Origin of the sequence: Streptomyces sp. NPDC057939 (assembly GCF_042887545.1) — a bacterium.
Taxonomy (GTDB): Bacteria; Actinomycetota; Actinomycetes; order Streptomycetales; family Streptomycetaceae; genus Streptomyces.
The window spans coordinates 1-57,671 of sequence record NZ_JBHVPG010000027.1; the positions used below are offsets into that span (position 1 = coordinate 1).

General features: G+C 72.9%; 46 protein-coding genes, 1 tRNA gene and 1 riboswitch (1 of these 48 running past the window's edge). Of the genes, 28 read left to right on the forward strand and 19 right to left on the reverse strand.

What is annotated here, in order from left to right; all coding sequences use genetic code 11:
- Positions 1-105: 105 nt before the first annotated feature.
- Both ACFVS6_RS26025 and ACFVS6_RS26030 read right to left on the reverse strand, forming a co-directional pair.
- Positions 106-780 (reverse strand): TetR family transcriptional regulator, encoded by a 675-nt coding sequence (locus ACFVS6_RS26025; protein WP_385580919.1) that lies wholly within the window; start codon positions 778-780, stop codon positions 106-108.
- The gene (locus ACFVS6_RS26030) at positions 777-1,772 is read right to left on the reverse strand and encodes an acyl-CoA desaturase (protein WP_389707382.1); all 996 of its coding nucleotides are present in this window, start codon (positions 1,770-1,772) and stop codon (positions 777-779) included. The genes ACFVS6_RS26025 and ACFVS6_RS26030 overlap by 4 nt, the downstream gene beginning before the upstream one ends.
- A 327-nt stretch (positions 1,773-2,099) precedes the next feature.
- On the opposite strand from ACFVS6_RS26030, the gene ppc reads away from it, so the two are divergent.
- The gene (gene ppc, locus ACFVS6_RS26035; RefSeq protein WP_389707384.1) at positions 2,100-4,862 is read left to right on the forward strand and encodes a phosphoenolpyruvate carboxylase; all 2,763 of its coding nucleotides are present in this window, start codon (positions 2,100-2,102) and stop codon (positions 4,860-4,862) included.
- Between the two features lie 70 nt (positions 4,863-4,932).
- Here ppc and pth read toward each other — a convergent pair whose 3' ends face one another.
- The 5 genes from pth to ACFVS6_RS26060 all read right to left on the reverse strand — a co-directional run bounded on the left by pth (position 4,933) and on the right by ACFVS6_RS26060 (position 9,136).
- Positions 4,933-5,523, reverse strand: a complete 591-nt coding sequence (pth, locus tag ACFVS6_RS26040; protein WP_389707386.1) for an aminoacyl-tRNA hydrolase — start codon at positions 5,521-5,523, stop codon at positions 4,933-4,935.
- A 106-nt stretch (positions 5,524-5,629) separates the two neighbouring features.
- On the reverse strand, positions 5,630-6,211 hold the full coding sequence (locus tag ACFVS6_RS26045) for a 50S ribosomal protein L25/general stress protein Ctc (protein WP_389707388.1): 582 nt from the start codon (positions 6,209-6,211) through the stop codon (positions 5,630-5,632).
- Between the two features lie 182 nt (positions 6,212-6,393).
- Entirely contained in the window at positions 6,394-7,371 is a 978-nt protein-coding gene (locus tag ACFVS6_RS26050) for a ribose-phosphate diphosphokinase (RefSeq protein WP_031138975.1), read from the reverse strand.
- Positions 7,372-7,505: 134 nt separating this feature from the next.
- On the reverse strand, positions 7,506-8,954 hold the full coding sequence (gene glmU, locus ACFVS6_RS26055; RefSeq protein WP_389707390.1) for a bifunctional UDP-N-acetylglucosamine diphosphorylase/glucosamine-1-phosphate N-acetyltransferase GlmU: 1,449 nt from the start codon (positions 8,952-8,954) through the stop codon (positions 7,506-7,508).
- Positions 8,955-9,064: 110 nt separating this feature from the next.
- Positions 9,065-9,136: transfer RNA gene (locus ACFVS6_RS26060), tRNA-Gln, on the reverse strand.
- A gap of 177 nt (positions 9,137-9,313) precedes the next feature.
- Between ACFVS6_RS26060 and ACFVS6_RS26065 the strand changes: the two genes are divergently transcribed.
- The gene (locus ACFVS6_RS26065; RefSeq protein WP_389707392.1) at positions 9,314-10,582 is read left to right on the forward strand and encodes a histidine kinase; all 1,269 of its coding nucleotides are present in this window, start codon (positions 9,314-9,316) and stop codon (positions 10,580-10,582) included.
- Positions 10,583-10,655: 73 nt separating this feature from the next.
- Here the strand turns inward: ACFVS6_RS26065 and ACFVS6_RS26070 are convergent, their stop codons facing one another.
- A complete protein-coding gene (locus tag ACFVS6_RS26070; RefSeq protein ID WP_281208790.1) occupies positions 10,656-11,168 on the reverse strand; it encodes an SUKH-3 domain-containing protein in 513 nt (170 codons plus the stop codon).
- 5 nt (positions 11,169-11,173) lie between these two features.
- Positions 11,174-11,728, reverse strand: coding sequence for a YwqJ-related putative deaminase (locus tag ACFVS6_RS26075; RefSeq protein ID WP_389707529.1), 555 nt, complete (start codon positions 11,726-11,728; stop codon positions 11,174-11,176).
- Positions 11,729-11,958: 230 nt separating this feature from the next.
- On the opposite strand from ACFVS6_RS26075, the gene ACFVS6_RS26080 reads away from it, so the two are divergent.
- From ACFVS6_RS26080 to ACFVS6_RS26090, 3 genes are all read left to right on the forward strand, one after another.
- On the forward strand, positions 11,959-12,951 hold the full coding sequence (locus ACFVS6_RS26080) for an SMI1/KNR4 family protein (protein ID WP_389707395.1): 993 nt from the start codon (positions 11,959-11,961) through the stop codon (positions 12,949-12,951).
- Between the two features lie 7 nt (positions 12,952-12,958).
- Positions 12,959-15,382 carry an SUKH-4 family immunity protein gene (locus ACFVS6_RS26085; RefSeq protein ID WP_389707397.1) on the forward strand — a complete coding sequence of 808 codons (2,424 nt, stop codon included), beginning with the start codon at positions 12,959-12,961 and terminating at the stop codon, positions 15,380-15,382.
- Between the two features lie 160 nt (positions 15,383-15,542).
- A complete protein-coding gene (locus tag ACFVS6_RS26090; RefSeq protein WP_389707399.1) occupies positions 15,543-16,403 on the forward strand; it encodes a cellulose-binding protein in 861 nt (286 codons plus the stop codon).
- A 319-nt stretch (positions 16,404-16,722) separates the two neighbouring features.
- Here ACFVS6_RS26090 and ACFVS6_RS26095 read toward each other — a convergent pair whose 3' ends face one another.
- Positions 16,723-17,580 (reverse strand): alpha/beta fold hydrolase, encoded by an 858-nt coding sequence (locus ACFVS6_RS26095; protein ID WP_389707401.1) that lies wholly within the window; start codon positions 17,578-17,580, stop codon positions 16,723-16,725.
- 80 nt (positions 17,581-17,660) lie between these two features.
- Between ACFVS6_RS26095 and ACFVS6_RS26100 the strand changes: the two genes are divergently transcribed.
- Positions 17,661-18,215: a CGNR zinc finger domain-containing protein gene (locus ACFVS6_RS26100; protein WP_389707403.1), complete on the forward strand. Its 555-nt coding sequence runs from the start codon at positions 17,661-17,663 to the stop codon at positions 18,213-18,215.
- Positions 18,216-18,532: 317 nt separating this feature from the next.
- Here ACFVS6_RS26100 and ACFVS6_RS26105 read toward each other — a convergent pair whose 3' ends face one another.
- Positions 18,533-18,655 (reverse strand): hypothetical protein, encoded by a 123-nt coding sequence (locus ACFVS6_RS26105; protein WP_389707405.1) that lies wholly within the window; start codon positions 18,653-18,655, stop codon positions 18,533-18,535.
- Between the two features lie 74 nt (positions 18,656-18,729).
- Positions 18,730-20,535, reverse strand: a complete 1,806-nt coding sequence (locus ACFVS6_RS26110; RefSeq protein ID WP_389707407.1) for an MFS transporter — start codon at positions 20,533-20,535, stop codon at positions 18,730-18,732.
- A 167-nt stretch (positions 20,536-20,702) separates the two neighbouring features.
- On the opposite strand from ACFVS6_RS26110, the gene ACFVS6_RS26115 reads away from it, so the two are divergent.
- Both ACFVS6_RS26115 and ACFVS6_RS26120 read left to right on the forward strand, forming a co-directional pair.
- The gene (locus ACFVS6_RS26115) at positions 20,703-21,479 is read left to right on the forward strand and encodes an ABC transporter ATP-binding protein (protein WP_389707409.1); all 777 of its coding nucleotides are present in this window, start codon (positions 20,703-20,705) and stop codon (positions 21,477-21,479) included.
- On the forward strand, positions 21,476-24,052 hold the full coding sequence (locus ACFVS6_RS26120) for an ABC transporter permease (RefSeq protein WP_389707411.1): 2,577 nt from the start codon (positions 21,476-21,478) through the stop codon (positions 24,050-24,052). Before ACFVS6_RS26115 ends, ACFVS6_RS26120 begins: the two co-directional genes overlap by 4 nt.
- Before the next feature lie 118 nt (positions 24,053-24,170).
- Here the strand turns inward: ACFVS6_RS26120 and ACFVS6_RS26125 are convergent, their stop codons facing one another.
- Entirely contained in the window at positions 24,171-25,655 is a 1,485-nt protein-coding gene (locus tag ACFVS6_RS26125) for a DUF2079 domain-containing protein (protein ID WP_389707413.1), read from the reverse strand.
- A 264-nt stretch (positions 25,656-25,919) separates the two neighbouring features.
- Between ACFVS6_RS26125 and mfd the strand changes: the two genes are divergently transcribed.
- The gene (gene mfd, locus ACFVS6_RS26130; RefSeq protein ID WP_389707415.1) at positions 25,920-29,453 is read left to right on the forward strand and encodes a transcription-repair coupling factor; all 3,534 of its coding nucleotides are present in this window, start codon (positions 25,920-25,922) and stop codon (positions 29,451-29,453) included.
- 79 nt (positions 29,454-29,532) lie between these two features.
- Here mfd and ACFVS6_RS26135 read toward each other — a convergent pair whose 3' ends face one another.
- The 3 genes from ACFVS6_RS26135 to ACFVS6_RS26145 all read right to left on the reverse strand — a co-directional run bounded on the left by ACFVS6_RS26135 (position 29,533) and on the right by ACFVS6_RS26145 (position 31,389).
- Positions 29,533-29,706 (reverse strand): Rv0909 family putative TA system antitoxin, encoded by a 174-nt coding sequence (locus ACFVS6_RS26135; protein WP_389707417.1) that lies wholly within the window; start codon positions 29,704-29,706, stop codon positions 29,533-29,535.
- Between the two features lie 106 nt (positions 29,707-29,812).
- Entirely contained in the window at positions 29,813-30,544 is a 732-nt protein-coding gene (locus tag ACFVS6_RS26140; RefSeq protein ID WP_389707419.1) for a hypothetical protein, read from the reverse strand.
- 77 nt (positions 30,545-30,621) lie between these two features.
- Positions 30,622-31,389, reverse strand: a complete 768-nt coding sequence (locus ACFVS6_RS26145; protein ID WP_389707421.1) for a hypothetical protein — start codon at positions 31,387-31,389, stop codon at positions 30,622-30,624.
- A 167-nt stretch (positions 31,390-31,556) separates the two neighbouring features.
- Here ACFVS6_RS26145 and ACFVS6_RS26150 point away from each other — a divergent pair, with 167 nt between their 5' ends.
- The 3 genes from ACFVS6_RS26150 (at position 31,557) to ACFVS6_RS26160 (ending at position 35,879) form a co-directional block, all read left to right on the forward strand.
- Positions 31,557-33,605, forward strand: a complete 2,049-nt coding sequence (locus ACFVS6_RS26150) for an N-6 DNA methylase (RefSeq protein ID WP_389707423.1) — start codon at positions 31,557-31,559, stop codon at positions 33,603-33,605.
- 109 nt (positions 33,606-33,714) lie between these two features.
- Entirely contained in the window at positions 33,715-34,371 is a 657-nt protein-coding gene (locus tag ACFVS6_RS26155; RefSeq protein WP_389707425.1) for a hypothetical protein, read from the forward strand.
- A complete protein-coding gene (locus ACFVS6_RS26160) occupies positions 34,368-35,879 on the forward strand; it encodes a protein kinase (RefSeq protein ID WP_389707427.1) in 1,512 nt (503 codons plus the stop codon). Before ACFVS6_RS26155 ends, ACFVS6_RS26160 begins: the two co-directional genes overlap by 4 nt.
- A gap of 22 nt (positions 35,880-35,901) precedes the next feature.
- On the opposite strand, the gene ACFVS6_RS26165 is transcribed toward ACFVS6_RS26160, so the two are convergent.
- Positions 35,902-38,334, reverse strand: a complete 2,433-nt coding sequence (locus ACFVS6_RS26165; protein ID WP_389707429.1) for a YfhO family protein — start codon at positions 38,332-38,334, stop codon at positions 35,902-35,904.
- Positions 38,335-38,511: 177 nt separating this feature from the next.
- Between ACFVS6_RS26165 and ACFVS6_RS26170 the strand changes: the two genes are divergently transcribed.
- Positions 38,512-39,138 (forward strand): SurA N-terminal domain-containing protein, encoded by a 627-nt coding sequence (locus tag ACFVS6_RS26170; RefSeq protein WP_389707431.1) that lies wholly within the window; start codon positions 38,512-38,514, stop codon positions 39,136-39,138.
- 67 nt (positions 39,139-39,205) lie between these two features.
- Entirely contained in the window at positions 39,206-40,225 is a 1,020-nt protein-coding gene (locus ACFVS6_RS26175; RefSeq protein ID WP_389707531.1) for a nucleoside triphosphate pyrophosphohydrolase, read from the forward strand.
- A 51-nt stretch (positions 40,226-40,276) separates the two neighbouring features.
- Here ACFVS6_RS26175 and ACFVS6_RS26180 read toward each other — a convergent pair whose 3' ends face one another.
- Positions 40,277-41,479 carry a globin domain-containing protein gene (locus ACFVS6_RS26180; protein ID WP_389707433.1) on the reverse strand — a complete coding sequence of 401 codons (1,203 nt, stop codon included), beginning with the start codon at positions 41,477-41,479 and terminating at the stop codon, positions 40,277-40,279.
- Positions 41,480-41,600: 121 nt separating this feature from the next.
- On the opposite strand from ACFVS6_RS26180, the gene ACFVS6_RS26185 reads away from it, so the two are divergent.
- From ACFVS6_RS26185 to ACFVS6_RS26215, 7 genes are all read left to right on the forward strand, one after another.
- A complete protein-coding gene (locus ACFVS6_RS26185; RefSeq protein ID WP_389707435.1) occupies positions 41,601-42,875 on the forward strand; it encodes a cytochrome P450 in 1,275 nt (424 codons plus the stop codon).
- A gap of 114 nt (positions 42,876-42,989) precedes the next feature.
- Entirely contained in the window at positions 42,990-44,036 is a 1,047-nt protein-coding gene (locus ACFVS6_RS26190) for a transglycosylase family protein (RefSeq protein ID WP_389707437.1), read from the forward strand.
- 274 nt (positions 44,037-44,310) lie between these two features.
- Positions 44,311-44,481, forward strand: a riboswitch (cyclic di-AMP (ydaO/yuaA leader).
- 2 nt (positions 44,482-44,483) lie between these two features.
- Positions 44,484-45,236: a transglycosylase family protein gene (locus ACFVS6_RS26195; RefSeq protein ID WP_389707439.1), complete on the forward strand. Its 753-nt coding sequence runs from the start codon at positions 44,484-44,486 to the stop codon at positions 45,234-45,236.
- Between the two features lie 297 nt (positions 45,237-45,533).
- A complete protein-coding gene (gene eno, locus ACFVS6_RS26200; RefSeq protein ID WP_281203559.1) occupies positions 45,534-46,820 on the forward strand; it encodes a phosphopyruvate hydratase in 1,287 nt (428 codons plus the stop codon).
- Between the two features lie 106 nt (positions 46,821-46,926).
- Positions 46,927-47,415, forward strand: coding sequence for a septum formation initiator family protein (locus tag ACFVS6_RS26205; RefSeq protein ID WP_389707441.1), 489 nt, complete (start codon positions 46,927-46,929; stop codon positions 47,413-47,415).
- A 59-nt stretch (positions 47,416-47,474) separates the two neighbouring features.
- Positions 47,475-48,041, forward strand: a complete 567-nt coding sequence (locus tag ACFVS6_RS26210) for a DUF501 domain-containing protein (protein ID WP_389707443.1) — start codon at positions 47,475-47,477, stop codon at positions 48,039-48,041.
- The gene (locus ACFVS6_RS26215; RefSeq protein WP_389707445.1) at positions 48,038-48,979 is read left to right on the forward strand and encodes an exopolyphosphatase; all 942 of its coding nucleotides are present in this window, start codon (positions 48,038-48,040) and stop codon (positions 48,977-48,979) included. Before ACFVS6_RS26210 ends, ACFVS6_RS26215 begins: the two co-directional genes overlap by 4 nt.
- A gap of 62 nt (positions 48,980-49,041) precedes the next feature.
- On the opposite strand, the gene ACFVS6_RS26220 is transcribed toward ACFVS6_RS26215, so the two are convergent.
- Positions 49,042-49,683, reverse strand: coding sequence for a tellurium resistance protein (locus tag ACFVS6_RS26220; RefSeq protein ID WP_389707447.1), 642 nt, complete (start codon positions 49,681-49,683; stop codon positions 49,042-49,044).
- Positions 49,684-49,853: 170 nt separating this feature from the next.
- Here ACFVS6_RS26220 and ACFVS6_RS26225 point away from each other — a divergent pair, with 170 nt between their 5' ends.
- The 7 genes from ACFVS6_RS26225 to ACFVS6_RS26255 form a co-directional block, all read left to right on the forward strand.
- Entirely contained in the window at positions 49,854-51,275 is a 1,422-nt protein-coding gene (locus ACFVS6_RS26225; protein WP_389707449.1) for a methyl-accepting chemotaxis protein, read from the forward strand.
- A complete protein-coding gene (locus tag ACFVS6_RS26230) occupies positions 51,272-51,766 on the forward strand; it encodes a hypothetical protein (RefSeq protein ID WP_389707451.1) in 495 nt (164 codons plus the stop codon). Before ACFVS6_RS26225 ends, ACFVS6_RS26230 begins: the two co-directional genes overlap by 4 nt.
- Positions 51,767-51,792: 26 nt before the next feature.
- On the forward strand, positions 51,793-52,458 hold the full coding sequence (locus ACFVS6_RS26235) for a VWA domain-containing protein (protein WP_389707453.1): 666 nt from the start codon (positions 51,793-51,795) through the stop codon (positions 52,456-52,458).
- 935 nt (positions 52,459-53,393) lie between these two features.
- Positions 53,394-54,371, forward strand: coding sequence for a protein phosphatase 2C domain-containing protein (locus ACFVS6_RS26240; RefSeq protein WP_389707455.1), 978 nt, complete (start codon positions 53,394-53,396; stop codon positions 54,369-54,371).
- A complete protein-coding gene (locus ACFVS6_RS26245; protein ID WP_389707457.1) occupies positions 54,368-55,318 on the forward strand; it encodes a hypothetical protein in 951 nt (316 codons plus the stop codon). Before ACFVS6_RS26240 ends, ACFVS6_RS26245 begins: the two co-directional genes overlap by 4 nt.
- A gap of 471 nt (positions 55,319-55,789) precedes the next feature.
- On the forward strand, positions 55,790-57,175 hold the full coding sequence (locus ACFVS6_RS26250) for an NAD(P)/FAD-dependent oxidoreductase (RefSeq protein ID WP_389707459.1): 1,386 nt from the start codon (positions 55,790-55,792) through the stop codon (positions 57,173-57,175).
- 169 nt (positions 57,176-57,344) lie between these two features.
- Positions 57,345-57,671 carry the 5' end (the start) of a class I SAM-dependent methyltransferase gene (locus tag ACFVS6_RS26255; protein ID WP_389707461.1) on the forward strand. The gene runs 1,053 nt beyond the window's last position, so the window shows 327 of its 1,380 coding nt (coding positions 1-327); it begins with the start codon at positions 57,345-57,347; its stop codon lies beyond the right edge, outside the window.

The following is a 57,671-nucleotide window of genomic DNA, read 5'->3' on the forward strand; positions in this document are numbered from 1 at the left end:
ACGGCGCCCCGTCACCGGATCTCCGGTGACGGGGCGCCGTCGCGTCCGCCGTGCCGACCGCGGTGGGTTCCCGTGGGCCCGTTCCCGCAGCCCCGTTCCCGCCGCTCAGTTCTTTCGGTGGCCCACCAGTCGGGGCCTGGCCTCCAGGTTCTCCAACCCGTGCCAGGACAGGTTCACCAGGTGCGCGGCGACCTCGGCCTTCTTCGGCTGCCGGGTCTCCAGCCACCACTGGCCCGTCAGCGCCACCATCCCGACGAGCGCCTGCGCGTACAGCGGCGCCAGCTTCGGATCGAACCCGCGGGCCTTGAACTCCAGACCCAGGATGTCCTCGACCTGCGTGGCGATGTCGCTGATCAGCGAGGCGAAGGTGCCCGTCGACTGGGCCACGGGCGAATCCCGGACCAGGATCCGGAAGCCGTCCGTATAGCTCTCGATGTAATCGAGCAGGGCGAACGCGGCCTGTTCCAGGAGCTCCCGCGGGTGCCCCGCCGTCAGGGCCCCCGTCACCCCGTCCAGCAGTTGGCGCATCTCGCGGTCGACCACCACCGCGTACAGGCCCTCCTTGCCGCCGAAGTGCTCGTACACCACCGGCTTGGACACCCCGGCCTTGGCCGCGATCTCCTCCACCGACGTGCCCTCGAAGCCCTTCTCCGCGAACAGGGTGCGGCCGATGTCCAGCAGTTGCTGACGCCTCTCGGCGCCCGTCATCCGGACCCGACGGCCTCGCCGGGGCTTGTCGCTGCTGGAACTGCTGCCGTCGATCGCCACGTCCCCCATCATGCCGCGTTCGACATCTTTTCCTGGCGCCGGGCGGCGATCCGGTCGGCCGAGGGCCAACGCACGTCCGACGCCCATCCCAGCTGCTCGAACCAGCGGATCAGCCGCGCGCTCGAATCGACCTGCCCGCGCAGCACGCCGTGCCGCGCCGACGTCGGGTCGGCGTGGTGCAGGTTGTGCCAGGACTCCCCGCACGAGAGCACCGCCAGCCACCACACGTTGCCGCTGCGGTCCCGGGACTTGAACGGCCGCTTGCCCACGGCGTGACAGATCGAGTTGATCGACCAGGTCACGTGGTGGAGCAGCGCCACGCGCACCAGCGAACCCCAGAAGAACGCCGTGAACGCGCCCCACCAGGACATCGTCACCAGACCGCCCACCAGCGGCGGGATCGCCAGCGAGAACATCGTCCAGTAGATGAAGTCGCGCGAGATCCGCCGGATCGCCGGGTCCTTGATCAGGTCCGGGGCGTACTTCTGCTGGTCCGTCTGCTCCTCGTCGAAGAGCCACCCGATGTGCGCCCACCACAGGCCCTTCATCAGGGCCGGCAGCGTCTCGCCGAACCGCCACGGCGAATGCGGGTCGCCCTCGTGGTCGGAGTACTTGTGGTGCTTGCGGTGGTCGGCGACCCAGCGCACCAGCGGACCCTCCACCGCCATCGACCCCATGATCGCCAGGGCGATCCGCAGCGGCCGCTTCGCCTTGAAGGAGCCGTGCGTGAAGTACCGGTGGAAGCCGATGGTGATGCCGTGGCAGGCGAGGAAGTACATGAACACCATCAGGCCCACGTCCAGCCAGCTCACCCCCCAGCCCCAGGCCAGCGGGATCGCCGCCAGCAGCGCGAGGAAGGGGACGGTGATGAACAGCAGCAGGGCGATCTGCTCGATGGACCGCTTGTTCTCCCCGCCGAGCGTGGCGGACGGGTCGGACGGGGTGGCGCTCGCGCGCGCGGAGGACGACGTGGCGTCCTCGATCAGATCCGGACTGGTGGTCATGGGGGTTCCCCCGGGGGGTGAGGAGTCGGCAGGCGCCGGGCGCGGACCTACGGGTCCGTAACCTACGGCGTCGTAAGTATGGCAAAGGTCCCGCATCCGGCAAGAGGAGCACGCCCGGCGACCTCCCCGGGCGCCGTGCCGCGCCGCCGCGCGCGTCCACAGGGCGGGCGCCCTACCGGGGCACCGGCACGGGCCACCTATCCTGTTCTCGTCGGACAGCGCGGTCCGCACGGGCAGCCCGAGCTGCGCATCAGGACGCGGCACCGCCGCGCGCACCCGGGCAGCCCCCCGCCCAGTAGCGCTCGAACACTGCAAGGAGCCGCACCTGTGAGCAGTGCTGACCAGGCCCCCGTCACCTCCGTCTCCGCCACCGCAGCGGACACGGCCAACGCAGAGCTGCGCGCGGACATCCGCCGCCTCGGCGACCTCCTCGGGGAGACCCTCGTACGCCAGGAGGGCCAGGACCTCCTCGATCTCGTCGAACGCGTCCGCGCGCTGACGCGCACCGACGGCGAAGCCGCGGCCACCCTCCTCGGCGACACCGACCTGGAGACCGCCGCCAAGCTTGTGCGCGCCTTCTCCACCTACTTCCACCTCGCCAACGTCACCGAGCAGGTGCACCGCGGCAAGGAGCTCCGGGCCCACCGCGCCGCCGAGGGCGGGCTCCTCGCCCGCACCGCCGACATGCTCAAGGACGCCGACCCCGAGCACCTGCGGCAGACGGTCAAGAACCTCAACGTCCGTCCCGTCTTCACCGCGCACCCCACCGAGGCGGCCCGCCGCAGCGTCCTGAACAAGCTGCGCCGCATCGCCGCGCTCCTGGAGGAGCCCGTCTCGGGCGCCGGTGAGCGCCGCCGCCACGACCTGCGGCTCGCCGAGAACATCGACCTCGTCTGGCAGACCGACGAGCTGCGCGTGGTCCGTCCCGAGCCCGCCGACGAGGCCCGCAACGCCATCTACTACCTCGACGAGCTGCACGCCGGCGCCGTCGGCGACGTCCTGGAGGACCTCGCCGCCGAGCTCCAGCGCGTCGGCGTGGAGATCCCCGCGGGCACCCGCCCGCTCACCTTCGGCACCTGGATCGGTGGCGACCGCGACGGCAACCCCAACGTCACGCCCGACGTCACCCGCGACGTCCTGATCCTCCAGCACGAGCACGGCATCACCGACGCGCTGGAGCTGATCGACTTCCTGCGCGGGCTGCTGTCCAACTCGATCCGCTACACCGGGGCCACCGAGGAACTCCTCACCTCCCTCCAGGCCGACCTGGAACGCCTCCCCGAGATCAGCCCCCGCTACAAGCGGCTGAACGCCGAGGAGCCGTACCGCCTGAAGGCCACCTGCATCCGGCAGAAGCTGGTCAACACCCGCGACCGTCTCGCCAAGGGCACCCCGCACGAGGAGGGTCGCGACTACCTCGGCACCGCCGAGCTGCTCACCGACCTCACCCTCGTCCAGACCTCCCTGCGCGAGCACCGCGGCGCGCTGTTCGCCGACGGCCGCATGGACCGCACCATCCGCACGCTGGCCGCCTTCGGCCTCCAGCTGGCGACCATGGACGTGCGCGAGCACGCGGACGCCCACCACCACGCCCTCGGGCAACTCTTCGACCGGCTCGGCGAGGAGTCCTGGCGCTACGCCGACATGCCGCGCGACTACCGGCAGAAGCTGCTCGCCAAGGAGCTGCGCTCCCGCCGGCCGCTGGCGCCCACCCCGGCACCGCTCGACGCGGCCGGGCAGAAGACCCTCGGTGTCTTCGGCGCGATCAAGGACGCCTTCGAGAAGTTCGGTCCCGAGGTCATCGAGTCCTACATCATCTCGATGTGCCAGGGCGCCGACGACGTGTTCGCCGCAGCCGTCCTCGCCCGCGAGGCCGGTCTCCTCGACCTCCACGGCGGCTGGGCCAAGATCGGCATCGTCCCGCTCCTGGAGACCACCGACGAGCTCCGCGCCGCCGACGTCATCCTCGACGAGATGCTCGCCGACCCCTCCTACCGCCGCCTCGTCTCACTGCGCGGCGACGTCCAGGAGGTCATGCTCGGCTACTCCGACTCCTCCAAGTTCGGCGGCATCACCACCTCCCAGTGGGAGATCCACCGCGCCCAGCGCCGGCTCCGTGACGTCGCGCACCGCTACGGCGTGCGCCTGCGCCTCTTCCACGGCCGCGGCGGCACCGTCGGCCGCGGTGGCGGCCCCTCGCACGACGCGATCCTCGCGCAGCCCTGGGGCACCCTCGAAGGCGAGATCAAGGTCACCGAGCAGGGCGAGGTCATCTCCGACAAGTACCTCGTCCCCTCGCTGGCCCGCGAGAACCTGGAACTGACCGTCGCGGCCACCCTCCAGGCCTCCGCCCTGCACACCGCGCCCCGCCAGTCCGACGAGGCCCTCGCCCGCTGGGACGCGGCCATGGACATCGTGTCCGACGCCGCGCACGGCGCCTACCGGGCGCTCGTCGAGGACCCGGACCTGCCCGCGTACTTCTTCGCGGCCACCCCCGTGGACCAGCTCGCCGACCTGCACCTGGGTTCCCGTCCCTCCCGCCGCCCCGACTCGGGCGCCGGCCTCGACGGACTGCGCGCCATCCCGTGGGTGTTCGGCTGGACCCAGTCCCGCCAGATCGTCCCCGGCTGGTACGGCGTCGGCTCGGGCCTCAAGGCCCTGCGCGAGGCCGGTCAGGACGCGGCGCTCGGCGAGATGGGGGAGCGCTGGCACTTCTTCCGCAACTTCCTCTCCAACGTCGAGATGACCCTCGCCAAGACCGACCTGCGCATCGCGAGGCACTACGTCGACACCCTCGTCCCGGAGAACCTCAAGCACGTCTTCGCCCGCATCGAGGCCGAACACGAGCTCACGGTCCGCGAGGTCCTGCGCATCACCGGCGGCAAGGAGCTCCTGGACTCCAACCCGGTCCTCCAGCAGACCTTCGCCGTCCGCGACGCCTACCTGGACCCGATCTCCTACCTCCAGGTCTCCCTGCTGGCCCGCCAGCGCGCGGCGGTCGCCCGCGGCGAGGAGGCGGACCCGCTGCTGGCCCGCGCCCTGCTGCTCACCGTCAACGGCGTCGCCGCCGGCCTGCGCAACACCGGCTGACCCGCACCCGCACGCGGGAAGGGCCCCCGTCACCGGATTCCTCCGGTGGCGGGGGCCCTTCCCGTGCGCCCTACGAGTTGTACGTGGACTGGGCCCGCTCCAGGCCCTCCTGGATCAGGCTCTCCACGGCGTCCGCGGACCGGTCCACGAACCAGTCCAGCTCCTTGCGCTCCGTCGAGGAGAAGTCCTTCAGCACGAAGTCCGCGACCTGCATCCGACCGGGCGGCCTGCCGATGCCGCAACGGACCCGGTGGTAGTCCGGGCCCATCGACTTCGTCATCGACTTCAGGCCGTTGTGCCCGTTGTCGCCGCCGCCCAGTTTCAGGCGCAGCGTCGGGTAGTCGATGTCCAACTCGTCGTGGACCGCGACGACCCGGTCCAACGGGACCTTGTAGAAGTCGCGCAGGGCCGTCACCGGGCCGCCCGACAGGTTCATGAACGACATCGGCTTCGCCAGCACCACCCGGCGGTTCGCCGGGCCCGGCGGGCCGATGCGGCCCTCGACCACCTGGGCCCGGGCCTTGTGCGCCTTGAACCTGCCGCCGATCCGTTCGGCCAGCAGGTCGGCCACCATGAACCCGATGTTGTGGCGGTTGCCCGCGTACTCCGGCCCGGGGTTGCCCAGGCCGACGACCAGCCAGGGCGCCGCGTCGTCCGACATCAAAAGCTCCTTACGCGTTGAGCCCGTACACGAGAACGACCGCCGTCCCGCTCCAGTGGAGCCGGACGGCGGTCGGTCAGCAACTGCTGAGGGGGTGGGGCGAGGCTCAGGCCTCGGTGCCCTCGGCGTCGGCGGCCGGCTCCTCGGCCTGCGGGGCCACGACCTGGAGGACGGCGATGTCGCCGTCGACGGCCAGGGTGGTGCCCTTCGGGAGGACCAGGTCCTTGGCGTGGATGGTGTCGCCGGCCTCGAGGCCCGCGATGGAGACGGTGACCTCGGTCGGGATGTGGGTGGCCTCGGCCTCGACGGAGATGGTGTTCTGGAGGGTCTCCAGCATGTTGCCGCCGGCGGCCAGCTCGCCCTCGGTGACGATCGCGACGTCGACGGTGACCTTCTCGCCCTTCTTGACGATCAGGAAGTCGACGTGGGAGATCGAGCGCTTCAGCGGGTGCTTCTGCACGGCCTTCGGGATGACCAGCTCGGTGCCGGCGTCGCCCAGGTCCAGGGAGAGCAGGACGTTCGGGGTGCGCAGCGCCAGCTGAAGGGCGTGGGCGTCGACGTTGACGTGCTTCGGCTCGGTGCCGTGACCGTAGATGACACCGGGGGTCAGGGCGTCGCGACGGGCCTGGCGGGCGGAGCCCTTGCCGAAGGTGTCACGGATCTTGGCGGAAAGCTTGACCTCGGACATGCTCACTCCTCGTGGGGTGACGGAAATGGACGACAGTCACCCGGCCGGAACGGCCTGCTACGAAGAGCGCGTCGATAACGGAGCGTCCGGACCCGAAACGGGTACGGCCTCCCTCGCCGAGCAACTCGTGGAGTGTACCCGGGCGGGGGAGGCCGCACCAAAAGGATCTAACCGAGGAACGGTTACTGCTGCTCCTCGAAGAGGCTCGTCACCGAACCGTCCTCGAAGACCTCGCGCACGGCGCGGGCGATCATCGGTGCGATCGACAGCACGGTGATCTTGTCGAGCTCCAGGTCGGACGGGTCCGGCAGGGTGTTCGTGAACACGAACTCGCTGACCTTGGAGTTCTTCAGGCGGTCGGCGGCCGGGCCCGACAGGATGCCGTGCGTGGCCGTGACGATGACGTCCTCGGCGCCGTGCGCGAACAGGGCGTCGGCCGCGGCGCAGATGGTGCCACCGGTGTCGATCATGTCGTCGACCAGGACGCAGACGCGGCCGCGGACCTCACCGACGACCTCGTGGACGGTCACCTGGTTGGCGACGTCCTTGTCGCGGCGCTTGTGCACGATCGCCAGCGGGGCGTCCAGGCGGTCGCACCAGCGGTCGGCGACGCGGACGCGGCCGGCGTCCGGGGAGACGATCGTCAGCTTGGTGCGGTCCACCTTGGCGCCGACGTAGTCCGCGAGGACCGAGAGGGCCGACAGGTGGTCCACCGGGCCGTCGAAGAAGCCCTGGATCTGGTCCGTGTGCAGGTCGACCGTGAGGATGCGGTCCGCACCCGCGGTCTTCAGCAGGTCCGCGACCAGACGGGCCGAGATCGGCTCGCGGCCCTTGTGCTTCTTGTCCTGACGGGCGTAGCCGTAGGACGGGACGATCACGGTGATGGAGCGTGCCGACGCGCGCTTCAGCGCGTCGATCATGATCAGCTGCTCCATGATCCACTTGTTGATCGGAGCCGTGTGGCTCTGGATCAGGAAGCAGTCCGCGCCGCGAGCCGACTCCTGGAAGCGGACGTAGATCTCACCGTTCGCGAAGTCGAAAGCCTTGGTCGGCACGAGGCCGACTCCCAGCTGGTGTGCGACCTCCTCGGCCAGCTCGGGGTGGGCGCGGCCGGAGAAGAGCATCAGCTTCTTCTCGCCGGTCGTCTTGATCCCGGTCACAGCACTGTCTCCTCAGACGTCTGGAAAGCTGCTCGCCCCCATGTGCGTCCGTCCCGCACACGGTGAGCCAGCCGAATTGCGTGCACCTATCACGGTACGCCGTCGCGGGCGCACCTGTTTCCGGCCAGTTCACCTCACGGGCGGCCGGGGTCCTTGTCCGCGGTCGACTGCGCGGCCGTCGCCGCCGCGCTGCCGGGACGCTTGCGGGCCACCCAGCCCTCGATATTCCGCTGCTGGCCGCGCGCCACGGCCAGTGCGCCGGGCGGCACGTCCTTGGTGATCACCGAGCCGGCGGCCGTGTAGGCGCCGTCCCCGATGGTGATGGGAGCCACAAACATGTTGTCGGATCCCGTCTTGCAGTGTGAGCCGACGGTCGTGTGGTGCTTGTGCTCACCGTCGTAGTTCACGAACACGCTGGCCGCGCCGATGTTCGTGTAGTCGCCGATCGTCGCGTCGCCCACGTACGACAGGTGCGGCACCTTGGTGCCCTCGCCGATCGTCGCGTTCTTCATCTCGACGTACGTGCCGGCCTTGGCCTTGAGGCCGAGGTTCGTGCCCGGTCGCAGGTACGCGAACGGGCCGACGCTCGCCGATTCCCCGATCACGGCCGTGTCCGCGACCGTGTTGTCCACGCGCGCCCGCGGACCCACCCGGGTGTCCTTCAGGCGGGTGTTGGGGCCGACCTCGGCGCCCTCGGCGACGTGCGTGTTCCCGAGCAGTTGGGTGCCCGGGTGGATCAGGGCGTCCTGCCCGAAGGTCACCGTCACGTCGATGAAGGTGCTCGCCGGGTCCACGACCGTCACGCCCGCGAGCATGGCCCGCTCCAGCAGGCGCGCGTTCAGCAGCGCCCGGGCCTCGGCCAGCTGGACCCGGTTGTTGATCCCGAGGATCTGCCGGTGGTCCGCGCCGACGGCCGCGCCGACGCGGTGACCGGCCTCGCGCAGGATGCCGAGGACGTCGGTGAGGTACTCCTCGCCCTGGCTGTTGTCCGTGCGGACCTTGCCGAGCGCGTCGGACAGGAGGGCACCGTCGAAGGCGAAGACGCCGGAGTTGATCTCGCGGATCGCGCGCTGCGCGTCGGTGGCGTCCTTGTGCTCGACGATCGCGGTCACGGCGCCGGTGGCCGCGTCGCGGACGATGCGCCCGTAGCCGGTGGAGTCCGGCACCTCGGCGGTCAGCACGGTGACGGCGTTGCCGTCCGCATCGTGCGTGGCGACCAGGGCGCCGAGGGTCCTGCCGGTCAGCAGCGGGGTGTCGCCGCAGACCACGACCACGGTTCCGCCGACCGGTCCGCCGAGCTCCTCCAGCGCCATCCGGACGGCGTGCCCGGTGCCGTTCTGCTCGTACTGGACGGCGGTGCGCACGTCGGCGTCGATCGCGGCGAGGTGCTCGGTGACCTGCTCGCGGGCGTGACCCACGACGACCACGAGGTGGGTGGGGTCCAGTTCGCGGGATGCGGCGACCACGTGACCGACGAGCGAGCGCCCGCTGATCTCGTGCAGAACCTTGGGAGTGGCCGACTTCATGCGGGTGCCTTCACCCGCTGCGAGTACGACGACGGCTGCCGGGCGGGTTGCGCTCACGGGTGTGCCCTTCGGCTTCGGGTGGTGGACCCGTGAAGGATAGCCGGGCCCCAACATCCACAAACGAAGCCGGGTCCCGACCGTGGAGGTCAGGACCCGAACGTGCGAAGCTCCCCCGCCAGGACTCGAACCCGGACATAAGGCACCAAAAGCCTCAGTGCTGCCAATTACACCACAGGGGAATATCCCGATCGAACCGGACGGTAACACCGGCCGGTTGAATCGACGGCACCTACTATGCCGCAACACCACGCCTCGACGCGACGGATTGGATCAGCGCCTCGTAGTACGCGCGCCGCGCCCGCGCTCGCGGAAATCGGCTCGCCCGCGTGCGGGACCCCCTGCGTACGCTGGTCGGCATGACCGGTACGGGGGAAGAGCGGGGCGGGGCGGGGCGCGACGGGCCCTGGTGGTGGGAGCGACGGCGGGGGGCCGTCCTGGACGTGGGGTTGGGGGTGGTGTCCGCCGTCGAGTGCGCCCTGGAAGGGGTGCCGACCGCTCGTGAGGCGGGCGTGCCCGTGTTCGTCGGGGTGCTGTTCGGGCTGGTGGTGGGGTCGACGCTGGTGCTGCGCCGCCGCTGGCCCATCGCGGTGGCCCTGGTGGGCATCGCCGTGACCCCGGCGATGATGGGCTTCCTGCTGGGGGTGGTCGGGCTCTACACGCTCGCCGCCTCCGAGGTGCCCCGGCGGATCGTGGCGACGCTCGCGCCGATGGCGCTCGCCGGGACGTTCGTCGTGACGTACATGCGCACCCGGGGCGACGTCGAGGCCGACGGCACGCTCGTGTTCGTGCTGTCGGCGTTCATGTCGGTGGCCCTGACCGTGCCGCCCGTCCTCCTCGGCCTGTACGTGGGCGCCCGGCGCCGGCTGATGGAGAGCCTCCAGGAGCGCGCGGACTCGCTGGAGCGGGAGCTGTCGCTGTTGGCGGACCGGGCGGAGGAGCGGGCCGAATGGGCCCGTACGGAGGAACGGACGCGGATCGCGCGCGAGATGCACGACGTCGTGGCGCACCGGGTGTCCTTGATGGTGGTGCACGCCGCGGCCCTCCAGGCCGTCGCCGCGAAGGACCCCGCGAAGGCGGCGCGCAACGCCGCGCTGGTCGGGGACATGGGCCGGCAGGCCCTCACTGAACTGCGGGAGATGCTCGGGGTGCTGCGGTCCGGATCCTCGAAGCCGCCGGCGCCGGCGCCGGTGGCGTGCCCGCCGGTCGGCGGGTCCGACGAGGGCCCCTCGCTGGAGGAGCTGGAGGCGCTCATCGGGCAGTCCCGGACGGCAGGGATGGTCGTCGAGCTGATGGTGCAGGGGGAGGGGCGCGAAAACCCGTACCCGGCGGAGGTGGAGCAGACCGCGTACCGGGTGGTGCAGGAGGCGTTGACCAACTGCCACAAGCACGCGCCGGGCGCGCGGGTCGTCGTACGGCTGGCGCACCGGGACGGGGAGGTGGCCATGCAGGTGGAGAACGGTCCCTGCGCGGCCGACGTGACCAGGCCCGGGCTGCCGAGCGGGGGCAACGGGCTCGTCGGCATGCGCGAACGGGTCGTCGGCCTCGGCGGGGTGTTCGTGTCGGGGCCGACGGACGCCGGTGGCTTCCGGGTCTCGGCGGTGCTGCCGCGCGAGCGGCCGGCGTAGGGCGGCGGGAGCGGGCGGGGGGTCCGGGACACCGGGTTCCCCGCCCGCTCCCGCGACGGGTGGTGGCGCGGGCTCAGGGCTCCGTGCTGAGGCGGGCCGGCTGTAGGCCGGTCAGGAGCAGGGTCAGGGCCTCGTCGAGGCCGGCGCCCAGGTACCAGTCGCCCGTGTGGTCGATGCCGTAGACGCGGCCCTCGCGGTCGATCGCCAGGTGGGACGCGCCGTCGGAGTCCACCCCGAGCGGGCAGAGCCGGGTCGACAGGGCCCGGCCGAGGTCGGCGAAGGTGCGGGCCAGGTGCAGGCCGGTGAGCGGGTCGAGGCGGATCGGGGTCGGGGCTATCTGGCGGCCGGTCCCGGGGGCGGACACGATGAGCCCGCCGAACTCCGCCCAGGCCTCGACGGCCGCGGGGAAGACGGTGTGGCGGTGTCCGGCCGGGGTGGTGTGGTCGCGCAGCGCGTCGGCCCAGTATTCGGCCTGCTTGATGTCCCAGCGGCCGGGCTCCCAGCCGGCGGTGCGCAGCGCGGAGTCCACGGGACCCGGGAAACGGGTGGCCGAGGAACGGTCGTAGGAGGCTGAGGAGGCGGTCATGGTGGCTACTCGGGGTGGGTGAGGTCGACGGGGCGTACGCCGAAGTGGTTGAGGAGCGCGTCGCAGGAGCGGCAGGGCGGCGCGTAGCTGCCGTGGAGCGGGTCGCCGTCCTCCCGGATGCGGCGGGCGGTGATCCGGGAGTGCTTGAGGGACCGGCGGGCCTCGCCGGCGGTCAGGGGCTTGCGGGAGGCGCGCCGGCTGCGGGCGCCTTCCACGGCGGCGAGGTGGCGGGAGAGCAGGATCGCCTCCGGACACCGGCCGGTGAAACGTTCGCGCTGGCCGCTGGTGAGGGTGTCGAGGAAGTCCTGGACGAGCGGGTGGAGCACGGGCGGCTGGTCGGCCTTGCCCGCGGTGCCGGTCAGCGTCTCGCCGCGTACCGAGAGGGCGGCGGCGACGGTGGGCAGGATCCCGTCCCGGCGGAAGCGCAGGACGGGTGGGGCGGCGCCGTCGGTGCTGCTCCAGCGCAGGCGGGGATCGCCGGTGGCGCCGGTGGCGCCGGCGTCCGTCGGTTCCGCGTGGTCGGTGCGGGTTGCCGTGTTTCCTGGTGTCGCGGTCTGCATGGTCGCGCCTTCCCTCCCGTGGCGGCGGTGGTGGCCGCTGTCGCGCACGCCCCCGTGCTGCGGGGACAGCCTGTCAAATGTCACCTGCCGTGTGGAAGCGGGGTCGAATATTCGTATCAATTCGGATGTTCCTGCCTGGTGCGCGTGCGCACTGGGTAGGGACGGGTGTCGGTCTTGCCCGAACGCATAGGCTGTGGCGAACCAGCCAGATCCAGCAGGGGGCTACCGCCATGACGACAGGTCGGCTCGGGCAGCAGGCCGCGCCACCCAACGCCGCTTACTCGGGGCAGGTCGTGCACTTCCCGGACCCGGTCCGGGCCGCCCGCCATCCCCACGGAGTGCGGATGGACGGGGACGGTCATCCCGACTTCTCGCGCTACGCCCGCGCCGCGGTGGAGATCGCCGAGCCGCCGGAGGGCTTCGGCGTCGACGAGCTGCGCCTGACGGACTGCGTCTCCGCGAACGCGGCGATGCGCGCGGCGCGCCACGAACTGTGGGACACCGTCGGACCCGTGGCGACCCCGCACGGTTGGACCTGGCACCACGTCGCCGGGACGCGCCGGATGGAACTGGTCCCCGTCGAGGTCAAGGCGCTGCTGCGGCACCACGCCGGTCTCGCGACGGCCCCGGTCGACCACGACAAGCGCGGTACGCGCCCCCTCCAGGAAGTGCGCCCGGCGCACCTGGAACTGCCCAAGGCGCTGGTGTCGGTCTCCGAGCAGCAGGTGCAGGGCGTCGAGGAGGACCTCGGCTACCGGCTGCCCGAGGCGTACCGGTCCTTCCTCAAGGCGGCGGGCGGCTGCGCCCCGGTGGGCGCCGGCCTGTTCGTGGAGCTGGGCCTGCTCGTCGACCAGCCGTTCTTCACGGTGCGCGACGAGGCGGCGATCAACGACCTCGTCTACGTCAACAAGTGCTTGCGCGACCACCTGACGAAGGACTACCTGAGCGTGGCCTTCGTGCAGGGCGGATTGATCGCGGTGAAGGTGAAGGGCCAGGGGATCGGTTCCGTCTGGTTCTCCCCGTTCGACGACGCCCGCGACCGGGACGGCTGGTCGGTGCAGGAACGGGTGGATCAGCTGCTGCTGCCGTGCGGTGCCGATTTCGATGCCTTCCTGGAGCGCCTGGCGGGCAACCCGCCGGAGCTGGAGACGGTGGCCGGTCTGATGGTGGACGGCGGATTCGCACGTTCGGTTCCGGTGCTGAGTCCGGGCATGGAGGGTTGATCGCACTGTGGTGACGTTTGCGCAGGCGCAGGAGCGCGCCGAGGAGTGGATCAACGGGGACGTCCCCGCGTACCAGCACCGGGAGGTGCGCGTACGTGAGTTCGGGCTCGGGTTCGTCGTGTGGGCCGAGGACCGGCCCACAGGTCCGGTGTCCGGCGGCGGCCGGCAGCGGCTGGTCATCGCGCGGGACAGCGGCGAGGTGACGCTGTGGCCGGGGCTGCCGGTCGGCGAGGTCATCCGGCGGTACGAGGAGGAATACGGCGCCGCGGCCGCGGCGGCCCCCGCCGAGCCCTCGGTGCCGCAACCGCGGATCGACTCCGAGATGACCTCGTTCATGCTGAGTCCGCCGGAGTGGCTCCAGGAGGCGGCCGACCGCGCGGGGATCCCGCGGAGCGGGGGATCCTCCTCGGCACCCTCCTCGCCCTCCCCGTCGCCGGTGTCGCCCGAGCCGGTCGTCCCGACCCCGGCCCCCGAGACCGCGCCGGCTCCGGGCGTGGCCGGCGAGCCGGTGCCGCTGCGGCGCGGGGGCGAGGTCCCGTACGAGCCGACCGCGAACGACGGGGTACCGACCGGGGCCACGCCCTGGGCCGGGACCGATGTGAACTCCGGCGCCGACGAGGCCTCCGTGCCCCTTCCCGCGACGGTGTTCGCGCCGCCGCTGTCCGGATCGGACCTGGAGGAGGCGCCCTCGTCCACCGGTGTGGCTCCGGAGGCGAGGACCACGCTGATGCCCGGCGGCAGCCAGTTGCCGAGGACGGCCGTCGTTCCCGCGTTGGGGCCGCGCCCCGAGGCGGCGGACATCGCCGACGCCCCGACCAGCAAGGCCCAGGTCTCCCGGCCGGGTGGCTCCGCGGGTGGCTCCGCCGGTGGGGCGGGTGGCGCGGCGGGTGCGGCCGGTGCGGCCGGTGGGCCCCCGCAGCCGCCCGGTGCTCCCGGTGCGCCCGGTGCTCCCGGTGGGTCGGTCGGGGGTGGGGTCGATCACGCCGCGACGATGTTGGCCGGTCCGGCGGTGGGTCGGCCTCCGGCGCCTCCCGGTCCGCCCGGTGCCCCGGGTGGCGGGCAGCAGCCCGCGCCTCCCGGTCCGCCCGGTCCTCCCGGTGGGTCCGTCGGGGGTGGGCTCGACCATGCCGCGACGATGTTGGCCGGTCCGGCGGTGGGTCGGCCTCCGGCGCCTCCCGGTCCGCCCGGTGCCCCGGGTGCGCCCGGTGCTCCCGGTGCTCCTGGTGCGGGGCAGCCCCCAGCGCCTCCCGGCGGTGGTGCCCACCACGCGGCGACGATGCTCGCCGGTCCCGGTGTGCCGCAGCCGCCCGGGCCGCCCGGTGCGCCCGGCGGCGGCCTCGACCACGCCGCGACGATGCTGGCCGGTCCGTCCGTGGGACAGCCCCCGACGCCCCCCGGCCCGCCCGGTGCGCCGCAGGGCGGCGCCGCGGGTCGGCCCCCGGTCCCGACCGGCGTGCCCACCGTCGGCCCCGGCTACCAGGCCGTCCTGCGCTACCGCGCGCCCGACGGCTCCGAGCAGCAGCTCATCCGTCGGTCGGCGCCCGGCACCCCGCACCCCGAGTGGCAGATCCTGTACGAGCTCCGCGCGATGAACGTGCCGCCGCAGCAGGTGCTGGAACTGCACACGGAGCTGGCCTCCTGCGAGCTGCCGGGCGGCTACTGCGCCCGGATGATCCGGGAGACCTGGCCGCAGGTGCGGATCACCAGCGTGGCCCCGTACGGAACGGACCACGCGGGCCGTCAGCAGGGCGTACGGCACCTGCTCACCCATCAGGGTGAGCTGCACCAGGTGGCGGACGGTCCGGCGCGCCCCGCGCCGGTACGGGCGCCGCTGCCGCAGGTCCCGCTCCAGCCGGCCGTTCCGATGGAGGTCATCGGGCAGGAGCTGGCGGGCGCGTTCGGGCCGCAGGGCGTGTTCCGCTTCGATCAGCGGGCGGTGTCCCGACAGGGCGTGCCCGACATCGTGGCGCAGACCCTTATGTGGGCGGGCCTGCCCGTCGATTTCGGGCCGTTCTTCTGGGCGCAGGCCGTTCCCGGTCAGCCGGTGCCGACGCTGGCCGAACTGGCGGCGCAGCGGCAGGTGCCGCCGGCGTCCGACGCGGGCTCGTACCTCGTCGTCGGCAGCGACTTCGGCAAGGCGCTCTGCGTGCAGTACGGAACCGCGCACATAGTGGCGGTGCCGGTGGAGGCCGGTCCCGGCGGGGCGCCCGTGCCGCCGCAGTTCGTGAACTCCAGCCTGCCGCAGTTCGCCCGCTCGCTGGCGATGCTCGGTCACATGTGGCGCCTGCGCCAGCATCTGACACCGGAGCAGGCGGGCCGCTGGACCGTCGATTTCCAGGCGAACCTCGCGGGGCTCGACAGCGCGGCGCTGGCCTCCCCGGAGAACTGGTGGTCGGTGCTGCTGGAGCAGATGTGGGACGGGCTGCTCTGATCGGATGATCGGATGGATGGCCGGGCCGGGACCCCTCGAACGGGGTACCGGCCCGGCCATTCCGGCTTCTGCGAGCAAATGACGCATCCTTGACGGGAATCCCCGCGAGAGAGGCGCTTCCAGGATGAGTGCACCCATGTCACCTCACGGACCTCAGGGTTTGGCGACCGTACGCGGCCGCGGTTACCGGATCGAGGAAGTCGACCGGTACCTCGCGCGGCTCGCCGGCAGTCGCGACGAGGCCTGGGAACGGGTGGCACGGCTGACCGTCCTCGCGAAGCAGATGGAGGCCGAGGCGGAGCGGCTGCGCGAGGCCGTGACCAACCTGGCCCCCCAGACGTACGACGAGCTCAGCGAACGCGCCCGACGGATCCTGCTGCTCGCGCAGGAGGAGGCGGACGTCCTGCGCCGGGACGCCCGCACCGACGCGGGCGACGCGCTGGGCGCGGCCGAGGCGCACGCCGACCGGGTGGCGGAACTGGCCCGCCACGACGCGGAGGCGGTGCGCGAGCAGACCGAGGTGCGGGCGCGGCAGGGGCTGCTGCGGGCGCAGCGGGAGGCCGACGAGGCGCGGGCGGAGGCGCGGGACGACGCGGCGGCGTGGCGGGCGGAGGCCCAGGCCGGGCTGGTGGAGATGCGGCGCCGGTCGGAGGCGCTGCTCGCCGAGCGCGAGCAGGAACAGGCGGAACGTCGGGACGCGGCGGAGCGGGAGCTGACCGGGCGCCTGGCGGAGATGGAGGCGCGGGCCGCGGAGCAGGAGCGGTACGCGCAGGCGCGGTTGGACGAGGCGCGGCGGGGGTTCGCGGAGGCGGAGGAGTCCGCGCGGCACGGGCAGGAGGACGCGGAGGCGCGCGCGGCGGAGCTGCTGGCGGAGGCGCGGGTGCGGGAGGAGCGGGTCGGGCGGGAGACGGAGCGGGTGCTGCGGGAGCATGCGGAGGCGCAGGACGAGATGCGGGCGCACATGAACCACGTCCGGTCCAGCTTGGCGGCGCTCACGGGGCGGGCGCCGGCGGAGGGCTGACGCTGCCCGGGCCGGGCGGGGCCGGGCGGGGCCGGGCCGGGCGGGGCTGCGGGTGGGGTCGGGGCCGGTGCCGGGGTGGGGTGTCGTCCGGGACGGGCATGATTTATGGCGCCCTGTCCGGGTCGGATCTGCCGGGCGGCGCCACGCGCCAACAAATCACGTTTTAGCCCCGGACGACACCCCACCCCGTCCCCGTCCCCGACCTGCGGTCCGACCGGCGGGTTCGTCTCCGTTTCCGGGCCCGGTCCGTGGCCCGTCCTCCGTCCCGGTTTGCGGGTGATCTGCGCGTTCGGGTTCGGCCCGGGGGTTGCCTAGTGGGTCAGGGGGTGAGGTTGTTGAGGAAGGTGCTGATCAGGGGGGTTATTTCCCGGAGGTGGGTTTCCAGGGCGAAGTGGCCCGCTCCGTCGAAGAGGTGGAGTTGCGCGTCGGGGGCGTCGCGGAGGTAGGCCTTGGCGCCCGCCGGGGTGAAGAAGGGGTCGCCCGTGCCCCAGAGGACCAGCAGGGGCGGTCGGGTGGTGCGGAGCCAGGACTGCCAGGCCGGGTAGTGGGCGAAGTTCGACGCGTAGTCGAAGGCGAGGTCGGCCTGGGCGTCGGCGCGTCCGGGCAGGCCGAGGTAGTGGACGTCCAGGGTCCAGCCGTCGGGGGAGATCCGGGCGGGGTCGGCGACGCCGGTCTCGTACTGGAAGCGGGTGCCCTCCTCGGTGAAGAGGCCGCGGATCCTGTCCTCGTCGCCGGGGACGTCGCGGCGCAGGCCGGCGAATTCGCGGGCCGCGTCGGAGAGGCCCTCCTCGTACGCGTTGCCGTTCTGGACGATCAGGCCGGTCACCCGGTCCGGCCGGCGGGTGGCGAGCCGCAGGCCGACGGGGGCGCCGAAGTCGAAGACGTAGAGGGCGTACCGGTCGAGGCCCAGGGCGTCGGTGAAGCCCTCCACGATGTCCGCGAGGCGGTCGAAGGTGTACGTGAAGTCTTCGGGGGTCCGGGTCCGGCCGAAGCCCGGGTAGTCGGGGGCGATCAGGCGGTGCGGGGTGCCGTCGAGGGCGTCCATCAGGCGGGCGAACTGGTGGGAGGAGGTGGGGAAGCCGTGCAGGAGGAGCAGGACGGGGCCGTCGGCGGGGCCGCTCTCGCGGTAGGCGACGGTCACGCCGTTCACGTCCACGGTGCGGTGCAGGACAGACATGTAATGCCTCCGTTGGCTTGGGTGACATTAGTTTTGCTCAGGATTTCTAATGGGTCAAGGGGGGTTGGTATCGTTAGTGCATGACCGTCTTCCCGCTCACGGGTGAGCACCTCGCCCTGGACCTGCTGAACACCCGCCCCACCGTCGGTGACCTGATCGCCGATCCCGCGGGACTCGCCGCGTGGCTTGAGGCGGAGGCGGGGAGGGTGGGGCCCGTGGGTGAGGTGGGACCGGACGAGGTGGCGGCCGTGCGGGTCGTGCGGGAGGCGGCCGGCTCGGCGCTGGCGGCCGTCCGGCGGGGCGAGCGGCCGCCGGGCGATGCGCTGCGGGCGCTCAACGCCGCCCTGGCGGGGGCCCCGGCCCACCGGGAGCTGGTGTGGGGCGAGGGGGGTGGGCTGGCGGCGGTCGCGCTCCGGGATGCGGCACCCGGTCGGAGGCTGGCGGCGGAGCTCGCGGAGGCCGTCGCGGACCTGTTGGCCGGGCCGCGGGTGGCGGAGGTCCGGGAGTGCGAGGCCCACGACTGCGCCCTGCTGTTCCTGCCCGCGAACCCGAGGCGGCGCTGGTGCGTGGCTTCCGCTTGCGGCAACAGGGCCCGCGTCGCCCGCCACTACGCCAAGCGCAAGGAGAGCCCGTAGCGGACCTCGGGGCACCCGGTACGGGTCGCTGCGCAGCCGTGGGAGGTGACGGCCATGGTGAACGGGGGGTGCGCGGTCGCCGGGAGGGGTGGGGGGGCTTGTTGACCAGGTGGGCACCTGCGGGTGCGCCCGTCAGGGCCCGGATCTCGCCGGGCAGGCGCGGGAGCCCGGCTCCGACGTCGGTGAGGAAGAACAGCACGACGTAGATCAGCTCCCGCAGCGGGCGGCGGCCCGTGACGGTCGGCTTCGGGGCCGGTTTGGTGATGCTGCCGTCCTGCAGGCGCATCCCGACGACCAGGAGGCACCGCCGCCCGCCGTCAGTCCGTACGCGAGGACCGTGAGCAGCAGCCGGTGACGAGGTCCGGCCGGCGGCGCAGCCGCAGGATGACGGGGCCGGCCAGGGCGGCCGGCAACGCCGGTGCGCAGAGTGCGGATGTCATGTCGCCCCCCCCCGGAAACGGTGCCGGGCACGAGAGTTACCGGACGGCCCGGTGCATGACAAGTCGGTGCCGGTTCACTCCTGTTCCTTCAGGACGGGGAACTCGCGGGGCGCGACCAGCAGGAGGACCAGCAGCGCGGCGAGGGCGGCGGCCGTCGCGCCGAGGAAGATGTGGTCGACGGCGGCGGCGACCGCCGAGCGCAGGTGGGCGGTGGTCGCCGCGGGGAGGGAGTCCGGGGCGGCCAGGGCCTTCGAGACGTCGTCCAGCCGCTGCGGGAGGCCCGGCAGCGGGGAGTCCGCCAGCCGGGCGGCGATCGTCGCGTTGGCCACGGCGCCGAGGAGCGCGGCGCCCACGCTCTGGCCGACGGTGCGGCAGAACAGCACCGAGGCCGTGGTGGTGCCCCGTTCCGCCCAGCCCACGGTGGACTGCACCCCGATCATCAGAGGCAGTTGGAAGAGGCCGAGGGCGAAGCCCAGCAGCAGCATGATCAGCGCGGGCTGCCAGGCCCGTGCGGGGTGGGGGAGCAGTGTGAAGGCGAAGAGGATCACCGCGGCCGCCCCGATGCCGAGGACGGCGGTGTCACGGAAACCGATGCGGCGGTAGACGTGCTGGCAGAAGGCGGCCGAGATGGGCCAGCTCAGCGTCATCAGTGCCATCACGAACCCGGCGCCGACGGGGCCGAGGCCGAGCACGGTCTGCGCGTACGTCGGCATGAACACCAGCGGGGCGACCATCAGCAGGCCCAGCGAGCCCAGGGCCAGGTTCACGGCGGCGATGGTGCGCCGGCGCCACACCCACCCGGGCAGGATCGGCTCGGGGGCCCGGCGTTCCACCCGGACCACCACCGCGGCCAGCGCGGCGGCCGCCGCGAACAGGGTCAGGGAGGGCGCCGAAAGCCAGGGCCAGGCGACGCCGCCCTGCACCAGCGCGAAGAGCAGCACCCCGCCGCAGGCGAAGACGCCGAGGGCACCCGCCCAGTCGACGGGGCCCCGGCGCCCGGGGGAGCGTACGGGTTCGACGAGGTGCCGGGCGGTGAGCCACAGGGCGAGTCCGGCGAGCGGGACGTTGATGAGGAAGGTCCAGCGCCAGCCCGCGTACGCCGCGAGCAGTCCGCCGAGCGCGGGGCCCAGCAGCGAGGACGAGGCCCAGACGGTGGTCATCCGGGCCTGGATCCGCGGGCGTTCCTTCAGCGGGTACAGGTCGGCGGCGAGGGTCTGCACGGTGCTCTGGAGCGCGCCGCCGCCCAGCCCCTGGACGATCCGGAAGGCGATGAGCGCGGCCATGTTCCAGGCGGAGGCGCACAGGACGGAGCCGACGAGGAACAGGGCCGTCCCGAAGAGGAGGACGGGCTTGCGGCCGAAGGTGTCGCTCAGCTTCCCGTACACGGGGAGGGTGACGGTGACGGCGAGGAGGTAGCCGGAGAACAGCCAGGAGAAGACGGAGAACCCGCCGAGGTCGCCGACGATCTGCGGGACCGCGGTGGCGACGATCGTCGTGTCGAGGGCGACCAGGGCCATGCTCAGCATCAGCGAGACGACCACCCTGGTCGGCGGACGCCCCTGCGGACGTCCGGCCGCGGGCTCGTCGCGGGGGCGGCCCGCCCGATCGGCTGAAACGTTTCCTCCGGGGAGGTCCGTCCCGTCGTCCACGGGGGCCTCCCCCTGGTTCCCCTCCGCCGCCACCGCGCCGCCTCCCCCTCTGTGCCCCCGGCACCCGGACGCGGAGAACACCTTCTCACCAGGGGTGTGCCCGGCGGTATCCCTCACCCCGGGCGGCCCCGGGGCCCCGGATCCCCTAGGGGGAGCTCCCCCCAACGGGCCAGGGGACGTTCGTCCCGGCGGATGAGGCCGAACGTCCCGCCGCGTCCTTAACTGATTCATACGAGCGGGGATCGGCCTGGGGGTGGGGTTAACCCCCCGGTGGATACGGCGATGGGCACCAGCGCGCCGGACACCCCCCGCGCCACAGACTTCACGACGGCGACGCACGCACGCACCAGCGCGCACCGGGCGCGCAGCGAACAGGGGAGAACACCGTGACAACCGCGATGACCGAAACCAGGCACGGGAGTACCGGAGGGAACGGCGCGGTCGCGGCCCGGGCCCGCCAGGTCGTCAAGGCCTACGGCTCCGGCGAGACCCGCGTCGTCGCCCTCGACCACGTCGACGTGGACATCCACACCGGCCAGTTCACCGCGATCATGGGCCCCTCCGGCTCCGGCAAGTCCACGCTGATGCACTGCCTCGCCGGCCTGGACACCGTGACCGGCGGCCAGATCTTCCTCGACGAGACCGAGATCACCGGCCTCAAGGACAAGAAGCTCACCCAGCTGCGCCGCGACCGCATCGGCTTCATCTTCCAGGCCTTCAACCTGCTCCCCACGCTCAACGCCCTGGAGAACATCACGCTCCCCATGGACATCGCGGGCCGCAAGCCGGACCCGCAGTGGCTGGACCGGGTCGTGGACACCGTGGGTCTCGCGGGCCGCCTCAAGCACCGCCCGACCGAGCTCTCCGGCGGGCAGCAGCAGCGCGTCGCCGTGGCCCGCGCCCTCGCCGCCCGACCGGCGATCATCTTCGGCGACGAGCCGACCGGAAACCTCGACTCCCGCGCCGGCGCCGAGGTCCTCGGGTTCCTGCGCCAGTCGGTGGACGACCTCGGCCAGACGATCGTCATGGTCACGCACGACCCGGTCGCCGCCTCCTACGCGGACCGCGTCATCTTCCTCGCCGACGGCCGGATCGTCGACGAGATGTACGGGCCCACCGCGGACCAGGTCCTGGACCGCATGAAGGACTTCGACGCACGCGGGCGGACCTCGTGACCGTCATGAAGACCGCGCGGCGCAACTTCGTCGCGCACAAGGGCCGCATGGCGCTCTCCGCCATCGCCGTACTGCTGTCCGTCGCCTTCGTGTGCGGAACCCTGGTGTTCACCGACACGATGAACACCACCTTCGACAAGCTCTTCGCCGTCACCAACTCGAACGTCACGGTCACCCCCAAGGAGGCCGTCGCCGGGGAGGAGACCCCGGCCACCGGCAAGCCCCGGACGCTGGACGCATCGGTCGTCGACAAGGCCGCCAAGGCCGAGGGCGTCGAGGGGGCCGAGGGCGGCGTCCTGTCCATGGCCGTCACCGTGGTCAACGCCAAGAACGAGAACATGGGCTCGACCACCGGCGCCCCGACCATCGCGGGCAACTGGAGCGACAACGAGCTCAAGTCGATGAAGATCACCTCCGGTCACGCCCCGCGCGGCCCCACCGAGATGATGGTCGACAGCGACACCGCGAAGAAGCACCACCTCGCGCTCGGCGACGAACTGCGCACCATCGCCGTCACCGGCGACACCCGCGCGCGGATCAGCGGCATCGCCACCTTCACCGTGACCAACCCGGGCGCCACGATCGTCTACTTCGACACCGCGACCGCCCAGCAGCGACTGCTCGGCGCCCCGGGCGAGTTCACGCACGTCAACATCACCGCCAAGGACGGCGTGAGCGACGAGCAGCTCAAGCGGAACGTCGCCGAGGCCCTCGGCGCGGACGCCTTCACGCTCCAGACCGCCAAGGAGGCCGCCGACGCCAACCGCAAGGACGTCGGTTCCTTCCTCGACGTCATGAAGTACGTGATGCTCGGCTTTGCCGGCATCGCCTTCCTGGTCGGCATCTTCCTGATCTTCAACACCTTCTCCATGCTGGTCGCCCAGCGCACCCGCGAGATCGGCCTGATGCGCGCCATCGGCGCCGACCGCGGACAGATCAACCGCTCCGTCCTCGTCGAGGCCTTCCTGCTCGGAGTGGTCGGCTCCCTGCTCGGTGTCGCCGCGGGCATCGGCCTGGCCGTCGGCCTCATGAAGCTCATGGGCCAGATGGGCATGGAGCTGTCGACCGACGACCTGACCATCGCCTGGACCACCCCGGTCGTCGGCATCCTCCTCGGCGTCGTCGTCACCGTCGTCGCCGCCTACGTACCCGGCCGGCGGGCCGGCAAGGTCTCCCCGATGGCCGCCCTGCGCGACGCCGGCACCCCGGGTGACCGCAAGGCGGGCATCGTCCGGGCCGTCCTCGGCCTCGTCCTCACCGGCATCGGCGGCGCGGGCCTGTTCCTCGCCGCGGCCGCGGAGAAGGCCTCGACCGGCTCGCTGTGGCTCGGCCTCGGCGTGGTGTTCACCCTCATCGGCTTCATCGTCATCGGTCCGCTGCTGGCGGCGGGCGTGGTGCGGGTGCTCTCCGGAGCGGTCCTGCGGCCCTTCGGGTCCGTCGGCCGGCTCGCCGAACGCAACGCCCTGCGCAACCCGCGCCGCACCGGCGCCACCGCCGCCGCCCTGATGATCGGATTGGCGCTCGTCGCCTGCCTCTCGGTCGTCGGCTCCTCGATGGTGGCCTCGGCCACCGACGAGCTCGACAAGTCGGTCGGCGCGGACTACATCGTCAGCTCCGAGACCGGACAGCCGGTCATGCCGCAGGCCGAGCAGGCCATGCGGGCCAACCCGCGCCTCGACCACGTCACCGCCTACCGGGAGATCCCGGCCAGGATCACCGCCCCGGACGGGACCAGCGAGGCCGTCGGCCTCGGCGCCACCGACCCCACCTACGCCGAGGACCTCCGGCGCAAGATGGTGGCCGGCGAGCACGCGGCGGCGTACGGCAAGGACGCGATCAGCGTCGGCTCGATCTACGCCGACGCGCACCGCGTCAAGCTCGGTGACGAGCTGACGGTCGCCTTCGACGGCGGGAAGACGGTCAAGCTCAAGGTCGCCGCCATCACCAGCGACGAGGGCAACCTCGACAAGGGCATGAAGTACATCAGCACCGCGCTGGCCGAGGCCTCCGTCCCGGCCGACCGGATGCCACGCCCGTTCATGCTGCTGGCCACCGCCAAGGACGGCCAGGCCACGACCGCGTACGCCGAGGTCAAGAAGGCCCTCGCGGAGTACCCGCAGTACACCGTGCGCAACCAGGCCGACTACAAGCAGGCCCTGAAGGACCAGGTCGGCCAGCTGCTGAACATGGTCTACGGCCTCCTCGGCCTCGCCATCGTCGTCGCGATCCTCGGCGTGGTGAACACGCTGGCCCTCTCGGTCGTCGAGCGGACCCGCGAGATCGGCCTGATGCGCGCCATCGGCCTCTCCCGCCGCCAGCTGCGCCGCATGATCCGCCTGGAGTCGGTGGTCATCGCCCTCTTCGGCGCCCTGCTGGGCCTCGGACTGGGCATGGGCTGGGGCGCCGCCGCGCAGCAGCTGCTGGCCCTGGAGGGTCTGAAGGTCCTGGAGATCCCGTGGCCGACCATCCTCGGGGTGTTCGCCGCATCGGCCCTGGTGGGCCTGTTCGCCGCACTGGTACCGGCCTTCCGGGCGGGGCGGATGAACGTACTGAACGCGATCGCCGGCGAGTAACCCCGCCGGACGGTCGTACGGGGGGACGCGGCCCCGGGCAGCCCGAAAGGGCGGCCCGGGGCCGCGTCGTGTCCGGGGTGTCCGGGGTGTCCGGGGTGCCCGGTCCGGCCGGGACCGCTCAGATCCGGCGCAGGACGACCGTTCCCCGGGCGGTGCCCACCAGCGTGAAGCGGGCTTCCGGGTGCAGTTGCCGGGCGTAGCCGAGCGGGTCCTCGCCGGCCCAGCCGGAGGCGTTGTCGTAGACGAGGTAGTCGGGCAGGACGCCCTTGGTGTCGCCGATCCAGAACACCCGGCAGCGCGAGGTCAGTCGGGTGATCGGGGCGATGTCGCTCTCCACGCTCGCGCCGTCCGGGATCCTGGCGAGCAGTCGCTCGACCGCCCCGACCCGCGAGGGTCGCTCGTACGTGGCCGCTTCCCCGAGCCGGGCCAGGGGCAGGGTGGTCGCGCTCAGCGCGAGCCCGGCCGCGAGCAGCGCGGCCGGCAACTGGAGGGAGTACGCCCGCAGCCACGGGCGGGGGGACCGCCGGGAGGCGTCGAGGGCGTCGGCGAGGGCGAGGGCGGCGATCGGCATCAGGACCGCGCTGTAGTGCCAGTCGGTGGACCAGTAGTGCTCGTCGCCCGACAGGAACCGCCAACCGAGCGTCGGCGCGGCGACCAGCAGCAGCGGGGAGCGCAGCGCGAGCAGCCCCGTGGTGGGGATCAGCACCCAGGCGAGGGTGGAGAGCTTGGTGCCGAGCCCGTCGAGGGGGCCGGGGCCCGCGGCGTCGAGCTTGTCCCAGTAGGCGTAGCCGTCGGAGGCGAAGGAGGGGATCACGACGGTGAACACCAGGGCGGCGGCCACCACCCCGAGGACGGCCACCGCGACCGCGGCCCGCGCGGCCCACCGATCGGTCCGCCGGGCCCGCCAGGCGACCACCAGGGCCAGGGCGGCGAGGGTGACCCCGAGGTCCTCCTTGACCAGCAGCAGCGGCAGGCCCCAGCCCAGCGCCGCCCACCAGCGGCGGGCGACCAGTGCCTCCAGGGCGAAGGCCAGCAGCGGCACCGCGAAGCAGATCTCGTGGAAGTCGAACTCGACGGCCCGCTGGATCCCCCACGACAGCCCGTACGCGGCGCCGAGCGCGAGCCCCCGGCCCGGCCCGAGGAACCGGGCCGCTGCCCGGGTGACGGGCACCGCGGACAGCGCGAACAGCGCCGCCTGCACGACGAGGAGGGTGACCGGGGTGGGGAACGCCCGGTAGAAGGGGGCGATCAGGGCGATGACGGGACTGAAGTGATCGCCGAGGACGCTGGCGCCCGGCCCCTTCAGGTCCACCACCGGCGGTCGCAGCCAGGCGTAGGCCCGGACTGCCTGCTCGAAGATGCCCAGGTCCCAGGAGAGGGTCTCCATGCGCCGGTGGCGCGACACGGACAGCACGGCGTACGCGAGGAACAGCGCGGCGGCGAGGAGCCACGCGTTCCGGCCGGTGCGGGACACGCCCCCCGGCCCCCGCACCGCCCCGGGCCCCGGCACGGCCCGGCGCGGCCCCGGAACGACCGGGGCACGGGGCGGGGCCGGGGTCGCCGGGAGCGCCCCGGCCGTCGTCGGACTCCCGGATATGGACATACGTACAGATTGTCATTCCGGTCGGACAGGGCGGCCTGCGGCCCCCTGTTCCGGCCGTGGCCGGAAACCTTTGGGCGGCGCCGGACGGGCGGGTCGCGCCCCGGTGGGGGACGGTGGTGGAGGGGCGGGCGGGCGTAGGGTGGGAACCCCCGGCCCGTTCACGTGTCGGGTCCTTCGCGTTGCCCCGTACCCGCGCCGCACCTGCCCCGCCCAGCTCTTCCCCTGCCCACGGACGAACTTGTCACCGGACGGAAAGCCCCCTTCATGAGCCTGCACGGACTGCTCGACGCCGTCACCCGGGATCCCGCCCTCACCGAGGCGGTCACCGCGGCCGGGGACGGCAACCGGATGCACGTGGACCTCGTCGGCCCGCCCGCCGCGCGACCCTTCGCGATCGCCGCGCTGGCCCGGCGCACCGGGCGGACGGTGCTCGCCGTGACGGCCACCGGGCGGGAGGCGGAGGACCTGGCCGCCGCGCTGCGCTCGCTGCTGCCGCCGGACGGGGTGGTGGACTACCCCTCCTGGGAGACGCTGCCCCACGAACGGCTGAGTCCGCGCAGCGACACCGTCGGCCGCCGCATCGCCGTCCTGCGCCGGCTCGCCCACCCGAGCGCGGACGACCCGGCGGCCGGACCCGTCTCGGTGGTCGTCGCACCGATCCGCTCCGTGCTCCAGCCGCAGGTCAAGGGCCTCGGCGACCTGATCCCCGTCAGCCTGCGGCAGGGGCAGAACGCCGACCTCGGCGAGATCACCGCCGCCCTCGCGGCGGCCGCGTACGCGCGCGTCGAGCTGGTCGAGAAGCGCGGCGAGTTCGCCGTGCGCGGCGGCATCCTGGACGTGTTCCCGCCCACCGAGGAACACCCGCTGCGCGTGGAGTTCTGGGGCGACGACGTCGAGGAGATCCGCTACTTCAAGGTCGCCGACCAGCGGTCCCTGGAGATCGCCGAGCACGGGCTGTGGGCCCCTCCCTGCCGCGAGCTGCTGCTCACCGACGAGGTGCGCGGGCGGGCCGCCGCGCTGGCCGAGCTCCACCCCGAGCTGGGCGAACTGCTCAACAAGATCGCCGAGGGGATCGCCGTCGAGGGCATGGAGTCCCTCGCCCCCGTCCTCGTCGACGACATGGAACTGCTGATCGACGTCCTGCCCGCCGGGGCGATGGCGGTGGTCTGCGACCCCGAGCGGGTCCGCACCCGGGCCTCCGACCTCGTGGCGACGTCGCAGGAGTTCCTGATGGCCTCCTGGGCGGCCACCGCCGGTGGCGGCGAGGCCCCCATCGACGTCGGCGCGGCCTCCCTGCGGGGCATCGCGGACGTCCGCGAGCACGCCCGCGAGCTCGGCATGATGTGGTGGTCGGTGTCGCCGTTCGCCGCCGACGAGGACACCCTCGGCGGGGACACCCTCAAGCTCGGCATGCACGCCCCGGAGGCCTACCGTGGCGACACCGCCCGCGCGCTCGCCGACACCAAGGGCTGGCTCGCCGACGGCTGGCGCACCGTCTACCTCACCGAGGGCCACGGCCCGGCCGCCCGTACCGTCGAGGTCCTCGGCGGCGAGGGCATCGCCGCCCGGCTGGAGTCCGGCCTCGCCGGGCTCGAACCGTCGATCGTGCACGTGGCCTGCGGATCCCTCGACAACGGCTTCGTCGACCCGGTCCTGAAGCTGGCCGTCCTCACCGAGACCGACCTCACGGGCCAGCGCACCGCCACCAAGGACCTCGGCCGGATGCCGACCCGGCGCCGCAAGTCCGTCGACCCCCTCACCCTGGAGGTCGGCGACTACATCGTCCACGAGCAGCACGGCGTCGGCCGGTACGTCGAGATGGTGCAGCGCACCGTGCAGGGCGCCACCCGCGAGTACCTCCTCGTCGAGTACGCCCCCGCCAAGCGCGGCCAGCCCGGCGACCGCCTGTACATCCCCACCGACCAGCTGGAGCAGGTCACCAAGTACGTCGGCGGCGAGGCCCCGACGCTGCACCGGCTCGGCGGCGCCGACTGGACCAAGACCAAGGCGCGCGCGAAGAAGGCCGTCAAGGAGATCGCCGCCGACCTGATCAAGCTGTACAGCGCCCGCATGGCGGCCCCCGGCCACACCTTCGGCCCGGACACCCCCTGGCAGCGCGAACTGGAGGACGCCTTCCCGTACGCGGAGACGCCCGACCAGCTCACCACCATCGCCGAGGTCAAGGAGGACATGGAGAAGTCGGTCCCGATGGACCGGCTGATCTGCGGCGACGTCGGCTACGGAAAGACGGAGATCGCGGTCCGGGCCGCCTTCAAGGCCGTGCAGGACGGCAAACAGGTCGCGGTGCTCGTCCCGACGACCCTGCTCGTGCAGCAGCACTTCGGCACGTTCTCCGAGCGGTACGCGCAGTTCCCGGTGATCGTGAAGGCGCTGTCCCGCTTCCAGAGCGAGACGGAGTCGAAGGCCACCCTCGAAGGACTCAAGGAGGGCTCGGTCGACCTCGTCATCGGCACCCACCGGCTGTTCTCGCAGGAGACGAAGTTCAAGGACCTGGGCCTGGTCATCGTCGACGAGGAGCAGCGCTTCGGCGTCGAGCACAAGGAGCAGCTGAAGAAGCTCCGCGCCAACGTCGACGTGCTGACGATGTCCGCCACCCCGATCCCGCGCACCCTGGAGATGGCGGTGACCGGCATCCGCGAGATGTCGACGATCACCACCCCGCCGGAGGAGCGGCACCCGGTGCTGACCTTCGTCGGCCCGTACGAGGAGAAGCAGATCGGCGCGGCGATCCGCCGCGAGCTGCTCCGCGAGGGCCAGTGCTTCTACATCCACAACCGGGTCGAGTCCATCGACCGGGCGGCCGCGAAGCTGCGCGAGATCGTGCCCGAGGCGCGGATCGCGACCGCGCACGGCCAGATGTCCGAACAGGCCCTGGAGCAGGTCGTGGTGGACTTCTGGGAGAAGAAGTTCGACGTCCTGGTGTCGACGACGATCGTGGAGTCCGGCATCGACATCTCCAACGCCAACACCCTCATCGTCGAGCGCGGCGACAACTTCGGCCTCTCCCAGCTGCACCAGCTGCGCGGCCGTGTCGGCCGTGGCCGCGAGCGCGGGTACGCGTACTTCCTGTACCCGCCGGAGAAGCCGCTGACGGAGACCGCGCACGAGCGGCTCGCGACGATCGCCCAGCACACCGAGATGGGCGCCGGCATGTACGTGGCGATGAAGGACCTGGAGATCCGCGGCGCGGGCAACCTGCTGGGCGGGGAGCAGTCCGGTCACATCGCGGGCGTCGGCTTCGACCTGTACATCCGGATGGTCGGCGAGGCGGTCGCGGACTACCGGGCCGCCGTGGAGGGCGGGGCGGAGGAGGAGCCGCCGCTGGAGGTGAAGATCGAGCTGCCGGTCGACGCGCACGTCCCGCACGACTACGCGCCCGGCGAGCGGCTGCGCCTCCAGGCCTACCGGTCCATCGCCGCGGCCAACTCCGAGGCCGACATCAAGGCGGTGCGGGAGGAACTCACCGACCGTTACGGCAAGTTGCCGGAGCCGGTGGAGAACCTGCTGCTGGTGGCGGGGCTGCGGATGCTCGCCCGGGCCTGCGGGGTCGGCGACATCACCCTCCAGGGCCCCAACATCCGTTTCGGGCCGGTGGAATTGCGCGAATCGCAGGAGCTGCGCCTGAAGCGGCTCTACCCCGGGACGGTGCTGAAGCCGGCGACCTCGCAGGTGCTGGTGCCGCGGCCGAAGACCGCACGGGTGGGTGGGAAGCCGCTGGTCGGGCGGGAACTCCTCGGCTGGACGGGGGAGTTCCTCACCACGATCCTCGGCTCGTAACCGGGTCCGCACGCGCGGGGAGGGCGTCGGCCGTGGCCGGCGCCCTCCCCGTTCCGCGTGTGGGTGTCGCGTGCGGGCGTTACTTGTTGGGGTCGTCGTCGATGCCGAGGCGTTGCTCGGCCTGCTGCTGGGCCTTGTCGATCCGATCGGCGTACTTGTTGCCGGTCCTCTCGTTGGCCTCCTGCTCCAGGTTGTCCGAGATGTCCTTGCCCTTGGTCTTGGCCTGGTCCTTGAACCTGTCGAAAATCCCCATGCGTACGCTCCCTTTGCTGCCCCTTTTGCGACGTTACGCCGGTTGTGGCGGGTTCGCTCGGCGGGGCGGGGCGGGGCGGGGCGGGGAGCGGAGCGGAGCGGGGCGGTCAGGCGGGGCCCGCGCTTCCGGCGGGGGTTGCCGGGCGGAGCTTCTCGTACGAGGTGTGGGCGAAGTCGGGTCCGCCGGTCCGGCGTTCCATGAGGTGCGGGGTTCCTTCGATCAGTACGTGGTCCGTGATCTCGGCACCGCCGGGCACCGTCGACCTGAAGACCGCCACCCGTCGCTGCGAGGAGAAGGTGTCGGCCTCGCGCCGGATGTTCGTCCGCTCGGCGGGGAAGGTCTTGGCGGGCAGCCCCTCCCGGCACAGGTCGAGGAGGTGGGCGACGGAGGGGTCGGAGGTCTTCAGGGAGATCCACCCCTCGTCGTCGGGCTCCGGTCGGGAGCGCCCCCCGAAGTGGTCTTCGAGGAAGCCCTCGGCCCCCTTGAGCGCGAAGACGCCGTGCCGGGTGACGATGTCGGCGGTCCCGGCCTTCATCACGGTGACCCTGCCGTAGCACCAGTCCTCACCGGTGACGGTCAGGTAGGCCTGGAGCTGCCGCTCGCCGGTCCTGCGCGAGACGCGGATGTCCTTGGTGGGAGCGTTCTGCGTCTCCTCGTAGGCGGCGCGCAGCACCGCGGCGGGGTCCTTGCCCGCGAGCGGGTCGGGCGCGGCCGGGGGCGAGGGGGTGGCGGACGGTGAGGGCTTCGCCTCCGCGGCGCCGGAGGACGGTCCGCACGCCGTGAGGGTGAACAGGACCGCGCAGGCGACCGTGGCGGCGGTGGGCATGGTGGTGCGCAAGGCGGTTCCCCCTGGGAGCGATCAAAGTCTCCCGAGGGTAGCCGCGGGGGAGCGGTGCCCGGCCGGTGGGAGTGGGGTCAGGACTTCTTCCAGGTCGCGCAGCCCGTGGTCTTGAAGTAGGCGTCCTTCGCGGAGATCGTGACGACCGCCGGGCCCTCGGGGTTCTCGTTGGCGATGATGGAGTCCAGTTCGTGGTCGGCGGACTTGGAGCGCTCCCAGTAGCAGCCGGCGGCGCCCTCGGCCAGGCCGGTGGACTTGTAGGTGCCCGGGGCGATGTCGGAGCCCACCTTGTACATGCCGCCCTCGCCCGAGAACTCCGTCTTCGGGGCGGCGCCGGCGGCCTTGGGGTCGACGGCCTCCCAGTCCTTGCAGCCGGAGGACTTGAAGATCTTGTCCGTGGCCTCGATGGTCACGTAACTCGCGCCGGTGACGTTGTCGTTGGCGATGATCGACTCCAGTTCGGCGTTGGAGTCCTTGGCCCGCTCCCAGTAGCAGCCCAGGTCCTTGTTGCCGGTGGTGCGGTAGGTGCCGGGCTTGACGTCCCCCGGGACCTGGAAGGTGCCGCTGCCGCGGATCGCGGTCTTCTTCTCCTCGGCCGGCTTCTGGCTGCTCTGCGCGCCCGGTTGGCCGCTCGGCTGCGCGCCCGGCTGCCCGCTCTGCGCGCCGCCGGAGGGGGCCCCGGACGTGTCCCCGTCCGTCTTCGTGCTCGCGGCGGCGGCCGGCTTCCCGTCCTTGGCGGTGTCCGTCCCGGTGCAGGCGCCGACCGCGACGAGCGCGAGGAGCGCGCCGCAGCCCGTGAGCACCTTGTTTCGGGTGGATCGGCTCGTGCGCGGGGTGTGGGACATGGAGCGCTCCTGACTGAACTCGGTTTCGTACGCGGCTGGTTGCTCGCGACGCCGTGCGACGGGATCATCACAACAGAGCCTGTGAACCGAGTCAACAAGATTCATTGCTTTGCTGGGAATTCACGCTGTGAAGCGGTCGCCTTCGTGTGCACCGGTATGCTCCCGGCATGTTGGAGGAGAACGCCGCAGAGGTCACCGCCGCCGAGATCGCCCGCCTGGCCGGAGTCGGCCGCGCCGCCGTGAGCAACTGGCGCCGCCGTCACGCCGATTTCCCCAAACCGGTCGGCGGTACCGAGACCAGCCCCTCCTTCGCCCTGCCCGAGGTCGAGGACTGGCTCCGGACCCAGGGCAAGCTCGCCGAAGTGCCCCTGCGCGAACGCGTCCGGCAGCAGGTCACCGCCCACCCCGGCGGAGCCGTCGCCGCTCTCGTCGAAGCGGGGGCCGCGCTGCTCGTCGTACGGGACCGGCCCGCCGAGTGGTTGGAGCTGACCGCGGTCTCCGACCCCCGCATGGCCACCCTGCTCGGCCCCGTCCGCGACCGGGTCCTCACCGCCCGCCTCGGCCCCGGCCACCCCCTCGCCGACACGGCGCCCCGGGCCGCCGACATGCCGTTGCTGCGGGCCGCCGCCGAACTCGCCGCCGGACCCGGGGCCCACAAGGCCTTCGAGTTCCTCCTCGGCCGTCACCTCGACGCCAACCCCCGGCAGTACACCCTGACCCCCGACGGCTGCGCCGCACTGATGGCCGCCCTCGCCGGACCGGGCGTCCGCAGCGCGCTCGACCCCGCCTGCGGCACCGGCGGCCTGCTGCGCGCCCTGACCGGCGCCACCACCCTGCACGCCCAGGACGCCTCGCCCGAACTGGCCGCCCTCACCGCGCTGCGCCTCGCCCTGCACGGCTCCGCCCAGGTCCGCGCCGCGGCCGCCGACAGCCTGCGCGCCGACGCCTTCGTCGGGCCGGCCCTCGACGCCGTCCTGTGCCACCCCCCGTTCAACGAACGCAACTGGGGCCACGAGGAACTCGCCTACGACCCCCGCTGGGAGTACGGCCTCCCCGCCCGCACCGAATCCGAACTCGCCTGGATCCAGCACGCCCTGGCCCACCTCCGCGAGGGCGGCACCGCCGTCCTGCTGATGCCCCCCGCCGTCGCCGCGCGCCGCTCCGGCCGCCGCATCCGCGCCGACCTGCTGCGCCGGGGCGCCCTGCGGGCCGTCATCGCCCTCCCCGCCGGGGCCGCGCCGCCCTACGGGATCCCGCTCCAGCTGTGGGTGCTGCGCCGGCCCGCCCCGCACGCCCCGGCCCCCACCGGGCTGCTGCTGGTGGACACCGCGGGCCTGGCCCCCGACGGCCAGGCCCGGGCCGCCTGGCCCGCCGTGCACGGGGCGGTGCTCGACGCCTGGACCACGTACGACCGCACCGGCGCCGCCGACCTCCCCGGGCTCGGCCGCGTCGTGCCCGTCGTCGAGCTGCTGGACGACGACGTCGACCTCACCCCCGCCCGCCACCTCCCCCCGCCCGGCACCGGGGGCGGCCCCGCCGAACTGGCCGCCGTCCGGGAACGCCTCGCCGAAAGCCTCACCCGCGCCGCCCGCCTCACCCCGCCGCCCGCCCCCGCCGACGCGGCCCCCGCCCGCCTCCCGCAGACCACCATCGGCGAACTCGCCCGCGCCGGCGCCCTGCTGCTGCACACCGGCACCGGCACCGGCAGCGCCGCCGGTCCCGACGCCGAAGAACCGCCGGTGCTCACCGAGCACGACGTGTACGCGGGCGCGGCCCCCTCCGGCACCCTCGCCACCGGCCCCGAGGAGCCCTTCCTCGCCGCCCCGGGCGACGTCGTCGTCCCCGTCGTCGGAGCGGTCGGCGCCGCCCGCGTCATCGGAACGGACGCCGCGAGCGGCGCCGGCGCGGCACTCGGCCGCAACGTGCAACTGCTGCGCCCCGACCCGGCCGCACTCGACCCCTGGTTCGTGGCCGGATTCCTGCGCGGCACCGCCAACACCCGCCGCGCCAGCAGCCACGCCTCCACCGCCACCCGCCTCGACGTCCGCCGCTTGCGGCTGCCCCGGCTGCCCCTGGCGGAACAGCGCCGCTACGGAGCCAGGTTCCGGGAGCTCGCCGAGTTCGAGGCCGCGCTGGCGCGCGCGGCGCGGCTCGGGGAGCAACTCGTCCAGGGCCTCCACGACGGCCTGTCGGACGGATCCGTCCTGCCGGAGTGACCCCTGTGCAGCGACCCTGCAACGGTTGGGTCCATCCCCTCACGGACGGCCGGAAAGGCTGTATACGCTCATACCCGCAAACCGTCCGCACGGCCCGTCAGGAGCACCGATGCACGCCCCCGGCATCCCGCCGCAGCAAGGCCCCCACGGCCACCGTCCCACTTCCTCCACCGTGGTGACGCTGCGCGTGCTGTTCGCGGTGCTCCCCGTGATCAGCTGCGGCTTCCTCGCCTGGGGCGCGATGCTGCGCCTGGCCCTGGTGACCCGCAAGACGCGCGACTGGGTGCTGCTCGTCGTCAGCGGCGTGCTCGCCGTCGTCTGGATGACCTTCATCCAGCTCGACCCGACCGCCGAGACCAACGGCTGGCAGGGCAACCTCGGGGCCGGCGGCTCGATCCTCACCGGCTTCGCGACCTGCGTCTACTTCCTCATCGTCGACATCAAGCACCACGAGGCCCTGGCCTCGGCGGGCCCCGTCCCCGGCTGGTACCCGCAGCCCGCCCAGCCCCCGTACATGCCGCCGCAGCAACAGACCAACCCCGCCTACGGGTACCCGCCCGCGCACACCCCGGTGCCCGCCCCGGCGCCCAGGACCCCGCAGGTCCCGCAGAACCCGCCGCACGCGACGCCGCCGCCCAGGATCGGGCAGGTCCGCGCCGAGCTCGACGAGCTCAGCGAACTCCTGCGCCGGCCGCAGCAGCCGCCGCAGCCCGGGGGCCCGTACCAGGACCCCAACGACACGGCCCGCCAGGACCGTGACAAGTGACCGAGGAACGCCTGATCGGTGAGCGCTACCAGCTCGCCACCATCCTCGGACAGGGCGGCATGGGCCAGGTCTGGACGGCCTACGACCGCCGCCTGGACCGCCGCGTCGCCGTGAAACTGCTGCGCCCCGACAAGGTGGCCGGCCCCGGCACCGTCGCCGAGGAACTGCGCCGCCGCTTCGTGCGCGAATGCCGCGTCACCGCCCAGGTCGACCACCCCGGGCTGGTCACCGTCCACGACGCGGGCAGCGACGGCGACGAGCTGTACCTCGTCATGGGCTACGTCGAGGGCTCCGACCTCGCCGACCACCTCGCCGAACACGACCCCTACCCGTGGCCCTGGGCCGTGTCCGTGGTCGCGCAGCTGTGCGCCGTCCTGTCGGCCGTGCACGCGGTGCCGATCGTCCACCGCGACCTGAAGCCGCGCAACGTGATGATCCGCCCCGACGGCACCGTCCTCGTCCTCGACCTCGGCGTCGCCTCCGTCATGGACACCGACACCACCCGCCTCACCAGCACCGGATCGCCCATCGGCAGCCCCGCCTACATGGCGCCCGAGCAGGCCATGGGCGGCGCCGTCGGCCCGTACACCGACCTGTACGCCCTCGGCGTGCTGCTGTACGAACTCCTCAGCGGCAACGTCCCCTTCGCGGGTTCCACCGCCCTCGGCGTCCTCCACCGGCACCTGTACGAGCCCCCGCTCCCCGTGCGCGGCGCGCGCCCCGAGATCCCGCGGGAACTGGAGGCGCTCCTGATGCGCCTCCTCGCCAAGGACCCCCAGGACCGCCCCGGCTCCGCACAGGAGGTCTACGAGGCCCTCGCCCCGCTGCTGCCCACCCGCGGCAGCCGCCTCCCGGCCGGACCGCTCGACCCGACCCGCCCCTTCCTGCGCCCCCAGGCCCCCTGGCCCGACCGCGCGGCCGTCGTCCCGCCCCGACCGGCCGACCCGCCGGCCCCGCCCCGGCCCGACATCCCCGGCGCGGTCGACGAGGCCCGCAAGCTCCTCGACCAGGGCCGCCTCACCCAGGCCGTGGACATCCTCGGCGGAATCCTCCCGGCCGCCGCCGCCGAACACGGGGAGCACTCGCCCGTGGTCCGCTCCCTGCGCAAGCAGTACGCGGCCACCCTGATGGACGACGGCCAGTACCGCCGGGCCCTGCCCGAACTGCGCCGCCTCGCCGACGAGTTCCCCGCGGGCGACGCCCAGGCGCTGCGGTTCCGCTACGACGCGGCCCAGTGCCTGGAACAGCTCGGCGAACCGGCCGCGGCCCTCGCGGAGTACCGCTCGCTGCTCCCGCTCTTCGAGAACCACTACGCCAACCCGGACCCGGGCCTGCCCCTGGAGGTCCGCCGCCGGATAGCGCACCTGCTGCTCTCCCTCGGGGACCGGCAGGGCGCCCACGACACCCTGGTCCGCCTCCTGTTCGACGCGGACCGCGTCCACGGGCCGGGCCACCCCCTGCCCGTGGAGGTCCGCCGCACCCTCCAGTGGCTGGGCCAGGTCCGCTGACGCGGCGGCCCGTCCCGTCGGTTCAGACGGCCGGGCCCCGCCGGCGCCGGTGGGCCGAGCCCAGCAGGACCGCCAGCGCCGCCGCGGCCACCGCCGCCCCCGGCAGCAGCCCCGGCGGGCGGAACCCGCAGTCGAGGGTGGTGGCGTCGCCGTCCAACGGGACGGCGACCAGGCCCAGGCGCTCCCCGGCCGGACGGCCGTTGCAGCTCCAGCCCGCGACGGCCGGCACCGACAGGACCGCCGTTCCCGTACTGCCCGGGGGCAGGGTCGCGCGCACGCCCGAGGCGGAGACCCGTACCGAGGTGGCGGCCGAGGCGCGCAGCGCGGCCACCGCCGCGTCCAGCCGGGGCCGGTCCAGGCAGGACAGGGTCCAGGCCGCCGGCGCGGGCCGGTCGAAGACCAGCTTCGAGGCGGGACCGTGCGAGACGCCCATCGGCTGGAGCGCGGCCCGGTTGCGGGGCGCCCAACCGTTCAGGCGGAAGGCGGGGCCGTCCGCGAGGCGGGCCGTGGCGTTGTACTCCGGCGCCCAGAGGAAGGCCTCGGTGCCCGCCCGACAGATCCCGGGGGCGACCGGGTCCTCGTACACCCGCGCGCCCAGCAGCAGCTCCTGGTTGGCGAAGGGCGAGTCCCCGTAGGCGGGGGACGGGCCCGCGGGACGGACCGTCACCAGCGGGGGGACCTCGGCGCGGGCCACGCTCCCGTCGGGCTTCAGCCGGGCACCCACCGCGAACACCGCGTCCGTCACCGGGCTGTCGAGGCTCTGGACGTTGCGGCCCCGCGAGGTCCAGCCCGCGCCCAGCGCCGCCATCGAGCGGGTGAACACGTCCGGGGTGTGACTGCTGTAGTACGAGCCGCCCTCGCCGCCCAGCAGCATCGGGTCGTTGCCCGACAGCGCGGGCCGGCCCGGGTCGGTCCGGTACGCGGGCCAGCCGTCGGCGTCCGCCAGGGCCGCGGCGCGGGCGGTGTGCTCCGCGCCCCACGACGGGTAGTCGTCCAGCCCGCCCAACTTCCCCTTGTGCCCGTACGCCGCCGTCGCCGCGGCCTGCGCCCCCAGCACCCCGATCAGCAGGGCCGCCGCCACCGGCACCGCCCTGCGCCGCCCGAGCGCCCACCACGCCCAGCCGGACGCCGCCAGGCCCGCGACGAAGAGGGCCGCGCCCCAAACCGTCGTCAGCCCGCTCCCGGCCGCCGCCACCGCGACGGCCGTCACGAGGACGCCCGCGCCCCCGGCGAGGGCCCGCACCCCGGGCGGACCGGCGGCCGACCCCGCCCAGGCGGCCATCACCACGATCCCGGCCAGGACGAAGGTCTGCCGGTACGGGCTGCCGTTCGGCGTCGCGAAGACGTGCCAGGCCAGATGGGTCGGCGTCCACTGCAAGGACACCAGTACGGCGGCCACCAGCCCCGTCCACCACCACCGGGTCCGGGCCGGCAGCGTCCGGTGGAACGGCAGCGCCGCCACCAGCAGCAGGATCCCGGTGCCCAGGAACAGGGCGGGGGAGGAGAAGGAGTACGTCGCCGGCAGCAGCCGTGCCAACAGGTCCGGCCACGGCACGGGCCGGAACTCCTTGAACCAGCCCGGGTAGGCCTGCTTCGAGCTCAGGAACAGCGGCACCAGCAGGGGAGCCGCGAGAGCGATCCCCAGCAGCGTCGTCACCGCCGCCCGCACGCACACCCGGACCCGCTCGCGGGCGTCCTCCCGGGTCAGCACCACCCGGACGAGCAGGACCAGCGCCGCACCCAGCGTGGCCATGTACGCGGTGTAGAAGTTCGCCGTCCAGCACAGGGTGACCACCAGCGCCCCCGCCACCGGGCGGCGCGTGCGCAGCGCCCATTCCCCCGTCAGGCACAGGAGCGGGAACGCGATCAGCCCGTCCAGCCACATCGGGTTGTAGGACGCCTCCAGCACCGACCAGCCGCACAGCGCGTACGAGGCGCCCAGCAGGCCCGCCGCCCACCACGGCCCCCGCCGCTGGGTCCGCAGCAGCCAGGCCATCGCCGCGGCGGCGGCGGCCGTCTTGAGCACGGTGACCGCGTACACCGCGAGGTCGATGTCGGCGCGCGGGAAGAACGCCACCAGGACGGCGAAGGGGCTGGACAGGTAGGTGCCCAGGTCCGGCAGGAAGCTCGTGCCGTACCCGGAGCGCCAGTTGAGGAGGAGCCCGCCCTCGGCCCGCCCGTGCAGCAGGTCCCACAGCTGCGCGTGGAAGGGGACGAACTGGTTCCCGAGGTCGTTCACGCTGCGGTGGCGCGGACCGTACGGGAAGACGCGCGCGGCGGCGTCCCCCGCGCACACGGCCGCCGTCGTGATCAGGGCCGCCAGGGCGGCCCCGGCGAGGCCGGCGCGCCGGCCGGACCACGGGCGGAGCCCTGCCGGAGCGGAGCCCGGCGGCTCCGGCCCGGGGGGCGCGGAGGGCGCGACGGAGCGGTGCGGGGCGTGCTGCGATGTCGACATGGTGGGTCGACCTTCCCAGGAACGGAGGGCTCGGTGGTGGCCACGGAGTGAACTCGCACCCCAACACCCCCGGAATCGTTGGTCGAACCGGTGGCTCGGGCCACCCTGACTGCATACCATCGATCACCGCACGGCCCTTGTGCACCGACGCACAATCTCCCGGCCCTGGAGGCTCCTTTGCACCGTCGCACAGCGCTCTCCGTCTCCGCCGCCCTGCTCGTGGCGGCCCCCCTGCTGTCGGCCTGCTCGGGCGGGACCCGCCCCGGCACCGCGGCCGTCGTCGGCGGGGAACGGATCACCACCTCCGCGCTCCAGGCCCAGGTGAACGACGTCCGTACCGCGCAGAACCGTTCCGAGCAGGGCGCCCAACTCATCGAGGCCACCGCCGGCCTGGAACGCACCAAACTCAACAAGATGATCCAGAGCGCCGTCCTCGAACAGGCGGCGAAGGACGCGGGCGTATCGGTGACCACCAAGGAGATCGAGGGCGTCCGCAAGGCCCAGCTCCAGCAGGCGGGCGACGAGAAGACCCTGGAGGCGGCAGCCCTCCAGCAGGCGCAGCTGGCGCCCGGCCAGATGGACGCCGACGCCCGCTTCAAGCTGCTGCGCGACAAGCTCTTCGCGCACTACGGCAGTCAGGAGAAGGCCCTGGCCCAGCTCGGTGCGGCAGCGAAGGCCCTCGACATCGAGGTCAACCCGCGCTACGGCCGGTGGGACGCCCAGCAGATCCTGCTCGGCGACCAGGAGACCCCGTGGATCACCCAGCGCACCCGGCCCGAGCAGGCTCCCCCCGCCGGGGCCTGAGCCCGCGCGGCGGAGGTAGGTTCGGAGGGTGACCGACCACACCGCCGAACCCGCCCCCGCCGCTCCCGTGCCCGCCGAGGGGGACACCCCCGTCCCGGCCGGCCGCATCGTGCTGCTGACCGCGAGCCACCGGGTCGCCCCCGGACTGCTGTCCTGGCCCGCCTGGCAGACCCTGCACGGGGCGGACCGGGTGCTGTGCGCCGACCCGGGTCATCCGCAGCTGCCGTACCTGCGCGAGGCGGGCGTCACCGTGGAGCGGGCGGCCCCCGACGCGCACGAGCTGGTCGAGGCCTGCGCCGGCGGCCGCACGGTCGTGGTGATCCCGGGCGGGGAGGGCGACGGCCGGCTCACCGACGGGCTGGCCCGCCTCGCCGGCTCCGGCCGCGTCTCCATGCCCGACCTGGAACTGCTGCCCGGCTCGTACGACCTGCCCGGCGCCCGGCTGCTCGACGTGGTCCAGGTGATGGACCGGGTGCGGCGCGAGTGCCCCTGGACCTCCCGGCAGACCCACGAGGGGCTGGTGAAGTACGCGCTGGAGGAGGCGTACGAGCTGGTGGAGGCCATCGAGGGCGGGGACCGCGCCGAACTGCGCGAGGAACTCGGCGACGTCCTCCTCCAGGTCGTCTTCCACGCCCGCATCGCGCAGGAGGGCACGGAAGCCGACCCGGACGACGACGGTGACGCCGATGACGACGCCGACGGGCCGTTCTCGATCGACGACGTGGCAGGCGACCTCGTCGACAAGCTGATCCGGCGGCACCCGCACGTCTTCGGCGACGAGAAGGCCGACACCCCCGAGGAGGTCCACGCGCACTGGCAGGCCACCAAGGCCGTCGAGAAGCAGCGGGCGTCGGTGACGGACGGGGTCCCCCTGGCCCAGCCGGCCCTCGCCCTCGCGGCCAAGCTGGCGGGCCGGGCCCGGGCGGCGGCGTTGCCCGTGGAACTGCCCCGGGGCGAGGGGATCGGCTACGAGCTGCTGGCGCTGGCGGCGCGCGCCGAGGAGGCGGGAACCGACCCCGAGACCGCGCTGCGCGCGGCGGCCCGCGCCTACCGGGACACGATCCGGGCGGCCGAGGGCGTCGAGTAGCGCTCCGGCGGGGAGCCGGCGAAGCGTCGGGCAGGGGCCGGGCGGCGCCCCTCAGTCCTCGCGCGGGGAGCGTCCCGACGGGTTGTGCCAGTGCGGGGCGGGCCGGTTCAGGAACCACTCGCCGAAGCCCGTCGGCCGGTTCGGGGCGGCGCCGACGGGGGGAACGGCGTCGTGGAAGAGGCGGTCGGGGCGGGCCCCGAGCCCTTCCAGCAGCTGAACCGTCTCGTCGACGAACTGGGGCGGCCCGCTGAGGTGGACGTCCTGCTCCCGCCACATCCCCCGGTTGCTGAGCGCGGTCGCCAGCCGGTCGGTCGCCTGGTTGCGGTGCCGGCCCGGGGCGGGCGTGATGTAGGTGACGGCGAGCCAGCTCAGTGAGGCGGCGTACGCGTCGATGAGCGGCCTGTCGTAGAGGTGCGCGGCGTCCCGGGCGACCACGAAGAGCCGCACGTCGTGGTCGGGAGGACGTTCGACCAGGTCCTCCAGCATGGCGCGGACGGGTGCCCAGCCGGTCCCGGCGGCGATGAGGGTGATCGGCCGGTCGGCGCGGCGCAGGATCGACGACCCGCCGGGGGCCCCGAGCCGCAGCCGCTCGCCGGGCCGCACCTCGCGGACCAGGGCGGTGCTGAGCCTGCCGCCCTCGACGCGGCTGACGTGGAGGTCGACGGTGCCGTCGGCGCGGGGCGCGTTGCCCAGCGAGTACGTCCGCCAGGTGGTCGGCACGCGCGCGCTGCTCACGCTCACGTACTGGCCCGGGAGATGGGGGAGGGGGGCGTGCGGCCGCAGGGTCAGTACGGCGATGTCCTCCCCGTACTGGAGGTGCCGCACGATCTCGGCGTCCCACCAGGGCGGTGAGTCGTCGGCGGCGGCGCCGGCCGTCATCACGTCGGCGATCACCTGGTAGGCCTCGGCCCAGGCCTTCTCGGTGGCCGGGCTCCAGGCCTCGCCGGAGGTCTCGGCGAGCGCGGCGAGCAGGCTGGCGCCGACGGCCGCGTAGTGCTCGGGTCCGACGAGGAACTTGCGGTGGTCGCGGCCGAGGTCCTGGAGGTAGGGAACGAGGGTCTCGTCCTCCAGGCGCGAGATCACATGGGTGAGGGCCGCGAAGAGCCGGTCCCGCTGCCGCTCCATGTCCTCGGAGGCGGTCGGGAAGAGCTCACGGATCCCGGGGTTGTGCCAGAACAGGTGGGAGTAGAAGTACTTGACCGCGTGCTCGGCCCTCCTCTCCACCACCGCGAAGCTGCTTTTCAAGATCCTCACATCCACAAAACCGAAAGTAGGAACGGCGGGGAACGGGACGTCAAGGGATGGACGATCTACGGACAGCCTCGACGAACACCCCATATCGGATCGCCGGTACGGTCCGGGATACGGTCTGCGGGTGCATGAGCAGACCTCCGCGACCCCGGCCGATTCCCCCTCCACGGAGGGCCCGACCCTCTTCGACTGGGAGTTCGCGACCGACCCCTACCCCGCCTACGCCTGGCTGCGCGAGCACTCCCCGGTGCACCGCACCAAGCTCCCCAGCGGGGTCGAGGCCTGGCTCGTGACCCGCTACGCCGACGCCCGGCAGGCGCTCGCCGACCAGCGCCTCAGCAAGAACCCGGCGCACCACGCCGAACCCGCGCACGCCAAGGGCAGGACCGGCATCCCGGGGGAGCGCAAGGCGGAGCTGATGACGCACCTGCTGAACATCGACCCGCCGGACCACACCCGACTGCGCAGGCTGGTGTCGAAGGCGTTCACCCCGCGCCGCGTCGCCGAGTTCACCCCGCGCGTGCAGGAGCTCACCGACCACCTGATCGACGCCTTCGCCGCGAAGGGGGAGGCCGACCTCATCCACGAGTTCGCCTTCCCGCTCCCCATCTACGCCATCTGCGAGATGCTCGGCGTACCGCGCGAGGACCAGGACGACTTCCGCGACTGGGCCGGGATGATGATCCGCCACGGCGGCGGTCCGCGCGGCGGGGTCGCCCGCTCGGTCAAGCGGATGCGCACCTATCTCGGGGAACTCATCCACCGCAAAAGGGATGACCTGGGCAATGACCTCATCTCCGACCTGATCCGGGCGAGCGACCACGGCGACCACCTCACCGAGGCCGAGGCCACGGCGATGGCGTTCATCCTGCTGTTCGCCGGCTTCGAGACGACCGTGAACCTCATCGGCAACGGCGTCCACTCCCTCTTCATGAACCCGGAACAGCGCGAGCGCCTCCAGGCCTCCCTCGCGGCCGGCGAGAGTGGCCTGCTGGAGACCGGCGTCGAGGAACTCCTGCGCTACGACGGCCCGGTGGAGCTGGCGACCTGGCGGTTCGCGACCGTGCCGCTGACCCTGGGCGGGCAGGAGATCGCGGCCGGCGACCCGGTGCTGGTGGTCCTCGCGGCGGCCGACCGCGACCCCGAGCGGTTCGCCGATCCGGACGCCCTGGACCTGTCCCGCGGTGACAACCAACACCTCGGGTACGGCCACGGGATCCACTACTGCCTCGGCGCTCCGCTCGCCCGGCTCGAAGGGCAGACGGCGCTCGCGACTTTGCTGACGCGTCTGCCGGATCTGGAACTTGCCGTTCCTCCCGCGGACCTGCGCTGGCGCGGCGGACTCATCATGCGTGGCCTGCGCACCCTTCCGGTTCGCTTCACACCTCGAAACAACTGAGACGCATTCCGACGCCGTCTGATCACACGTCAGTCACCTACCGAACTTGTGACAATCGTTCGAAGGCCGCTAGGTTCTGCCGTTACCCCGCCGTTATGCGAAAGGTGCAGCCTCATGCGTTCCGGGAACGGCCGCCACAGACGCCCCCGCCAGGTACCCGCCCTGGTCGTCACCGCCGGAGTCACCGGCTCCGCACTCGCCCTGCCCCTGCTCGCCGCCACGAACGCCAGTGCGGCCGACACGAGCACGTGGGACAAGGTGGCCGACTGCGAGAGCGACGGCAGTTGGAGTGCCAACTACGGCAGCGGTGAGTACGGGGGGCTCCAGTTCACCCAGGAGCAGTGGAGGAACGCGGGCGGACTCGCCTACGCGGAGCGCCCGGACCTCGCCAGCCGCTCCCAGCAGATAGCCGTCGGCGAGAAGGTGCTGGCCTCGCAGGGCCCCCAGGCGTGGCCGCTGTGCGCCGCCTCGGCCGGTCTGACCCAGCAGGGCCCGGCCGCCGCGGTGGACCCGGGTGACCCCCGGCCCGCCGGCCCGGTCGCGCCCACCCCCGTCCGGCCCGAGGGTTCGGTGCCCGTCACCGGCTCCGAGCCCGCCGTCGACTTCGGGGCCCCGACCCCGCAGCCGGGCCAGGAAGGCCCCTCCACCGGCCCGACCGGCCTGCCGGACTACCCGCTGGGCCCCACCAGCGGACTGCCCGTCATGCCCGACCCCGTCTCCCCGGCCCCGTCCACGGACCCGACGGTCCCGCCGACGACCGTGCCGCCCACCACGACCCCGCCCACCACGGCGCCCACCACTCCGGCGGACCCGACGGCCCCGGGCACCCCGACCGTCCCGGGCACCCCCACCACCCCGGTGGACCCGACGGCCCCCGTGACCCCGCCCCTCCCGGGTGCCACGCCCACGGCCGTGCCCGCCGGTGTGGTCGACGGAGCGGGCAAGCACCGCGGTCCGGCGGCCGACGAGGCGCCGGGCGCTTCTGACGCCGCGTCGAAGCCCTCGTACACCGTGAAGGCCGGCGACAGCCTCACCGCGATCGCCGACGCCAAGGGCCTCAAGGGTGGTTGGAACGAGCTGTACGCGGCCAACGAGCAGCTCATCGGGAAGGACGCCGACCTCATCAAGCCGGGTCAGAACCTGGATCTAACCAAGGAATAGGGGCAGTTCGACCATCCGGAAAGAGCTGAATGTCCGTTATCGGCAAATGAGACATGCGTCTCTTCCGATCAACTGGCGTGTCTCATTCCGGAACTTCCACAAACCCGCCCCTCACCTGCGTAAACGTACTTTTGAGGATGGCAAGTAGGCCGGTTTCTCCCTGATGTCGCGCGTTGAACATCAGGGGGAGACCTGTCTACCTTCTGAGTCGCTCGCCACCGCGGGCTCCTTCGACCGCATCGCCGAATCCTGCCGGCGGACGGGGGGAACAGTCGTCGCGCAAGCGCCGAAGGCAGGAGCGGGGGAACCAAGGTAGGCGCCGGGAAAGGCCGTTGAGAGACGGCTGCGTACCGGCTTGGGGTTAAGCCACGTGCTCGACACGTGACCGGGCAACTCATCCGCCCGAACCCGACAGCTCACCTCGAAGGCGTCGGTGAGGAGAAATCCATGCTGCTTTCCGGCAAGGGCAAGCACCGTCGCGGCTCCAAGGCCGTCCGTATCGTCACGCTCGCCGGTGTCGCCGGTGTCGCCGTCGCGGCTCCGCTGATGGCCGCCGGTACCGCGAGCGCCGCGACCGTCTCCGAGTGGGACAAGGTCGCGCAGTGCGAGTCCGGTGGCAACTGGGCCATCAACACCGGCAACGGCTACTACGGCGGCCTGCAGTTCTCGGCCTCCACCTGGGCCGGGTACGGCGGCAAGGCGTACGCCGCGACGGCCAACCAGGCCAGCAAGTCCCAGCAGATAGCCATCGCCGAGAAGGTCCTCAAGGGCCAGGGCAAGGGCGCCTGGCCGCACTGCGGCAAGGGCCTGTCCAACTCCGCGTACAACGGCGGCGGCTCGACCACCACGCCCGCCAAGCCGAAGCCCGAGACGAAGCCGGCCAAGCCCGCCCCGGCGAAGCCCGCGAAGCCGGCCACGCCCGCCAAGCCGAGCACGCCGAAGGCCGAGCCGAAGCGCACCGAGGTCCCCGTCTCGCGCTCCGAGCGCGTCGAGACCCCGGCCATCAAGCCGCAGGCCCCCAAGACCGAGGCCCCGGCCACCGGCAACGGTTCCTACGTGGTCAAGGCCGGCGACACCCTGGGCACCATCGCCCAGGCGAACGGCGTCAAGGGCGGCTGGGAGAAGCTCTTCCAGCTGAACAAGGACACCGTCAAGGACGCCGACCTGATCTTCCCGGGTCAGAAGCTGAAGCTCAGCTGAATTCCGGCATAACACCGCATCACCCGCGGTCTCCGCAGCATGCCCACCGCCCGGCGCGTATCCCCCCACGCGCCGGGCGGCGGCATGTTCCGGGACCGTTCCGGCCCGCTCCCGGCGGTCCGGAAACCGAATCTTCAAGAGACCTATGTCCTGGAAGAGGGGCATTCAGCCCCTATTTCGTCCCAGGACCCGGGCGGTCGGCGGGCCCAGTGCCCGGAGCCGGTTAGGCTCTAGGCGGCAAGGCCATCCCACGGCCTGACACGCCACCGCACACCCAGCGTCACATCCCAGAAGGAGATGCTCGTGCCGTCCATCGACGTCGTCGTAGCCCGGGAAATCCTGGACTCCCGAGGCAACCCCACGGTCGAGGTCGAGGTGGGCCTCGACGATGGCAGCACCGGCCGTGCTGCAGTTCCGTCCGGCGCCTCCACCGGTGCATTCGAGGCCATCGAGCTGCGTGACGGTGACCCCAACCGTTACTTCGGCAAGGGTGTCGAGAAGGCCGTCCTCGCCGTCATCGAGCAGATCGGCCCGGAGCTCGTCGGCTACGACGCCACCGAGCAGCGCCTGATCGACCAGGCCATGTTCGACCTGGACGCCACCGAGAACAAGGGCTCCCTCGGCGCCAACGCCATCCTCGGCGTGTCCCTCGCCGTCGCGCACGCCGCGTCCGAGGCCTCGGACCTGCCGCTCTTCCGCTACCTCGGCGGCCCGAACGCGCACCTGCTGCCCGTTCCGATGATGAACATCCTCAACGGTGGGTCGCACGCCGACTCCAACGTGGACATCCAGGAGTTCATGATCGCCCCGATCGGCGCGGAGTCCTTCTCCGAGGCGCTGCGCTGGGGTGCCGAGGTCTACCACACCCTCAAGAAGGTCCTCCACACCAAGGGCCTCTCCACCGGCCTCGGTGACGAGGGCGGCTTCGCCCCGAACCTGGAGTCCAACCGCGCCGCGCTCGACCTCATCGTCGAGGCCATCAAGCAGGCCGGCTACGTCCCGGGCAAGGACATCGCGCTCGCGCTCGACGTCGCCGCGTCCGAGTTCTACAAGGACGGCAAGTACGAGTTCGAGGGCCAGTCCCGCTCGGCCGCCGAGATGACCGAGTACTACGAGGAGCTCGTCTCCGCGTACCCGATGGTCTCCATCGAGGACCCGCTGTACGAGGACGACTGGGCCGGCTGGAAGACCCTCACCGACAAGCTGGGCACCAAGGTCCAGATCGTCGGCGACGACCTCTTCGTCACCAACCCGGAGCGCCTGGCCCGCGGCATCGAGGAGGGCTCCGCGAACGCCCTGCTCGTGAAGGTGAACCAGATCGGTTCGCTGACCGAGACCCTCGACGCCGTCGAGATGGCCCAGCGCAACGGCTTCAAGTGCATGATGTCGCACCGCTCCGGCGAGACCGAGGACGTCACCATCGCCGACCTCGCGGTCGCCGTGAACTGCGGCCAGATCAAGACCGGCGCCCCGGCCCGCTCGGACCGCGTCGCCAAGTACAACCAGCTGCTGCGCATCGAGGAGATCCTCGACGACGCCGCCGTGTACGCGGGCCGCTCCGCCTTCCCGCGCTTCAAGGGCTAAGGGCCAATCAGCGCCTCGCGGCGCCGGCCTCCGTACGTCCCCGCACTCGGTCCCGTACCGTGTGCGGGGACGTATTGCGTAGCGCGCATTCAGGGGAGGCGGGACCATGGCCGGGAACCGGGACCGGTTCTCCACCTTCTCGACGGCGACCAGGCTCAAGCAGCTCGGTGAACGGACCGCCGCGCACGTCTACCGCTCGCAGTCGCGGCGCCAGGTCCGCCGCAGCCGGCTCACCGGCCGGGCCGCACTGCTCGTCCTCGTCCTCTGTACCCTGGTCGTCGCCCTCGCGTACCCGATGCGCCAGTACGTTTCCCAGCGCTCGGAGATCGCGGACCAGCAACGGGCGGCGGTCGACGCGTACAAGCGCCTCGAACAGCTCCGTGACGAGAAGGCCCGCTGGCAGGACCCGGCCTACGCGGAGCAGCAGGCGCGCAAGCACCTGCACTTCCTGCGTCCGGGCGAGACCGGCTACATCATGAACGACCCCGGGGCCGAGGCCTCGGAGCGCCACCGCGGCGGGGAGGCCGGTTCCGACCGTCCCTGGTACTCCAACGTCTGGGACGGGGTCGACAAGGCCGACCGCCCCGGCGACTGAACGCGTACCCGTCCGTCCCGCACCCACCACCCACGACACCGAAGAGACTTCCTCCAGGCATGCAGACGCCCCCGCCCCAGACCGACCGGACCGAGCCGACCGACGCGGACATCGAGGCGTTCGAGCAGCAGCTCGGCCGTCCCCCGCGCGGACTGCGCGCCATCGCGCACCGCTGCCCCTGCGGGCAGCCGGACGTCGTCGAGACCGCCCCCCGGCTCCCCGACGGCACCCCCTTCCCGACGCTGTACTACCTGACGTGCCCGCGCGCGGCCTCCGCGATCGGCACGCTGGAGGCCAACGGCGTGATGAAGGAGATGCAGGCCCGGCTCGCCGAGGACCCGGAGCTCGCCGCCGCCTACCGGGCCGCGCACGAGGACTACATCCGGCGCCGCGACGCCATCGACGTGCTCCAGGGCTTCCCGAGCGCCGGCGGCATGCCCGACCGGGTCAAGTGCCTGCACGTGCTCGTCGGCCACTCCCTGGCCGCGGGCCCCGGCGTGAACCCGTTCGGCGACGAGGCCCTGGCGATGCTGCCCGAATGGTGGGCCAAGGGCGCCTGCGTCACCCCCTGCGGGGAGAAGAAGACCGAGGAGAACGCCGCGGAGAAGGCCGAGGGGTCCCTGTGACGCGGGTCGCGGGCATCGACTGCGGCACCAACTCCATCCGCCTGCTCGTCGCGGACTGCGACCCCGACACGGGCGTGATGACCGAGCTGGACCGCCGCATGACCATCGTCCGGCTCGGCCAGGGCGTGGACCGCACCGGCCGGCTCGCCCCGGACGCGCTGGAGCGCACCTTCGCCGCCTGCCGCGAGTACGCCGCGGTGATCAAGGACCTCGGTGCCGAGCGGGTCCGCTTCGTGGCCACCTCGGCCTCGCGGGACGCCGAGAACCGGGACGACTTCGTACGCGGCGTCCTCGACATCCTCGGCGTCGAACCCGAGGTGATCTCCGGGGACCAGGAGGCGGAGTTCTCCTTCACCGGCGCCACCAAGGACCTCGCCGGCGCGGGTGAGCTGGAGCGACCCTTCCTGGTCGTGGACATCGGCGGGGGTTCCACCGAGTTCGTCGTCGGCGAGGAACACGTGCGGGCGGCCCGTTCCGTCGACGTCGGCTGCGTCCGGATGACCGAGCGGCACCTCATGGTGGACGGTCGGATCACCGACCCGCCCACCGAGGCGCAGATCGCCGCCGTACGGGCCGACATCGAGGCCGCGCTCGACCTGGCGGCCGCCACGGTCCCGCTCGGCGGGGCCCGCACCCTCGTCGGCCTGGCCGGCTCGGTGACCACGGTCGCCGCCATCGCCCTCGGTCTCGACGCGTACGACTCCGCGGCGATCCACCACTCGCGGATCCCCTACGAGCAGGTCCGCGGGATCACGGAGCGGATGCTGGGCTCCACCCACGCGGAACGCTCGGCGATCCCCGTGATGCACCCCGGCCGGGTCGACGTCATCGGAGCGGGCGCCCTGGTCCTCCTCGCGATCATGGAGCGCACCGGAGCGCGCGAGGTCGTGGTCTCGGAACACGACATCCTCGACGGCATCGCCTGGTCCCTGGCCTGAGCCCCGCGCTCCCGACGGCGCCGCCCCCCCCGCCCGACGGTCCCCGGGGCCCGCCCCGGGGGTCAGGGGCGGCGGTCCAGCGGGGGTTTCGTGGCGCGGGTCCAGTCCAGGCCGAAGCCGTACTGCCGGTCGATCAGTTCGTGGACGTTCAGATCGCCCGTCGGGGTGTACCAGTTCACCTCGCGTCGGACCGTCAGGGCGTCGCCGTCCGGGACGGCGGTCGCGATCGTGGCGCCCGTCGCCCCGGCCGGTGAGTCGTCCAGCACGATCCGGCAGCCCGGACCGGCCGGGGCGGTGACGTTCACGGCGGCCCCCAGCCGACGGAAGTCGGCGGAGCCCTCGTAGATGTAGACGAAGAACAGCAGGCGCGCGAACAGATCCCGGTGCGCCAGGTTCACCCGCAGGGTCTCCCCGTCCGAGGACTCGCCGGTCCGGTCGTCGTGGTCGAGGGCGACGTGGGGCCACTCGGTGAGCGAGCCGAAGTCCCCGCCCAGCGCCTGTACGACCGTCGTCCGCCCGTCGTGGAACTGCGCGAAGGCGCACAGGTTCACGTCCGCGCCGGCCGCGGGCAGCCAGTTCAGGTTCGCGTGCAGGGTGCCCCGCCCCCGGATCCGCGCCTGCGGTGCCGCCCGCGTCAGTACGGGCGCGGTGCCCTCTTCGCCGCGGAGCCTGATCACTCCGCGGGGGCGGTCGGCTGATCCCATTTCTTCCCCCGATCAGATGATGGAGGATCATATGACGGATCGTCGGGCTGGGCTATGATCCGAGCGCGCCGCTCCGGGTCGTCGCCCGGGCGGGCAGGGGGATGGGCCGCCGCCTTCGTACGGTCGTGCGGACGTACGGCTGCCGCCCCGCATCTTCCATGGGGGTGGAAATGCCCGTTGGGGCACTGGCGACGGCGCCCGCGGTCGCCGCACAGCTCGACGACCTCGCCGCACACCCGGGACTGGGCTCCCGGCGGGACGAGCTGAGATCACTGGCCGACGCCCTCCGGGGCCTCGGCGACGGGGACCTCGAACCCTGGACCGAACTCGACCTCCTCCAGGCCTTCGCCCGGGAGGAGAGCGTCCGGGCCGCCCTGGCCGAGGAACCAGAACACCGGGCGTGGGCCCACCTGGAGGTGGGCATCGGCTGCCTGGTGTTCTTACCCCTGCTGCTCACCTGGCTCGGCCTCTCCCGGGCCACCAGCGCCTACGAGGCCCTCATCGGCGCGGACCCGGCCGCCGCCGGCCGGCCCTTCCTCCAGCTCTGGCAGTCGGGCTTCGAGGGCCGACTCGGCTCCTGGGCCACCTTCGGGCACGTCGCCGGCTCCGCCACCTTCGTGATCGTCCTGCTGGTCCTCCTCGCGGCCCTCCACGGGATTCGCCGCACCCGTACGGAACGCCGCGCCGACGACGCCCGCCGCACCGCCGACGACCTCCTGTCCCGGCTGGTCCCCGTACTGACCCGGGCCCAACTGCTGCTCAACGAGCAGCGGCTGGCCTCCCCGCAGCGGTTCGTCGCCGAACTCACCGCGGCGGCCACCACCCTGGGCAAGCTCGGCGACAAGGCCGTCCGCGCCCACCGCCAGCTGAGCACGGCCGTCACCGCCGTCTCCGACGCCGTCGAGAGCGCCGGCAACCGACTCGCCTCCGTCGACGCCGCGGTGCTCCCGCTGGAGCGCGCCGTCGGCCGGGTCGAAACGGCGGTGACGGCGAACGGCGCCGAGGTGAGCAAGGCCGTCGAGTCGCTCACCGAACCGATGGAGCGCAACGGCGCCCTCCTGGAGTCCGCGGTGAGCGACAGCGGAGTCATGGTGCGCCGGGCACTGGAGGACGTGCGCTCGGTCAACGGCGAGGTGCGGGACGCCCTGGGCGCCGCCGGGGAACGGGTCGAGGACTCGGTGACCGTACTCGCGGCCGCGCAGCGGTCGTTCACCACCGGGACCGAGGTCGCCGCGGACGTCTCGGCCCGGGTCCTCGCCCGCCTCGGCGAGGTCACGGAGAGCACCGCCGAGGCGGTGGCGCTCTCGCAGCGGGCGGTCCTCGGGCTGGACGGGCAGACGGACGCGCTGCGCCGGGCCGCCGAACGCTTCGCGGAGCTCGCCGAGGCCGTGTCCCGGGCGGCCGCCGACTTCGCCGCAGCGGCCCCGGCCCCGGCGCCCCCGCCCCCGGCACCGGTCGACGCGGTTCCCGGTCCGGTCCTGCCGGGCGCGGCCACCGCGCGGGCCGATCACGTGCCCGCCGTGAACCTGGCGAAGACCGAGGACGGTCACCACGAGCGGGCCGCGGACCGGACCCGGGCGGACACCCGATGACGAGGCCGCGCCGGCCGCGGTTCAACCCGTTGACGCTCGCCGGCTGGTTGTTCGCCGACATGCTCCTGGTCTTGGCCCTCGTGGCGATGGGGGACCAGGGCGACCCGGTGAAGGCCGCGACGGCGAAGAAGCCGGGGCCCTCCCCGAGCCCGAGCGCCTCCCCGAGCCCCTCGCCGACCCCCTCGGGACCCCGGGCCGTCGAGCGGCAGGCCGTGGAACTCGCGTTCGACGCCGCCGCCGGCGACACGGACCGCATCGTGCGCCAGCTCCGGGAGAGGACCGAAGCGCACAAGGGCCGCACCGCGGCCTTCGTCCTCACCTTCGGCCGCAGTCCGGAGGTCGGCGGGGGCGTCGACTACGCCCGCCGCGTCAACGCCCTGCTGGCCCAGGCCCGTCCGGAGATGTTCACCGGCGCCACCACCCGGGACTTCTTCGTCCAAGGCCCGGCAGGCGGCCACGCGGAGCTCGAAATCTACTTCTACACCTACTGACTCCAACTCCCCGGAGGCGCGAGACCGTGCAGATCCTTCCCTTCTACCTGGTGTGCGACGAGTCCGGCTCGATGGCCGGACCGTCCATCGACAGCATCAACAGCGCCCTGCCGGACCTCCACAACGAGATCAGCACCAACCCGACGGTCGCCGACAAGACCCGCTTCTGCCTGATCGGCTTCTCGGACGACGCCACCGTGCTCCAGTCGCTGGCCGACCTGAGCGACCTCGACACCCTCCCGGCGCTCTCCGCCGGCGGCCTGACCGCCTACGGGGAAGCCTTCCGTACCCTGCTGCGCTGCATCGAGACGGACGTCGCCGCGCTGAAGGCGGAGGGCCACGAGGTGTACCGGCCGGTGGCGTTCTTCCTCTCCGACGGCGGCCCCACCGACGAGGACTGGACGCAGGCCCACAAGGAACTCATCGAGGCGCGCTACCGGCCGAACATCATCGCCTTCGGCATCGGCGAGGCCGACCGGGCGACGATCGGCCACGTCGCGAACTTCAGGGCCTTCATCCAGGAGGACAAGAACGTCTCACCGGCCGCCGCGCTGCGCGAGTTCGCGGCCAGCCTGACCCGGTCCATCGTGCGGTCGGCGTCCAGCATCGCGGCCGACGGCAACGACACCTTCAACCTCGTCATCGACGAGACCGTGCCCGGGTTCATGACCGTCCCGCTCGACAAGCTCTGAGGGCGAGGGCCACCATGCGACAGGAGACGACCGGTCCCGAGGAGCCGACGGAGCCGACGGGATCGACGGAGCCGACGACCCGGAACCCGGATCGGCCGGCCCGGCCGGACGCGGCCGAGGAGGCGTACGCGGCGTACGTGCGGGATTGGCAGCCCGAGCCGGCGGAGCCCGGCGACCCGCTCGCCCCCGCGCACCCGGCGGAGCGCACCGAGCGGGGCCCCCGGGCGCATGCGCCGGAGTCACCCGGACGGGAGTACGGGACGCACCCGGCGGGCCTTGGCCGACCGGGGTACGGGGGGTACCCGGGCCCGGTCGAACCGGCCGGGCCCGAGGGCCCGCCGGAGGCGGAGCCGGCAGGCCCGGCGCACGAGGCCGACCCGGCGTACCCCTTGGCCCCACCCGCCCCACCCGCCCCACCGCAGCCGGGGCAGTCGGCCCGGCCCCTCAGGCCGCGCAAGCAGGTGCCCACCGCCGGAGGCGGAACACCGCCGCGGCAGCGGCTCCAGCCGCAGCCGCCGACCCGGCCCGTTCGGGCCGTGGTGCCGCTCCACCCCGTTCCGCCGCCCCACCAGGACCCGCGGATCCCCGCAGGCCCACCCTCCGCCGAAGCACCCCCGACAGCCCCGCCCCCGCCACAGCCTCCGTACCGGCCGCAGGCTCCGTATCAGCCGCAGCCTTCGTACGAGCCCTACCGGCCGGAGGTTCCGTCTCAGCCGCAGCCTTCGTACGAGCCCTACCGGCCGGAGGTTCCGTCTCAGCCGCAGCCTTCGTACGAGCTGTACCGGCCGGAGGCTCCGTCTCAGCCGCAGCCTCCGTCTCAGCCGCAGGCTCCGCATCACCCGTCCCAGCCGCAGCCTCCGTATCAGCCGCAGGTCCCGTATCGGCCGGCTCAGCCGCAGCCGCCGTCCCGGCCGGAGGCCCCGGACCGGGTTCCGATGCCGCCCCCGCCCCCGCCCGGCGCAGCCGTCCCGCGGCGCGGGGATCCGAAGTTCGGCGGGGCGCGGGCTCCGCGGTACGTGCCGGATCCGGGCCGGGCCTCCGCCGCCCGGGCCGACGCGGAGGCCGCGGCCGTGCCGGACACCGTCCTCGACGGGGCCGCGCACGGGCCGTTCACCGTGCGGGCCGCCTCCGTGCGCGGCGACTCCCACCGCTACTTCGCCGAGCCCCGCCAGGACTCGCTCGTCGTGGCCCGGCTCGGCGATGCCGAGGATCCGTCCGGGCTGCTCCTGCTCGGCGTCGCGGACGGAGTCGGCTCCGCTCCCCGCTCCCACCTGGGCTCGGCCCTGGTCTGCCGGGAGACGGTACGACTCCTGGACGACTACGCCGAGGAACTCTCCGAGTGCCTGCGCACCGGCGACGAGCGGTCCCTGAACGGACTGGTCAACTCCGTCGTCGGCCGGATCGCCGACGCCCTCGTGCGCGCCGCCGAGGTCGCCGGGCACGAGCCCCGCGCGTACGCGACCACCCTGCGCGTGCTCCTCGTCCCCCTGGACCCGGCCGTCCGCGGCAGGGCCCTGCTCACCGTCGGCGACGGCGGGACGGCCCTGCTCCGCGAGGGAACCTGGCACCTGGACGCCCGCTTCGCCCCCCGCACCCCGGACGGCGGCGGTGCTCCGCCCGCGGCCCCCGCCGGGGACGGGGTCATCGACACCGGCACCGCGGCCCTGCCCTCCACCCGGCACGCCGAGGTCGACCTCTTCACCACCCGCCCCGGGGACGTGCTGGTGCTGTGCACGGACGGCCTGTCCAACCCCCTCGGCGGGGACGCGGACATCCGTGTCTTCCTGGCCCGTGCCTGGGGTACCGGCGAACCGCCGCCGGGGCTCGCCGACTTCCTCTGGCAGCTCCAGTACCGGGTCAAGTCCTACGACGACGACCGCACCGCCGTGTGCCTTTGGGAGGCGGGCGCATGACCGTCGCCGACGGAGCCGACGTACCGCTCTCCTCGCTGCGCCCGCTGAAGAAGATCGGCGACGGCGGCCAGGGCGAGGTGAGCACCCTCGAAGGGCAGCCGGGCGTGCTCTACAAGAGCTACCGCGAGCCCCACCGCGTCGCGGGTGATGCCCTGGCCGGCCTGGTCTCCGTGCGCCTGGCCCTGGCGCCGGCGGAGCGGGACCGGCTGGACGCCTCGGCGGCGTGGCCGCTGTGCCGGGTCGTCGACGCGGGCCGGGTCACCGGCTTCCTCATGAACGAGGCGCCCGCCTCCATGCGGTGGCCGGCCCGCGACGGCACGATGCGACTGACGGAGCTGCAGTACCTGATCCGCGAGGTGAAGCAGCACTGGCAGCAGTTGCTCCAGCCGACACCCACCGAGCGGTACGCCCTGGTGGTCGCGTTCGTCGAGCTCGTCGACCGGCTGCACGCGACGGGCCTGGTGATCGGGGACCTCTCGCAGGCGAACGTGCTGTGGACGGTCCGTCCCGCCCCCGCCGTCCACCTGCTGGATTGCGACGGCATCCGGCTGAGCGGCAGCGCCCCCGTCCTGGCCCAGGCGGACACCCCGGACTGGAACGACCCGCTCGCCCCGGCGGGGACGGTCACCGTCGACAGCGACCGCTACAAGGCGGCCCTGGCGATCGGCCGGATGCTGGCCCGCAACGCCTACCTGAGTCCGGGCGAGGCCCTGAACCCGCTGCCCGGGGTCCTCGACGACGACCGCAAGATCGTCGCCGTCCGCGCGCTCTTCGCGCAGGCCGCCGGCGCGCACGGCACCCGCCCCGGCCTCGGGCAGTGGCGGGCGGCCCTGGCGGGGCGACAGCAGATCAAGCTCGCGGCCGCGAAGCCCCGGCCGAGACCGGAACTGGACCCGTCGGTGATCGAGGGGCCGCGGACCCGCACGGTCATCCGGCTCCGCGACTGATCAGTCGTGGCTCCGTCGACCCTCCAGCCCGGCCGGAGGATCGCGGTCCGGGCGAGAACGATCAGTGCGGCGGCAGTGCGCAGCACGTGGGGCGGGCCCCCAACGGCCTTTCCGGGGGCCGAAAGTCCCCCTGTCCACATGAACTTCGTGAAGTTCTTCACAAGGAATATGAGCCCGTGGGCCCCCAATGGGGCTCGTTGGTGGCCGGCATGCGGGTTTCGAGGGGGTGTTCGTGCGAACAGTGGACATCCGGAGGGGGCGCCGGTAGGTATCCACCAACCCGGTGGTCTACTCCCCTCACGGGCCTGGAGGCCAGTTCAGGACGGGTGAACAACGATTCCGGCCACCCCCCGGTTCCCGTTCCACCCCATGATCTGGGTCACGTGGGCCGCGCAGTGTAGCAGAGGTGTCCCCTCTCCTTGTGAAGGGGCTCACGAGCGTCACCCCTGAGGGTGCTGGATACTCATTCTCATGAGCACCACGGAGCGTCCCAGGATCCTCGTTGTAGGAGGTGGGTACGTAGGCCTGTACGCAGCCAAGCGCATCATGAAGAAGATGCGTTACGGCGAGGCGACCGTCACGGTCGTCGACCCGCGCTCGTACATGACCTACCAGCCCTTCCTCCCCGAAGTGGCCGCAGGCAGCATCTCGCCTCGGCACGTCGTCGTCCCGCTGCGACGCGTGCTGCCCAAGGCAGAGGTTCTCACCGGCCGGGTCACGACCATCGACCAGGACCGCAAGGTCGCCGTCGTCACGCCGCTCGTCGGCGAGGCGTACGAGCTGCCTTTCGACTACCTGGTGATCGCGCTCGGCGCCGTTTCCCGCACCTTCCCGATCCCCGGCCTGGCCGAACAGGGCATCGGTATGAAGGGCGTGGAAGAGGGCATCGGCCTGCGCAACCACGTACTCGAACAGCTCGACAAGGCCGAGTCCACGACGGACGAGAACGTCCGCCGCAAGGCCCTCACCTTCGTCTTCGTCGGCGGCGGCTTCGCCGGCGCGGAGACCATCGGTGAGGTCGAGGACATGGCCCGCGACGCCGCGAAGTACTACGCGACGATCAAGCGCGAGGACATGCGCTTCGTCCTGGTCGACGCCGCGGACAAGATCCTTCCCGAGGTCGGGCCGAAGCTCGGCACCTGGGGCAAGGAGCACCTGGAGTCGCGCGGCATCGAGATCTACCTCAACACCTCCATGGACTCCTGCGTGGACGGCCACGTGGTGCTGAAGAACGGCCTTGAAGTCGACTCCAACACCATCGTGTGGACCGCGGGCGTCAAGCCGAACCCGGTGCTGGCCCGCTACGGCCTGCCGCTGGGTCCGCGCGGCCACGTCGACGCCGAGCCGACCCTCCAGGTCAAGGGCACGGACTACATCTGGACCGCGGGCGACAACGCCCAGGTTCCGGACGTGGCCTCCCGCAAGGCCGGCGTGGAGAACGCCTGGTGCCCGCCGAACGCCCAGCACGCGCTGCGTCAGGCCAAGGTCCTCGGCGACAACGTGATCTCGGGCATGCGGGGCTTCCCGCAGAAGACGTACGAGCACTCCAACAAGGGTGCGGTGGCGGGCCTCGGCCTCCACAAGGGCGTCGCCATGATCGTCATGGGCAAGATGAAGATCAAGCTCAAGGGCCGGCTCGCCTGGTACATGCACCGTGGCTACCACGGCATGGCCATGCCGACCTGGAACCGCAAGATCCGCGTCTTCGCCGACTGGACCCTCGGCATGTTCCTCAAGCGCGAGGTGGTCTCCCTCGGAGCCCTCGAAACCCCGCGCGAGGAGTTCTACGAGGCCGCCAAGCCGGCTCCGGCCCCCGCGGCCGCCGCCGCCCCGGCCGAGAAGGCCAAGGCCTCCTGACCCGGCGCAGCCCGGCAGGAACCTGAGCACGACCAGTACGTCCCCGAAGGGGCCGCCCGCCATCCGTGGTGCGGGCGGCCCCTTCGGCTTACCCGGAGGCACCAGCCGCTGATTGGCGCGGATCGGAAGTGGGTAGGCCGTTCGGTCGGAACTTCTGGAGGTGCCTGCGATGACCGACGCCGCGCCGCGGCTGGCCGCTCTTGCCGAAACACTGCTGGGCGCCCCCCTGCCCGTCCGCATACGGGCCTGGGACGGCACCGAGGCCGGCCCCGAGACGGGCCCCGTCCTCGTCCTGGCCAACAGGCGCGCACTGCGCCGCATGCTGTGGAAGCCGGGCGAGCTCGGCCTGGCCCGCGCCTGGGTCGCCGGCGACCTGACCGTGGAGGGCGACCTCTTCGAGCTGCTGGACCGGGTGGGCGGCCTGCTGTGGGAGCGGGAACCCGCCCCGGCGCCCACGTCGACCACACCGCCCACCGGACTGGCCAAGCTGGCCGCG

Bases quoted from the DNA above. Each gene is read 5' to 3' on its own strand.
- ACFVS6_RS26110 (WP_389707407.1), bottom strand. From the start codon at position 20,535: ATGAATCAGTTAAGGACGCGGCGGGACGTTCGGCCTCATCCGCCGGGA.
- ACFVS6_RS26205 (WP_389707441.1), top strand. From the start codon at position 46,927: ATGGCCGGGAACCGGGACCGGTTCTCCACCTTCTCGACGGCGACCAGG.
- ACFVS6_RS26165 (WP_389707429.1), bottom strand. From the start codon at position 38,334: ATGTCGACATCGCAGCACGCCCCGCACCGCTCCGTCGCGCCCTCCGCG.
- ACFVS6_RS26155 (WP_389707425.1), top strand. From the start codon at position 33,715: ATGCACGCCCCCGGCATCCCGCCGCAGCAAGGCCCCCACGGCCACCGT.
- pth (WP_389707386.1), bottom strand. From the start codon at position 5,523: ATGTCGGACGACGCGGCGCCCTGGCTGGTCGTCGGCCTGGGCAACCCC.
- ACFVS6_RS26025 (WP_385580919.1), bottom strand. From the start codon at position 780: ATGATGGGGGACGTGGCGATCGACGGCAGCAGTTCCAGCAGCGACAAG.
- ACFVS6_RS26070 (WP_281208790.1), bottom strand. From the start codon at position 11,168: ATGACCGCCTCCTCAGCCTCCTACGACCGTTCCTCGGCCACCCGTTTC.
- ACFVS6_RS26190 (WP_389707437.1), top strand. From the start codon at position 42,990: ATGCGTTCCGGGAACGGCCGCCACAGACGCCCCCGCCAGGTACCCGCC.
- ACFVS6_RS26195 (WP_389707439.1), top strand. From the start codon at position 44,484: ATGCTGCTTTCCGGCAAGGGCAAGCACCGTCGCGGCTCCAAGGCCGTC.
- ACFVS6_RS26115 (WP_389707409.1), top strand. From the start codon at position 20,703: ATGACCGAAACCAGGCACGGGAGTACCGGAGGGAACGGCGCGGTCGCG.
- ACFVS6_RS26220 (WP_389707447.1), bottom strand. From the start codon at position 49,683: ATGGGATCAGCCGACCGCCCCCGCGGAGTGATCAGGCTCCGCGGCGAA.
- ACFVS6_RS26135 (WP_389707417.1), bottom strand. From the start codon at position 29,706: ATGGGGATTTTCGACAGGTTCAAGGACCAGGCCAAGACCAAGGGCAAG.
- ACFVS6_RS26095 (WP_389707401.1), bottom strand. From the start codon at position 17,580: ATGTCTGTCCTGCACCGCACCGTGGACGTGAACGGCGTGACCGTCGCC.
- ACFVS6_RS26245 (WP_389707457.1), top strand. From the start codon at position 54,368: ATGACCGTCGCCGACGGAGCCGACGTACCGCTCTCCTCGCTGCGCCCG.
- ACFVS6_RS26075 (WP_389707529.1), bottom strand. From the start codon at position 11,728: ATGCAGACCGCGACACCAGGAAACACGGCAACCCGCACCGACCACGCG.
- ACFVS6_RS26145 (WP_389707421.1), bottom strand. From the start codon at position 31,389: ATGTCCCACACCCCGCGCACGAGCCGATCCACCCGAAACAAGGTGCTC.
- ACFVS6_RS26150 (WP_389707423.1), top strand. From the start codon at position 31,557: ATGTTGGAGGAGAACGCCGCAGAGGTCACCGCCGCCGAGATCGCCCGC.
- ACFVS6_RS26045 (WP_389707388.1), bottom strand. From the start codon at position 6,211: ATGTCCGAGGTCAAGCTTTCCGCCAAGATCCGTGACACCTTCGGCAAG.
- ACFVS6_RS26210 (WP_389707443.1), top strand. From the start codon at position 47,475: ATGCAGACGCCCCCGCCCCAGACCGACCGGACCGAGCCGACCGACGCG.
- ACFVS6_RS26225 (WP_389707449.1), top strand. From the start codon at position 49,854: ATGCCCGTTGGGGCACTGGCGACGGCGCCCGCGGTCGCCGCACAGCTC.
- mfd (WP_389707415.1), top strand. From the start codon at position 25,920: ATGAGCCTGCACGGACTGCTCGACGCCGTCACCCGGGATCCCGCCCTC.
- ACFVS6_RS26030 (WP_389707382.1), bottom strand. From the start codon at position 1,772: ATGACCACCAGTCCGGATCTGATCGAGGACGCCACGTCGTCCTCCGCG.
- ACFVS6_RS26100 (WP_389707403.1), top strand. From the start codon at position 17,661: ATGACCGTCTTCCCGCTCACGGGTGAGCACCTCGCCCTGGACCTGCTG.
- ACFVS6_RS26240 (WP_389707455.1), top strand. From the start codon at position 53,394: ATGCCGCCCCCGCCCCCGCCCGGCGCAGCCGTCCCGCGGCGCGGGGAT.
- ACFVS6_RS26080 (WP_389707395.1), top strand. From the start codon at position 11,959: ATGACGACAGGTCGGCTCGGGCAGCAGGCCGCGCCACCCAACGCCGCT.
- ACFVS6_RS26230 (WP_389707451.1), top strand. From the start codon at position 51,272: ATGACGAGGCCGCGCCGGCCGCGGTTCAACCCGTTGACGCTCGCCGGC.
- ACFVS6_RS26250 (WP_389707459.1), top strand. From the start codon at position 55,790: ATGAGCACCACGGAGCGTCCCAGGATCCTCGTTGTAGGAGGTGGGTAC.
- ACFVS6_RS26105 (WP_389707405.1), bottom strand. From the start codon at position 18,655: ATGACATCCGCACTCTGCGCACCGGCGTTGCCGGCCGCCCTGGCCGGC.
- ACFVS6_RS26065 (WP_389707392.1), top strand. From the start codon at position 9,314: ATGACCGGTACGGGGGAAGAGCGGGGCGGGGCGGGGCGCGACGGGCCC.
- eno (WP_281203559.1), top strand. From the start codon at position 45,534: ATGCTCGTGCCGTCCATCGACGTCGTCGTAGCCCGGGAAATCCTGGAC.
- ACFVS6_RS26125 (WP_389707413.1), bottom strand. From the start codon at position 25,655: ATGTCCATATCCGGGAGTCCGACGACGGCCGGGGCGCTCCCGGCGACC.